This window comes from Corynebacterium atrinae (assembly GCF_030408455.1).
Taxonomy (GTDB): Bacteria; Actinomycetota; Actinomycetes; order Mycobacteriales; family Mycobacteriaceae; genus Corynebacterium; species Corynebacterium atrinae.
In genome coordinates this window covers 565,908-622,165 of record NZ_CP046977.1, presented here as the reverse complement: position 1 = coordinate 622,165, position 56,258 = coordinate 565,908, and the positions used below count along the sequence as shown (strand labels likewise).

The following is a 56,258-nucleotide window of genomic DNA, read 5'->3' as shown; positions in this document are numbered from 1 at the left end:
GAGCAGGCCTTCGCCAAGATCGTCGGCATCGAGCTCAATGCCCCGAAGATCACCGAAGCCGTGGAGCTGTGGCGCCGCGTTGACGTTGCCGTGGGCCAGGAACGTCGCGACAAGATTTGGGAGCATCCGGACTTCATGCCCCTGGCCGAGCACCTGGACAACTCCGCCGAGTTCATCGATGGCCTGCTCGATGAGGGCGGCGATGATGGCTTTGATGAAGAGTTTGCCAAACTGGAGGAAATGCTCCGCGGGGAAGTTGAGAAGGACGATCCCCAAGATCCTCAGGACCCCGACGGCAAGGACTCTTAAGCGGTCCCCGTCAACCGCTGGTACGCCTCAAGGTAGCCCTTGGCCCGCTCGGCCTTGGGCACTTTGTCTGCCCACACCCAAAACTCTGGCCCGTGGCCGGGGATGAAGGTGTGGGTTAATTCATGGACGATGACCGCATCCACCACGTAGCTGGGAACGTCCTTGAGCCGATCGCTGATGCGGATGTCCCCGGTAGAAGGGGTGCACGATCCCCAACGCCGTTGCTGGTTGGCCACCCAGCGGATCGATCCGACTGTCGCCCGACCCTCCAGCACGGAATTGTTGAGCGCCTCAGCCCGTGCCTGCAGGTCCTCATCTGAGGTGTGCGAGCTCGTGGTCTTGTGCCGCAGCCGGTCCACGATGCTAGCCACGGCCTTCTTTTCTTCCGCCGCGCTCATGCGGGCGGGGATTCGCACGATAATCTTCTGCCCCACCTGACGTGCCTGGACCGTGCGGGTGCGGCGGGCGGAGCGAATAACTTCGATCTCGGCGAACTCGGCGGACGCAGCGAACTCAGTGGGCATGACAGCGCATTGTATCTGTGGTCGAATGTGTGCGAGGGGGAAGGGTGATGCGGCATGTCCGAGCTGCGAGTGCGGCTGGCACCGGGGGCGCATGTGTTCCTGCGGGGGCAGAGGGCGGTTCAGTTTGGTCTTGATGCCACGCGCTCCGGGGTGGTGGAACTCGCCCAGGCGCCGCTGGTGGTGTCGGAATTGTTAAAGACTCGCAAACCGCACACGGTGGCCCAGGTGGTTCATCACTTGAGCACGCTGGGCTTATCGCTGGCCGCCGCCCGCAGCCTCGTCGATGATCTGTTGGCCTTCGAGATCCTCGTCCCGGTGCGGGCGGAATCTGTTGTCCTCTTAGGGCGCGGGGCGTTGGCGGTAACCACCTCCTCGCTACTCGAAGAGTCCGGGGTGCGGGTGCGCACGCCCGTGAGGGGCGAGTCGGAACTTTCTTACCTGGCAAAGACCGACGTCAGCGGTCCTGTCCTCGTGGTGGATCGCTTGGCGCATGCCCGGGTGATGGCGCCCGCCTTAGCGCGCTGTGCGCGCACGTGGGTGAGTGGGGCGATCGTCGATAAGCGGGGGGTGGTAGGTCCCGTGCGGGTAACAAGCCGCGGGGCGTGTCCGCTCTGCGTCGATCTGCACCGGACGGACCAGGATGAGTTTTGGCACCGCGTGGTCACGCAACTGCCGGGTGGGCCGGTGGCTCCGGACCCCGTGGTGGTGGCGGCGACGGCGGTGCGGTTGGCGGTGGTCACGCTCGATATGCTGCGCGGGCAGGCCCCGCCACCTGGCCAGACCTTCACTATTGATCCTTATGGGATGGACGAGGAGGCCGTGTGGGGCACCCACCCCCGCTGCCCGGTCTGTTTCTAGCGGAAGGAATCGAGCAGGGCGAGCAGGTCCGCGCCGAAGCGCTCGGCTTTGACGGGGCCGATGCCGGGGACCTCGAGCAGTTCGGGTTCGTCCTGCGGTGCTGCTTCGGCGACCGCCATGAGGGTGGCATCGGAGAAAATCAGGTAGGCGGGGACGTTGTTCTCGCGGGCGACTTCGGAGCGCCAGGCGCGCAGCGTCTCAAAGACGGCTTCGTCCGCGCCTGAGGGGCAGCCTTCGTGTCGGCCCAGCACCTTCTCCGCGGGTGTTGCCAGGGGCTGTCCGCACACCCGGCAGCGCTTGGGGCGAACGGTGCGCGCGGGGACCTTCTCGATCTCTAGCTCCGGCACGATTCCGTCAAGGAAGCGGGTGCGGCTGCGGGATTTGCGGCCGCCTTCTTGCCGCGCCAGCGCCCAGGACAGGTGCAAATGCTCCCGCGCGCGGGTAATGCCGACGTAGAACAGGCGACGTTCCTCCTCGACCTGGTGCTCGCCGGCCTTGATGGCGTGGCTAATGGGCAGCGTGTTTTCGACGAGTCCGACGAGGAATACGGCGTCCCATTCCAAGCCCTTCGCCGCGTGCAAGCTGGCCAGGGTGACGCCCTCGACGGTCGGCGGGTGCTTGGCCTCCGCGCGCTGGCGTAACGCCCCGAGCACCCCGGTGAGGTCGAGGTCCGGGGTCGCTCGGACGATCTCCTCGATGAGGTCGACGAGCGCGTGCAGCGACTGCCAGCGCTCCCGGGCCTGCGCACCTTCCGGTTCCGTCGGCGTGAGCCCCAGGGGTGCCAGTGCCGCGCGGGAGACGGCGACGGGATCGTCGGGGAGATCGGTGCGTTGGGTAGCGCGGACGAGCTCGCTGATGGCCTGGCGAACCTCGTTCCGGTTGAAAAAACCTTCGCCGCCGCGGACTTGGTAGACAATGCCGGCGTCGGCGAGCGCCTGCTCAAACGCCTGCGATTGGGCGTTGATGCGGTAGAGAACGGCGATTTCGCTGGCGGGCACGCCCTGGTTGAGCAGGCTGAGGATCTGCCCGGCGACCTCGCGGGCCTCGGTCGGTTCGTCGTCGTAGGCGTTGAAGGTGGGCTGCGGCCCCGGGGCCCGCATGCCGACCAATTCCAGGCGCGTGCCAGCCACCCGTCCGGTCGCCTTCGAAATGACAGTGTTAGCCATTCCCGTCACCTGCGGAGTGGAGCGGTAGTCCCGCTGCAGCTTGACGACGGTCGCGTTGTCATAGGTCCGCGAGAAGTCCAACAGGTAGTTGGGCGTCGCGCCGGTGAAGGAATAGATGGTCTGGTTGGCGTCCCCGACGACGGTGAGGTCATCGCGCTCCCCCAACCAGGCCTGGAGCACCCGTTGTTGCAAGGGTGTGACGTCCTGGTACTCGTCGACGACGAAGGTGCGATACTGCTCACGGAATTCCTCGGCCACGCCGGGGGCGTTTTCCAAGGCGGCGGCGACGTGGAGGAGCAGGTCATCGAAGTCGAGGAGGATGCCGTCTTCGGTTAACTTGGATGCCTCGTAGCGCCGGTAGACCTCGGCAACTTTCTCCGCCGGGACGGGCGGGGTGCGATCGGAGTTAGCCGTGGATTCGACGTACTGGTCCGCACTGATGAGGGTGGCTTTCGCCCACTCGATCTCGCTGAGGAGGTCGCGGACGTTCTCCTTCGAGGATTCCACGCCGACGGAGCGCGCGGCCCGGCCCACCAGGGGAAACTTGTTATCCAGTAGCTTCCAGGGCAGGGAGCCGGCGACTTGCGGCCAGAAGTAGGACAATTGTCGGCGGGCGGCGGCGTGGAAGGTGCGCGCCTGGACCCCGCCGATACCCATGAGGCCAAGGCGATGACGCATCTCCCCGGCCGCCCGGGAAGTAAACGTCACCGCTAGCACGCGGTTGGGGCTGACAAATCCCTGGTCGATGAGGTGTGCAATGCGGTAGGTAATAGTACGGGTTTTTCCGGTCCCGGCACCAGCGAGGATGCACACGGGGCCGCGGGGGGCGGTGGCGGCGACCCGTTGGTCATCATCAAGTTCGTGCAGGTCGATCATGAGTCCCTCCAATCGCTAATCATCGCGTGCGCAATGGAACCCGGTGGGGCCAGGGGCAGATCAGCGAGTTCCTCGCGGCTGACCCAGCGCGTTTCGATGATCTCACCATCGGTCCCACCGACCGCCTCCCGATCGGAGGTGATCGCCGTGAACCCCACCATGAGCGAACCACTGATCGCCCAGGGCTGGCTCCCCCAGTAAGTCACGTCCGTAACTCGGCGACCCACCTCCTCCCACACCTCACGGGCGAAGGCCTCCTCCAGGTTTTCCCCGGCGTCGACGTATCCGGCGATGAGGGAGAAGTAGCTACCCCGCGCGGCGTTGCGGCCCAGTAGAATCCGCTCTGCGCCCGCCAGGTGCACGAGGCCAATCACCGCCGGGTTTACTCGGGGAAACAGTGGCCGCCCGGAGGCACCAGCGGCGCGGATGCCCTCGTCATCGAAAGTCAGCGGACTGCCGTCGACGGGATCGAAAGAGTAGCCGTCACGGTGGCGCAACAACGCAATGGCCCGCGATACCTCCCGATCATGGCCGAAGAAGCGGGCGTCGCGGACGCGCTCGCCGTAGGCGGAGACGTCCGCGACGCGGACGGCCCACCGCCCACCGCCGAGGTGGACGGCCGGACCTGCGGGTGAGGGGGGCGTCGATAAGCGAACCGCACGGTCGGCGGCATCGACCGGGACGTGCCCGGTCGGGTCGACGGGAAGGTAGTCCCTCACGGACGCTTCACGTCCTCCCCAGTCACGCGACGAATGTAGAGCAGGCGATCGCCCGGCTCCACGGTCTCAGCCTCGGGGGAATCGATACGGTAAAGCTCGCCAGAGCGAACCAGGCCGAGCACGATGTCCGCAAGGTGGCGGGGGTTCGCGCCGACCTCGTCCTCGCCGACGGGGCGCTCCGCCACGGAGAAGCCTTCGTCGGGGCTGAGCAGGTCTTCCATCATCTCCACCACGGTCGGCGTCACGGTGGCCAAGCCAAGGAGGCGGCCGGCGGTCTCCGAGGAAATGACCACCGAGTCCGCGCCCGATTGCTCGAGGAGGTGTTGGTTCTCGGATTCGCGCACGCTGGCGACGATCATTGCCGAGGGGGCGATCTCGCGGACTGACAGGGTGACCAGCACGGCAGTGTCGTCGGAGTTAGGAGCCACGACGACGGCCCGGGCGCGAGTGACCCCGGCGATCTTGAGCACTTCCGCCTTGGTTCCATTGCCCGACACGGTGACCAAACCCTGGTGCTCGGCGCGCGCCAACGAGGCCTTGTCCGTATCAATGACCACGATCTGGCTGGCCGGAACGCCGTCGGCCAGGAGCGCGGACACGGCGGAGCGGCCTTTCGTGCCGTAGCCAATGACGATGGTGTGGTTACGCACGGTTCTCCTCCAACGTTGGATCTGCAGGGTCTTGCGGGAATTCTCCGTCAGCACCGATAGGGTCGTGCCGACCAGGAGGATAACGAAGGCAATGCGGATCGGGGTAATGATGATGATGTTGATCAAACGCGCCGACTGCGTCACCGGCGTGATGTCGCCGTAGCCCGTCGTCGACAGCGAGACAGCCGAATAGTAAAAGGCATCGATGAATGTCAGGCTCTCCGAGTATCCTCCGCGATCGACGTAGACAATACCGGCCACCAAAAACAGCAGCGCGAAGGCGTAGAGAATGCGCCGCCCGATGAGCAGCCAGGGGCTGGCCGCGACCTCGCCGGGGATGTTGATGATTCCCAGCAAAGTATGGTCGGGCATCTTGCTCAGCTCAGCGTCACCGCTGAACCTGTCCCGAATCCGATCTCGCATGCCTACTCCTTGCTTGAATCTGCATCTACCGCGCTAACCCTAGTCGTTTCCACCGGTCGATGAATCCAACAGCGCTTCCAGCCTGGCCCGATCGGGTAGGTCGCGCGGCTCGAAGGTCTCGCCGGTGGCAACGTAGTGGAACGCCGCCCGGATCGGCTCCGCCGTCCCGATGATGCGCGCCCACGCCTCCCGATACACCGCCAACTGGATGACGGCGGCCTGCCGGTCCTCCCCCGTCGGCTTGCGGCCAGTCTTCCAATCCACGATCATCCACCCCGTCGGGTCATCGGGGTCGCGGAACACGGCATCCATCCGACCGCGCACCACCGTATCGCCGATGCTCACTTCGAAGGGCTGTTCCACCTGCTCAGGCGTCCGCTCCGCCCACTCGCTGCGGTCGAAGGCCGCCTTAAGGTCATCCAGTTCCGCCGGGTCGAGCGTATCCTCGTCGATGCCCGGCAGCTGGTCTTCATCCAACAGGGCCGTTGCCCCGAATCGGTCCTCCAACCACTGGTGGAAGGCCGTTCCGCGCTTGGCAAAGCTGTTCGGCTTGAACGGCACCGGCCGACGCTGGCGCTTGGCAAACTGCTGTGCATCCGCCCGCAATGCCACCAGGTCAGAGGCCGTCAGCTCGCCCGGCAACTCCACGTCCACGGTCGGGGCCCGCAGCGCTTCCTGCTCCTCGATGAGCGCGGTGGTCTCCTGCTCCCAAAAATCGAAGGTCTCGCCCGGGGTCACGGCTGGCGGCGCTGCCATCGCTGCCCGCACCAACTCCGCCCCGGCTATGGCGTTGGCCTCGGCGTGCATGTAGGGGAAGGTCCCGGTTTCCGCCGGTTCCGGCTCTTGCTTATCGACGTCCGCGTCCCCCACCTCCCAGGCCAGCACCTCAATGCCATGTGCCAGACCTTCCGGGCCCTTCAGGCCTTTCAGGCCTTCCAAGTGTTCATAGGGGCCCGGCCGCTGCCCGTTGGGGGAAGCGGTGACGATGAGGTTTTCTTCCGCGCGGGTGAGTGCCACGTAAAACAGGCGAGCATTCTCCTCGGCTAGCTCCGACTTCTTTTCCTCCCGGTATTCCTCGTAGATTTTTGAAAATTGGGAACGGTTCTCAGCCTCGGTGGTATCCACCTCCGCGTCGGGGATGCGTGCGGACTGGGTGAGGAAGGTCTCGGTGTTGCCCCGATAGGTGTTCTTGTCGGCGTGTAGGACGCTGACGGTGTGCCACTCCAGGCCTTTGGCCTTGTGAACGGTCATGATTTGCACGCGATCTTCCTTGACCACGGCATCCCCTGGAGCCAATCCGTCCTCATGCTCGCGGGCCAATTCGAAGTAGTCGAGCAGGCCGGCCAGGCTGTCTCCCGGGTAGGACGCCACCGAGTCGAGGAAGGCATCTAAGTGCACGGATCCCACCGAGTTCGGGCGCGCCAATACCTCCGTCCGGATGCCAAAGACGTCGATGATATCGCTAAACAGATCGGGCAGCGACTTAGGCAGGCTGTATTTCCGCAGCGTGCGCAGTCTGCTGCTCAGAGCTTCCAGGCAGCGCACGCCCTCGGCGGAGTAGCGGGATCGCTCTCCCAGATCGGCCACCGCGTCGGTGAGCCCGGCGATCTGCTCCGGTGGGTCCGCCAGGATCGCGTCGACCTGGGCGCGCAGGCGATCCTCCGGGGGAAGGTCCTCCCCCAGGTGCGGTCTGCGTTGATCCTTATCGGCTCCCGCGGTGAGGTTGCGCGCGCGATCGCGCAGGGCAACGAGGTCCGCCAAGCCAAGCCCCACGCTGGGGCCCGCGAGGATCCGCAAGGCCGCCGGAGTGTTCTGTGGGCGGATGAGCATGGTGGCGATGGCTACCAGATCTGCAATTTCGGGCAATGAGAGCAACCCGCCGAGCCCGAAAATCTCATAGGGCACGCCGCGGTTTTCCAGGGCCCGGGCGATTGCGGCAGTGTGTTTGTTCTTGCGCACGAGCACCGCAGCGGTGAACTTCTCTCCCTGGGTGTGCAGATACTGCTCTTGCAGCAGGTCGGCGACGGCGTTGACCTCGTCCTCGGCGGTGGCGAAGTAACCCAGGGCGACCCGCCCCTTCGGCGCTCCGTCGCGGGGTGTCAGCTCCTCGACGGGCCGATCTGGGCCTACTCCCAGCAGTTCGTTACTGACGTGGTTGGCCAAGCGCAGCACCTCGGCGGGGTTTCGCCAGGAAGTCGTCAACTGGCGTTTTGGGGCGGGCTGGCCGGTGATGGGATCCAGGGGGAAATCGTTGACAAACTCCTTGAGGTTCTCCGAGGTTGCGCCCCGCCAGCCGTAGATCGCCTGCATGGGATCGCCGACGGCGGTGACCGTGACGTCGGTTTGCCCGCCAAAGAGGCTGGTCAGCAGCACTCGCTGGGAATGGGAGGTGTCCTGATACTCGTCCAACATGACGACCTTGAAGCGGCGGCGCTGGGACTCGCCCACTGACAGGTGGGTCGACGCCAGGCGTGCGGCCACCGACATCTGTTCATTGAAGGTGGTCACGCCGAGGCTGGCGAGCTCCTCCTGGAGTTGCCGCACCAAGGGGAATTGGTCGATGCGCTCGCGCTGCGCCTTGATCCACTTCTGCTGGTCTTTGGTGAAGTAGTCATCCGGCTTTTTGCCGTAGGGCGGCAGAGACTCCAATTCCTTGATGAAGGCGAGGGATTCGTCGATGACCTCCTCCGGGGTGGCGAGGCTATTGCCCATGTCCGTGATGAGCTTGAGCAGCCTTTCAGTCACTGTCCCCGCCTGGCCGGTCGCTGAATGCTGGCCGCGATAATCCTTCACCACCTGGTAGGCGATGCCGTGCAGCTCAGCGGCGGTGATCATGCGGCTGGCGGGCTCCACCGGCACGAGGAGCCCATACTCACGCACCAGCTGGGCGGCGTAGGCATCGTAGGTGGCAACGGTCGGGGTGAGGTTGACCAGGTCATCGGCGAGAGTGCCGCTGGGGTCGAGGTCACGGACCTTAGGAGTTTCCGCCAAGGTCTGCAGCCGCCCCCGAATACGCGCGCTGAGCTCCTGGGCGGCCTTGCGGGTAAACGTCAGTCCGAGAATCTGGTCCGGGGTGACAATCTGGTTCGCGATCAACCAAACGACCCGCGCGGCCATCGTCTCCGTCTTGCCCGCTCCGGCGCCCGCCACGACGAGCAACGGCCCCGGGTCCGCACCGATGATCGCGGACTGCTGCTTCGTCGGCCGATGTTTCTGCCCTAAGACCCCGGAAAGAAGTTCCGGGCTGATTGCATTAGGCATCGATGGTCAGCTTCCCTTCGTTTCGGACCGGGCAAATAGCGTGGATCTGGCAAGAGGAACAATGCTCATTGACCCGGGCGGTGAGCAGCGGCCCGGTCATCTCGTCTACCAGCGGCGGAAGCAGGGCGGCGAACTCTTCCAGTTCCTCCTCGGTGCGGGCGGCCTGTTCCAGGTCGGTGATCTTTACCGTATCGGTCCCGGGATAGAGCAGGACCCCGGACGCGACCTGCAGGGCGTCGGCTGGGGTGGGTGCGTCGACTACGTGTCCGTCCACCAGCGCCCCCTTGCCCAGGGCAAGCTCATAAGCCAGGAGCTGGGCATGCTCGGCCAGCTTCTTCTTCGTGATCGCGGTGCGCGCCGTCTTCAGGTCCACGACCTTGTAGCCGCCGTTCTTTTCTTGGCTCAACAAGTCCATGCGCCCGGCGACGCGTACGCCCGCCACCGCCTCGACGTCGAGAGGCACCTCAACCCCGACCAGGTCATGGGCCACCTGGTGCGCCTCCAGCCATCGCCGGGTGCGCTCGAGGAGCCGGGTGAAGTCCTCCGCCGCGGTGTCCTTTCGCCATTCCGGGTCATCGAGGATCTCGGCGAACCCCGACTCGACCATCTTCTGGGCTACCTCCGGGTCGACTCCCCGGCCCAGGGCCTCCAAGTAGTAGTGAGCCAGGTTGCCGCGGGTGAGCGCAATGGGAGATTCTTCCTCCTCCCACAGCTTGCCGACGACCTCCCGCAGCGGGCATGTGAGAAGTCCTTCAATGCGGGAGGGGGACAGCGCCCGGACGCGCGGCAGCGCCGAGCTGGTCGAAGGCTCCGTGGTGGTCCACCACTGATCTGGGTCAGCCCCGGGCACCCCGACCTGCGCCAATCGGGCGAGTTGACGGGCGGCCTGCTGGCGGACATCGCTCCGGGCGTGTGGATCGCACACCGACCGCCGTAATTCCGCGAGGAGGGCGGACGTCGACAGCAGGCGCACGCGCAGGGGTTCATAGTCCTGGCCGGTGTCCCTCGGGTCGCTGGCGTAGCGCCGCGCTTGCATCCCATGAGCCGAGCAGAACTCGGCGACGAAGCGCGAGGGCTCGGTAACGTCGTCGGCGTCCGGCGCGTAGATGGCTGTGAGCAGCAAAGAATGGGTTGCGCGGCTGGTGGCAACGTGGAAGAGCCGGCGCTCTTCCTTGAGCCGATCGGGGGTGTGGGAGATGGGGAGGTTGGGGTCGACGTCGGCATCGAGAAGCTCGACAAGTTCCTCCTGGTCAAACAGAGAACCGGTCTCACCCAGCGAGGGCCACGCTCCCTCCTGCGCCCCGGCGACAACGACCGTGTGCCACTGGCTGCCCACGGTGCCATGCGCGGTGAGCAACGCGACGGCGTCGGGCACGGCGGATCGCCGATCGCGGACACCGGTAGGCAGTTCCTGCTCGGTGATCGTGGCGAGGAAGCCGTGCAGGCTTCCGGTTGGGCGACGCTCGGCATAGTCACCGGCGGCGTCGAAAAGCGACATCACCGCATCCAAATCTCGATCGGCCTGCGAACCCGTGACTCCGCCGCGCAAAGAGGCGGCGAGGAGGTGATCGGCCAAGCCGGTGGCGTACCACACGGACCACAAGACCTCCTCCACGCTGCCGTGGGAATCGAGCACGCCGCGGCCGGCGTCGAGCACCCGCCGGATGCGCAGGAGGATGTGCTGTTCACGCTCGGTGAGCAGGTCGCCGAAGTCCGGGAGCACGGCCTCCGGGGTGAGAAGGTCCGCGAGGGTGACTCGGCCGCGTTTCTCCGGGTCGAAACGGCGCAGGCCACGGATGAGGCGGCGCAAGGTGACGGGGTCGGCCCCACCAATGGGGCCGAGGATGAGATCCTCCAGCTCAGAAGGGCTGAGCGGCTCCGTCAGCGCCCGGATGCCGAGCAAAAGATTGGCGACGATCCGCTGCTCCGCCAACACCACATCGGTCGGGTTGAGATGCACCGGCACCCCCGCCCCGAGGAGGGCGCGCCGGACGGTCGCGATCTGACCGGTCGAGCGGACAATGACGGCCATCTCCGACCACGGGACGCCTTCGAGCAGGTGAGCACGGCGCAAGGTATCCGCGATGAGATCGTGCTGGGTGGTGCGGGTATCAACGATGACAACGTCGCGGTGCGGGATGCGCCTGCTCTCCCCCAGGTCGAGCTCATGTTCCGCCGGGAAATCCTCGAGGAAATCCGGGGAAGCACCGCGGAAGTGGAAGACAGACTGTTCCGGGTCGCCACCGACGACGGTGAGCTCGGTGCCGGGAATGAGCTTGCTCAACAGCGTGGCGGAGGTGGGGTCAAGGTGCTGCGCATCATCGATGATGAGGGTGTGCCAGCGCGGCGTCACACCCTTCTCCAATGCCGCTCCCACCAGCTCGGAGGCACTGTAGCTGGTGTAACTCGAAGCTGCCGACAGCGCCTGAGTCTGCTCATACTCCCGCAGGAAATCCCCGGCCCCTACCCACATGGGGCGGCCATGCTGCGCGCCCAACGCCTCCAAGCGCTCCGGAGACAGACCCCGCTCCGCCGAGCGCAAGAGGAAATCACGCAACTGACGGGCAAAGCCGACAAAGGTCAGTGCGGGGCGAATTTCGCCCGGCCACTTCCCCCGACCGTCCTCTGCCTGGCCGTGCAGTAACTCGCGGATCACGGAGTCTTGCTCAGCGCCCGTGATCAGGCGAATGGGATCCTCCGAGGCCTCCCGCAGCAGGGCAAAAGCCAGGGAATGTACCGAGCGAACGAGCGGGGCTTCGGAGGCGAAGTCGGTTCCAGCCAAGCGATCATTGAGCTCGCGGCGAATCCGGGCGCCCGATTCTTTGGAGGCAGCAACGACGAGAACACCGGAGGGGTCCACCCCCGGAGTATTCAGGCGCGCCACGACCGTATCGATGAGCAGACTGGTGACCCCGGAACCGGCCTGGCCCGTGACCCGCCACGTACCCGCGGCGGGTAAGTCGAAAGGCCAGTCGCGGTCCGGCACATTTCTTTGGCGAGGAACCAACCGGACCTTCGGGTCCACGGCATACATCGGGTCAGGTGTCGACATGCCTTATAGTTTGTCAGCCAGCTTCAACATGAGAACATCCTCCACCCGTCGAATATGGGAACGAGCGTTCGATGTCGCGTCGGGGTGCAGGTCATTGAGGTGGCGTCGATAAGCAACTGCCCGCAGGAGCAGCTGATCGATGTCGGGGATATGCCGGAAACGGTCGACGACGGCGTCGTCGACGGCTCCGGCGATGAGCCCATCAACCATGACCACGGCGGCGGTGTATCCGTGGGGACGAAGCGCGCCGAAGGGTACGAGATCCGTGATCGCCGGGGGCTGCGTGCCGCGATAGATCGTGGTGGCCAACAGATCAGCGTGCCCGACCTGCAACGGGACGGTGAGCGGGCGGTATTCCTCGGCCGTCTCTTCCCACGCACGGCGATCCGCAAGGACAAACGGGTCCTCCACCTCAGGCTCGGGCGGCGGCGTTTGCCCCGCCAGGGCATCCGCCAGCCGGAGGGCCACCCCGACCGTTTCATCAACCCGCCGGGCCAACTCCCCATCAATCCGGGTGGAGGCGTTCCACCCAGCCACCACAAAGCGGCCATCGGTGGAACGAATCGGACGCGCAATGCGAACGCCCTCCACCTGGAGAGTTGTGCGCAGCTTCGCCGACCACCCGGTGGACACCCGACCGGAACGGGCATAGACGGTCGAACCGATCCGCCACCCGTGGTCCCACGCGTGCCCGGCGCGCTCGGGTCGCCCCTCCTTTCCCTGGAAAGCGGAAATGACGTGGGTAGGGACCACCGCCGCGTGCTCCCCAGTCACAGGACCGCCGGCCTTGGGTAGGGCCAGGGGTTAAAGACGCAGGTATCGGAATTATCCGGGTAGACCTCGTCCGGGTTGAAGCTGTGGAGCTCACGGTTATTCAGGCTCAACGTCTGTTGCATCATGATCGGGGCCAGTTCACCATTACTGCCACAGGCCTCGTGTGCGGCGTAGCCGATGCCGTGGCCGACCTCGTGATTGAGCAGATACTGGCGGTAGGAGCCGAGGTCGCCGTTATACGTCGTCGCGCCCCGCACCCAGCGGGACTCATTGATCACCACGTGGCTCACCTCATCGAGTTTGATGTGACAGCTGGTTTCCATTTCGAGGTCGCTGCCGCACATGGCGTGCGTAGTGTCCACGCTGGTCAACTGGATACGCATGTCCGGCTCTTGGTCGGCGGCGACGTGTTCGAAGCGGAACCGGGGATCATTGGTCCAACCCTTGGGGTTAGACAACGTGGCGTCCACCAGGGCGGACAAGGCATCATCGCCGCCGGAACCAGCGGTGTCCACCCCGTTTTCCACCTCGACGACGTAGGTGATCGTCAGCTCGGTTCCCTGTCCTGCCCTCATGCCGGGGGTGCCCACCACGCGGTAGGTCCGATCGCCCCGCTCCGCATAAGGTCCCCCGGGTGGGAGCTCGGTGGGTGGCAGAGCCTGGGCGGGGAAATCGGCCGGGTTGGGACCGGAGTTGCCCGGCGAATGCGTGGAACCGGAACTCACGGTCGGAGTCATCTCCCCGTTGGCCGTGATCTCACCTTCGGAAGGGGCGGTAAACACGTCAACGAGGACCCAGATGGTGATGACGACGAGAACGGGAATGGCGTAGGCGCGCCAACCCAGCTCGCGAGCCAAGCTCACGAACAGGGATTCACGGGAACGCTTCGCCATGGATGACTAAGCTCCGGCGAAACCGACGGAGCGATGGGTCGTGGTGCCGACCTCGACATAAGCGATTCGGCTGACGTTGATGATGTATGCACGATCCTTGGAATCCACCAGATGCAAGGTGCCGGCGTCGCCGTTGAGGGCCTCGTAGACCTGGGTGACCACCGCATCCTGGTCCGAATCGAGGTTGATCACTAGTTCGCGGGGAGAATCTGCAAAGCCGATCTTGATATCCATGCGGTCCATCATAGACGGGAGGCCGTAGTATCTAAGGTGTGTCTGCATCAAACTCCTCTCCGACCTTCGCCGAGCTCGGCGTGGCCGCAGAGATCTGCGAGGCGCTGGCCTCCCACGGGATCACCCATACCTTCGCTATCCAGGAGCTGACGCTTCCGCTGGCTCTCGATGGGGTTGATCTCATCGGCCAAGCCCGCACCGGCATGGGCAAGACCCTGGGGTTCGGCGTGCCGCTGCTAGACCGGGTCTTCGATTCGGCCGACGTGAAGGAACTCGACGGCACTCCCCGGGCGCTCGTCATCGTTCCGACCAGGGAGCTCGCGGTCCAGGTCGGCGAGGACTTGGAGCGCACAGCCGCCAAGTTGCCAGTCCGACTGGTCACCATCTACGGCGGTCGCCCTTACGAGGAGCAAATCTCGGCCCTCGAGGCTGGCGTGGATGTGGTCGTGGGTACCCCGGGTCGACTCATTGACCTCTACAACCGCGGGGAATTGCACCTTGACCAGGTGGCCGTGCTGGTGCTGGATGAGGCCGACGAAATGCTCGACTTGGGCTTCCTGCCCGACATTGAGAAGATCCTGCGGGCTTTGACCCATGAGCACCAGACGATGCTGTTTTCGGCAACCATGCCGGGGCCCATCATCACCCTGGCCCGCAGCTTCCTCACCAAGCCCGTGCACATCCGTGCGGAGGAGGTCGGTTCGGCGCAGACCCACTCGACCACCCGACAGGTGGTGTTCCAGGCTCACCGCATGGACAAGGCCGCCGTCACCGCCCGCATCGTGCAGGCGACCGGGCGCGGCAAGACCATCATCTTCGCACGCACCAAGCGGACGGCCGCGGAAGTGGCAGAACAGCTGGCGGAGCGCGGTTTCGCCGTCGGCGCCGTCCACGGTGACATGGGCCAGCCGGCTCGCGAGAAGTCTCTCAACGCCTTCCGCCAGGGGACTATCGACCTGTTGGTGGCGACCGATGTCGCCGCCCGCGGCATCGACATCGACGACGTCACCCACGTCATCAACTACCAAACCCCGGATGACCCGATGACGTATGTCCACCGCATCGGCCGCACCGGCCGTGCCGGGCATTCCGGCACCGCGGTCACCCTCGTCGGCTATGACGAGCTGCCGAAGTGGCAGGCCATCAATGACGAGCTCGGATTGGAAACGCCGGAACCCCCGCAGTGGTTTTCCACCTCTCCCGAACTTCTTGAGGCTTTGGATATTCCCGAGGGCACGAGCGAAACCGTCGGGCCACCACGCAAGGTGCTCGGTGGCGGCGCTGCTACTCGCCCCGCCCGACCTAATCGGACCCCAAACCGCGGCGGAAGGCCTCGCCGTCGATGAGCGCTCCCCTGCGTCGAACACGCGGAGACCTCATCGCTACCGGCGCCATCACGGCTGTGTGCTTGTTGGCCGTGGCTGGCGTGTGGGCCACGGCGCCCATCCGTTCCTCTCACCTCTCCCCCGCCGTCACCGAGTACGTGGCCCCAGATACTCGCACCACAGTCCCGGAGCAGCTCTCCCTCGATTGGGCCCGTCCGGATCAGCCACTGCCAGGTTCGCGGCAGCCCCTAGTGGTGGGTGGTTTGGTCATCACCGTCGATGACCAAGCGGTCGTTGCTGTCGATCCCGGTGGCGACGAAGTCTGGCGCTACGAACGTGATCTCGATGTCTGCGCCGTGGCCGCAGCCTGGGGAGACGTGGTGATCACCTATCGTTCTAACGCAGGATGCGGGGATGTCGTATCGCTCACGGCCTCAACGGGTCAGTACGACGACACGCGGAGCTCCCCAGCCCCCGATGAGGTCGTCGGAATTTCGTCCAACGATCGGGTGGGCACTGTCTCCGCCCAGCGGCTCGAACTGTGGCGCTCCGACCTGGTTCGTACCATCGAGTACGGCGAGGTTGAAGGTATCCAGGAGCCCAACCTCCAGCCCAATCCGGGTTGCACCATCACTTCGGCCCTCACCCGGACCGAACTGCTGGCGGTCACTGACGTCTGTGACGGTAAGCCCTGGCTGCGCCTGCTCAAGGCCACACCGGAGGAATCCCGCAAGCCCGAGATCCTCCACGAGATGGAACTGGACTCGCCCGGCGCCCGCGTCATCGCGATCGCCCAGGAGGCCGCCGCAGTCTACGTGCCGGGCGAAACGCCCCACCTCGTCGGCGTCAACGAGGAAGGCAAAGAGATCTGGCGCCGAGACGTCGCCAGATCCCCGCTTCTCGACGCCGCCGGCAGCACCGCCGCCTTCGCCCCGGTCGTGGCGGACTTGCCGCACCACATGACGTGGTTCGATGGCGAGCGGCTTTACCTGCTGCACCCTTCCACCCTGGAGATCTCCCATGTCATCGACGGGGCCCTGGGTCCGGGAGCCGCTGTCGGCGATCGCCTCCTCGTCCCCGTCGCCGACGGCATCGCCGTCTACGACTGGGACGCGGGAAAAATAGATAAAACCATCCCGGTGGACCGTGAAACGGTCGACGGAATGGTGTCGCTGAATGTGGCGGGAGACGCGATCGTCGAAAAGCGAGGCGGCAGCCTCGTCGGACTGACCTAGCGACCGTAAGAGGCCGCCGCCCATTCCACGGACTGGCGGTTAAACAGGCAAGCTAGCGCCGCGATCGCGGAGACGGCGGAGAGTGCCCCGGCGAGCGCCGCACCCTCCGAGAACATGTAATAGGAGATGGGCAGGAGAATCAGCTCCCACATCGCCACCGGGCCGCGGCCCCACTTGCGGCCGCGCATCATGGAGATCGCGGCGGCAATGATCGCCCCGAAAATGATGAGCAGGTAAATCGCGGTGCCAGTACCGACCCAGCCGATGTTGCTGTTCTCGCTAATCAAAGAGGTCTGCTCGGCATCAGTGACGTCCCGATAGATAAGGAATGCCGCGAAACACAGCACCAGAATGGACTGTGCAATGGCGATCACGCCTCCCCAGCGAAGAGGGGCGGGAGGGAGGGGGCGCTTGTTCTGGTTCGTCACGGTGTCTGAGTCTATAGGCCCGGGGACGGCCTAGGGTACGCATGGGTGAGCTCTGGGGAGCCTCCCTCAGCGGGCCGAGGGGGCTGGCTGACCGATCCGATTCCTGAGAATTTGACGTTTCCAGGAGAAAAGTGCTTCGGCAAACATTATTATTTACGCAGGTCAGAAGAGTTGTTGCAACGACCTCAAATCCTTGCAAGTACCCCCTCGCCGAGTTAACAACATGCCTAACCCTGTGACGTCTCGCACAATTTGGGGTTTACCCCTAGCGCACGTACCGTTCACGTGTCATTATTCCTGGGTAGCAAAAACAGCCGACACCTTAACCGGCCATTAACCCTGACACACCACGGGGTTAAGGCCACGTGAACCGAGGCGGAGTCTGAGTTGACTCAGAGCCCGACACCGTGGCTAGCGCAAGATTTTTTGACCGCCTCCAGGCGGTCTATTCATGGTGTGCGCTGAAAACGTTTAACTAACTTTTGAAGGAGAATTTCCCATGGATTGGCGCCACGAAGCAGTCTGCCGCGACGAAGACCCCGAGCTCTTCTTCCCCGTCGGCAACTCCGGACCTGCACTTACCCAGATCGCTAAGGCAAAGGTTGTCTGCAACCGTTGCCCCGTTACCTCCATGTGCCTGAAGTGGGCCCTCGAAACCGGCCAGGACGCCGGCGTCTGGGGCGGCATGTCCGAGGACGAGCGCCGCGCACTTAAGCGTCGCAAGAACCGCGGACGCGGCCGCGCCCGCGTCGCGGTCTAACACCCGCTTCGCACACCCGCAACCGGCCTGCCCCATAAACCTGAGCCAGGCCAATTTTCTCGCGACGAGCCCCTACCGCTACAGTTGACTAAAAGTTGACATCCAACCACCAAGGAGAATCACATGAGCAAGCGTGGTCGTAAGCGTAAGGACCGCCGCAAGAAGGGCGCTAACCACGGTAAGCGCCCCAACTCCTAAACTAGGACGTTAAACGGCGAAAAGACCGTCCACCCCGATGAGGGATGGACGGTCTTTGTCGATTCCGGGTCAAAGCAGGTTGTCAAGCCCCTGAGTCGATCAAAACCCGCACTACCTAACAACTTGGCCAGTTTGGAAGGGGGCTTTACCCCGAAGTTGTTAGGAAGTGCCGGTTTTGGGTCCTGCTCCAGTCCTGGCCTAGCTACGGGCAAAGGTTCTGAAGTTTCAGAATCACGATCGCGTCCTGAGGATGGATCTCCAACACCCTTCTATCCCTCAACCTGATCGCGACGCCCTCCTCGCGACTTTTAGGCCACTTTTCCGGCCTACGCCTAGCGCCACCTGGGATTTTGGAGCCTGGCCAGCGTTCCGGTCGCGATCAAGGCGTCGCGAGGAATCAGCCGAAGCGCGTGACTCGGATTTCCATGGAAATACGCTGCCGCAACGTCACGGGAGCGGCCTCGGCAGTGCAACACTTCTTCAGCAGGGCCCGGATCTCATGCTCGGATTGCAGTCGCCCGGCACACTCGGGGCAAGCAGCAATCTGAGCGAGGATGACGTGAGCTTCTTCCCGGCTGGTAGCTGGGTCGAAGAGGGCACACAAGTTTGATTGGATGTCCTCACAGCTGCAGTCACAGCTTTCGCCGCTGCGGTGGGGATCTGCGTTCATCGGGTGCTCGCTTCCGTGTCCTGCTGAGGGTCCTGCTGAGTGTCCTGCTGGGTGTCCTGCTGGTCAGTCATATCGGGGTGGTCGAGACCAATCCCTTGCTCTTGCGCTACTTCCTTTAACGCCTCGCGCAGTTGTTTTCTTCCCCGGTGCAGCCGGGACATTACTGTTCCCAGAGGCGTGCCCATGATCTCGGCGATTTCCTTGTAGGCCAGCCCCTCCACATCGGCGTAATACACGGCCATGCGGTAATCCTCGGGCAGCTGGTTCATAGCCTCGGCGATCTTGCCGTCAGGCATGTTCTTCAGCGCTTCAACTTCGGCTGATTCCAGGCCAGTCGAATCGTGGGAACTCGTGGTGTAGAGCTGGTGATCGGAGATCTCCTCATCCCAGCTCTGCGCAGGCTGCCGCTGCTTTTTGCGGTAGGTGTTGATGTAGGTATTCGTCATGATCCGGTACAACCACGCCTTGAGGTTGGTGCCTGGTTTGAATGAATCAAACGCTTTGTACGCCTTGAGGAAGGTCTCTTGGACGAGGTCTTCGGCGTCGGTGGGGTTACGGGTCATGCGCAGTGCACCGCCGTACAGCTGGTCGAGCAAGGGCAGTGCCTCTTCCTCGAAACGGGTGGCGAGCTCTGTTGCTGTCATGGGAACCATTCTAGGGCAGCAGTGCATAATGGCAGACATGGCCAAGAAGAAGAAGGCGAGCGCCCCCACCGCCGCAGTTCAGGTCCTCGTCGACGCCAGCATTCCCCATCAGCTGCAGCGTTTCGACGCCGGCCACGACCACTTCGGCGAGCATGCCGCCGCTGCTCTCGATGTCGACCCAGGCCTCATCCTCAAGACACTCGTCGTGGATACGGGGACGGGCTTAGGCGTGTGCTGCGTCCCGGTGACCGGGAAACTCTCGCTGAAAAAGGCCGCCGCTGGCTTCGGCGTCCCCAAAGCCACCATGGCCGATCCGGTGAAAGCGCAGCGCTCCTCCGGGTACATTCCAGGTGGCATCTCCCCCATCGGTCAGCGCACCGCGCTGCCCACGCTTATCGACGCCTCCGTCACCCACGCCAGCACCGTTTACGTTTCCGGGGGTCGCCGTGGGCTGGACATCGGCCTGGCTCCGGGTGACCTCGCCGAGGTCACTGGCGCTAACTTTGTCGACCTAGCTGCCCAATAGTTCCGCGTAGTCGTTGCGGACGTTGCCCACTGCTTTATCAACCGGGCGCACCGTGAGGTTGGCTAAGTAGTCCACGGGGGTGGGATGCAGGAGCTCGGCGGCTTGCTCCGGGGTGCCGTGCGTCCACTGCTCGATCTCCTCTTTCGCAAGCAACCTGGGTAGGCGGTCGTGTAGCCAGTCCAGGGGCTCAATAGCCGCGGTGGTGACGATCGTCGAGGACAGCTGGTTGACCCCAGTTGCCCACAGTGCGGCGGCCCACATGATCTGGCCGGAACTGACCAAGTGGGGCACCTTTCCCTCGCCACTGTCGTGCCATTCGTAGTAGCCATCCATGGGGATCAGGCCTCGCTGGTTCCGGAAGGCATCCCGGAAGCTGGGCTTGGCGGCGATGGTCTCACCCCGGGCGTTGAAGAGCGGTGGGCCGGAGTCATCCTTTTTCCATTGGGGCAGCAAGCCCCAGCGGGCGGGATCGAGCTGCGCGAGGGATTCACTTAGACGAACCAGCGGCACCACCTGGGTGGGGGCGATGTTGTAGCGCGCCCCGGAGGTTCCTTCTGGCGCGTAGACTTCCTCGACTCCGGGCAGGGCGCCGACCTGCGTGATGAGGGATTCGCCGGTGGTGAAGAGAACAAATCGTCCGCACATGCCCCTATTATGTAGGACATGACTGCCAACTGGACCGCGCCGACCGCTCACGGACCGATCCGGTGGACCCAGCACATCCCCGGCTCCAAATCGATTACCAACCGTGCCTACATCCTCGCCGCCCTGGCCGACTACCCCTCGGAGATTCACGGAGCTCTGCACTCCCGCGATACCGCTCTCATGGCGGATGCTCTCCGCGCGATGGGCACTACTATTCGCGATATCAACGGTGTTATCTACGTTGATCCAGCCCGGCTGCACGGCACCAAGGTCGAATGCGGCCTCGCCGGCACAGTCATGCGTTTCGTGCCGCCTGTTGCCGCCTTGGCCAGCGGGCCCGTGCTGTTTGATGGAGATGTCCAGGCCCGCACCCGCCCCATGAGCACGATCCTTGATGCGCTCCGCGCGCTGGGGGTAACCATCACCGGCGATACCTTGCCCTTCACCGTCGAAAGCTCGGGCATCCCGGAGGGCGGGACCGTAGAGGTCGACGCCTCGGCGTCGTCCCAATTCGTGTCGGGCCTCCTGCTCTCTGCCCCCCGCTTCGCCAAGGGCATCACGGTTCGCCACGTCGGCGCCAAGCTTCCCAGCCTGCCCCACATCGAAATGACCGTAGCCATGCTGCGCCAGGCGGGCATTACGGTGGATGAATCCGAAAACGAGTGGCATGTCCACCCCGGCCCTATCCAGGGTCGGACCTGGACTATCGAGCCGGATCTGTCCAATGCGACTCCCTTCCTCGCTGCGGCGGCGGTCACCGGCGGGTGCGTCACGGTGCGCAATTGGCCCCTGGATACCACCCAGCCGGGCGATGCTATTCGTCTCATCCTCGAGCGGATGGGCTGCGCGGTGGATCTCATGGCTGCCAGCTCGGGCCCCGGGTATGACCTGCAGGTCACCGGGCCGAAGCAGGGTCAGCTCCACGGCGTCAACCTTGATATGTCCGATATCGGGGAGCTCACGCCGACGGTGGCAGCTCTCGCCGCGCTCGCCTCCGAGCCATCGATCCTCAGCGGTATCGCGCACCTGCGCGGACACGAGACCGATCGCCTGGCGGCGCTGAGCACTGAGATCAATAAGCTAGGCGGGAACTGCCAGGAGCTGCCCGACGGCCTGCTCATCACCCCCGCGCCCTTGCACGGTGGTGAGTGGCATTCCTACGCCGATCACCGCATGGCCACTGCTGGAGCAATCATTGGCCTGGCGGTGGAAGGCGTCGAGGTCGAGGATATCCAGACCACCGCGAAAACCCTCCCCGGTTTCGAGACCATGTGGGCGGACATGGTTCATGGCTAAGCGGAGGTGGGACGAGTCCGACGTCCGCGTGCGACCGTCGAAAAGCTCCCGGCCGCGCACCAAGGACCGCCCCTCGCACGAGGACGCAGAGTTCGGCATGGTGGTGACCAAGGACCGAGGTCGCTGGGGGGTCGTCCTCGACGGCCACGAAGCACCAGTGGTCACCATGCGGGCCCGCGAGTTGGGCCGCACGCCCATTGAGGTCGGCGACCGGGTCGGCGTCGTCGGCGATACCTCCGGGAGGAAAGACACCCTGGCGCGGATCGTCAAATTGGAGGAACGCACCTCGGTGCTGCGCCGCACCGCCGATGACACCGATCCTTATGAGCGCATCGTCGTCGCCAATGCCGACCAGCTGCTCATCGTCACCGCGGTCGCCGATCCCCCGCCGCGCGCCGGCTTCGTCGAGCGCGCCCTCATCGCCGCCTTCGTGGGCAACCTCCACCCCATCCTCTGCCTGACCAAGTCGGACCTCGCGGATCCGAGCGAGTTCGCTGCCGAGTTCACCGACTTAGATGTCACGGTGGTCACCGCCGGGATCGACGATCCCCTCACAGAGGTACAGGAGCTTATCGACGGCCACGTCACCGCCTTCATCGGCCACTCCGGCGTCGGCAAGTCAACGCTGGTCAACCGCCTTATTCCTGATGCGCACCGGGAAACGGGCGTGGTATCCGGGGTGGGCAAGGGTCGCCACACCTCTACCCAATCCGTGGCCCTGCGCCTGCCAGACGGCAACGGCTGGATCATTGATACCCCTGGCATCCGCTCCTTTGGCCTGGCTCACGTTGACGCCGACACCGTCGTTGGCGTCTTTGAGGATCTGGCCGCCGCCGCGGAGAACTGCCCGCGGGGCTGCACTCACCTCGGCCCCCCAGCCGACCCGGAGTGCGCGCTCGACCTGTTTGCGGAGGACTCGGCCTCCGCGCGGCGTCGAGAAGCAGTGCGCAAGCTGCTTGAGGCATTGCGCACCAACAACGACTGGGAGATGTAACTCCCTGTCGCCTAGGCCTCGACGGCGACCTTGTTGCGCCACTCCGGCGTGCGCCCGGAGAAGTTGAGGATCGCTTCCTTGACCGTGGGGCGCAGCTTCTGCAGCAGCGGCAGGGCGGTGCGCAGGCCAGCGCGGTGGCCCTCCTCGTTCGCCCCGACCCACAGCTTCTCGGCGACCTCGGGGTACTTGGCAAAGGCCACGTTCGAGCGCACCTCCGGAGCGTTGTCGCGATCAGCCGCCAAATACTTGTTGGGCAAGGTCAGCTTGAGCAGGGTCTTTTGCACCTTGACCAGCTGCGCCGGGAAAGAATCGGTGTTGTACGGCAGGTCGAAATCATTGCAGATGGCGCGGACCCGCTCGCCGATTGCCGCAAGACGGTTCGACGGCATATCCGGGAAGAGGTGGTGCTCAATCTGGTAGTTGAGGTTGCCGGACAAGATGGTGAGGATCTTGCCGCCATGGAAGTTCGCGGAACCCAGCATCTGGCGCAGGTACCACTCTTCGTGGGTCTCGTTCTTCCACTGTTCCTTGGTAAAAGTCTCCGCCTCATCAGGGAAGTGACCACAGAAGATCACCGCGTAGGCCCACACGGAACGGACGAAGTTGGCGGTGGCATTGGCGGTGATGGTGTGCTTGAAGTTCGGGCCCGTCAACGCCGGGTAGAGGACGTAGTCACGCAGGCCCTGCGTCCCGGCCTTGCGCATGGACTCCCAGAACTTCGGAGAAATCTCCTTCCACTCGGCGCGTCCGGCGGCGACCTTGCCCAACTCGACGTCGTAAAAGCCGACCGCCCACTGGAACATCGATGCCAACGTCAAGTTAATCACCGGTTGGAAGGTGTGCATGGGGGTCCACTTGCGGTCGCGGGTGACTCGCAAAACGCCGTATCCGACATCGGTATCCATGCCGAGGATGTTGGTGTACTTGTGATGCGCAAAGTTGTGTGTGTGCATCCACTGCGACGACGGGCAGACGTTATCCCACTCCCAGGTGGTGGAGTGGATCTCCGGATCATTCATCCAGTCCCACTGGCCGTGCATGACGTTGTGGCCAATCTCCAGGTTCTCCAGGATCTTCGACAGCGAGAGCAGGCTCACTCCGGCGATCCAGAAGGGCTTCCGATTGGAGAAGAACAGGGCGCCGCGTCCGGCGATCTCGATCCAGCGCTGCACGCGGATGAGCGTCTTGATGTAACGAACGTCCTGCTCGCCGAGGTCGGCCTCGAATTCCTCCTTGATGGCGTCGAGGCGACGACCAATCTCGAGAATGTCCTCATCGGACAAGTGGGAGTAGGCCTTGATGTTGTCGATTGCCATGTGGGTAGCTCCTAGACGTCGATGGTGATGTCGCCAGCGGCTACGCCGACGCAGGTACGGATGCGTGTTCCGGGTTCGTGGGTTTGGCCGGTGCGCAGGTCGAGAACATATCCGTCGGAGAGTTCCCGCACACAGGTCTGGCAGATGCCCATGCGGCAGCCGAAGGGCATCTGGACGCCGGCCTCTTCACCGGCCTCGAGGATGGTGGTGGCCCCGTCTGCCTCGACGGTGACGCCCCGGGTGCCGAAGGTGATCTTGCCGCCCTTGGCATCGGAGGCACGGTCGAGGGTGAAGCGCTCGACGCGAATTTCCACTTTGTTTTCGTCGGCCCAGGTCTCCAACTCGTCGAGCATGGTGGCCGGACCGCAGGCGTAGAGCACGCGGTCGGCGAAGTCCGGCACCAGCTCCTGCAGCACCGCCGGGGACACGCGGCCATCCTCCGAGGTGACCTGGATATGGGCGTCATAGTCCTGGAGTACGTCTTCAAAGATCAGGTCCTCGCGCTTGCGCACCGAATGAACGACCTCGATATCAACGTCCTGGCGCTTGGATTCTAGTGATCGCAGCATGGCGATGACCGGAGTCACCCCGGAACCAGCGGTGACGAAGAGCAGCTTCGACGGCATGGGATCGGTGAGGTGGAAGTCACCGGCGGGGGCCGCGAGGCGAACATTGATCCCCGGGCGCGCTGTACCAACGAGGTGGTTGGACAACTTGCCCTTTTCCACGGCGCGGACGGTGATGGCGAATAGCCCATCGCGGGTATCCGGGGAGTTGGTCAACGAGTAGCTGCGCCAGGTGAAACGACCTCCCACGCGCAAACCGATACCGATGTACTGCCCGGCCTCGAAGTGGACGGGCACACCCCAGCCCGGCCGGATTACGAGGTGGATGGTGTCATCCGGGAAGCGCTCCACGCTTTCGATCTTTCCGCGGAGCTCACGCTTGGACCACAAGGGGTTGACCAAGCTGGTGTAATCGTCGGGAAGCAGTGGCGTTGTAAAACGTCGCAAGACGCCACGGACACCGGCGAGACCATCGGGTGACGTAGACATCGACCCCTCCTTTTGCTGACAAATATTACGTTGTCGAAGCCTACGGGACCGTAACTACACTGTCCAACAACCCACGAGGCGTGTCAGAGCAATTCCACCAAAAAGGGCAGTTCAGTCGGGTCATAAAAAGCCATGAAATTGTCTTGGGCGTCGCCCACCACCAACTCAGCGTCGACGTCCCCCAGATCCGAGGCATCAATAGCGTCAATTGCCGCCCTGGTGGCGTCCTCCGACTCCTCGATATCAATGTGGATCGCCGCGAGATCATCTACCGTGACCTGAGGCGGAAGCAGCTTAACGATGCTCTCGCCCAGATCAGGCTGCATCTCCACCACCGAATCATCAATATCAACGGACAGGACCACCCGACGGTTCGGGAACGTCTCCTCATCGCCGATGGCGAGCAGCCGCAGCGATGCCTCCGCCGCATCGAGGAAGGCAGCATGCGCAATCTCCTCCTCGTCTCCTGCGGTGTAGAACTCCACCAAGGCTGGGGTGACGGCGAACCCCCACCCGGACCGAGCCGTCAGAGTACCGGTCTCATTCAATCCAGCCAGCATGCCGAAAGTGGCCGGCAGATAGACGCGCACTTAGAACTCGCCCTCGATATCGAAGATCGAGCAGATCTCAATGACAGCCCGGTCAAAGACCTGGTAGAGCACCCCCACCAATCCTGCTTCAACAGCGCCGCGCACATTGAGGATCGAATCGTCGACCAGCACGCAATCATTCATCGGCAGGTCGATGGCAGCAGCCGCAGCAGCGAAAGCCGCCTCTTCCGGCTTCTCCGCTCCGATCTCGCCGGAGAGCAGCACAGCATCAACAATGCCGCGGAATTCCCACTCCCGGATGTGCTCCGCGCCGGGGCCGCCCGGATCGTTGGAGAGGATCGCCGTGGCCACACCATTGGCCTTCGCCGCAGCGAACAGGTCACGCCAGCGCTTTTGATCCTCCTCCGCTCCGTCCAGTACCCCTACATAGTCGACGATTAGTCCACGCACTCTTTAGCTCCCTTTTCATATCCCATAACCGGGCTTGACGTGTCACAATAGTACCCAGCCCACGCCGCGTCTGCCCTGATGAACTCACCAGGAGCCAGAAGCCCATGTTGACACCCATTCCCGGACTCACCCACCTCAAGGTGTTGGTCCCTTCCGCCCCGCTTATCGACGTCCCCCCTACCGCACCTCGCACCACCCCCATAACGGACAGCACACAGCTGTCCACCTCCCTGGTCGTCGTCGCATTGGAAGCCGCCTTCGGCATGCGCCGCGCTAATCAACTCAACGCCAACCGCTTCGGCATGGCCGTGCGCACCCACATCGCCGCCCGACAGCGCTCGGGCCAACGGCCCGAGCCAGTACGGATGGGAGCCCTGCACCTTCAAGAGGACGGCGAACTCTTCGGCACAGCCCACGCTGGCGGGCGGGCCTACGCGTTTACCGGGTGCGTCGACAAGCAACGGCTGCTCAGCTTTCGGGTGCTGTCCAGCCCTTCGGCGAACTATCCTGGCGATCACCCCTCCCGCCCAACACCAAGGAGATTTTCATGAACACCACCATCGATGCCCTCCTCGCGAAAGTTCCTACCGGCCTGCTGATCGGCGGGCAGTGGCGAGACTCCTCTGACGGTTCTACCTTCGCGGTTGAAAATCCGGCCACCGGCGAGGTGCTGTTGACGTTGGCGTCCGCGACGTCGGACGATGCCCGCGCCGCGCTGGATGCTGCGTGTGCCGTCCAGGACGAGTGGGCACGCATCGCACCGCGTGAGCGCGCTGAGCTGCTGCGCCGCGGTTTCGATTTGGTCCAGGAGCGCAAGGAGGAGTTCGCGACCCTCATGACGTTGGAGATGGGCAAGCCCCTCGCGGAGGCGCGCGGCGAAGTGAACTACGGCACCGAATACCTGCGCTGGTTCTCCGAGGAGGCGGTGCGCGACTATGGCCGCACATTCCCTGCCCCGGAAGGTACGTTGCAGATGCTCACGCGCCGCAAGCCAGTGGGCCCGTGCTTGCTCATTACTCCGTGGAACTTCCCGCTGGCGATGGCGACCCGCAAGATTGCTCCGGCGATCGCCGCGGGGTGCACGATGGTGCTCAAACCCGCGAAGCTGACGCCGCTGACCTCGCAGTACTTCGCCCAGACCATGCTTGATGCGGGTCTTCCGGCGGGAGTGCTCAATGTCGTCTCGGGTTCTTCTGCCTCGGCGATTTCCGAGCCCATTATGGCCGACCGTCGCCTCCGCAAGATCTCTTTCACCGGCTCCACCGCCGTGGGCAAGTCGCTCCTCAAGGCCGCCGCTGATAACGTCCTGCGCACGTCCATGGAGCTGGGCGGTAACGCCCCCTTCCTCGTATTCGAGGATGCGGACATTGATCAGGCCGTTGAGGGTGCCATGGGCGCCAAAATGCGCAACATTGGTGAGGCTTGCACGGCCGCGAATCGGTTTATCGTGCACGAGTCAGTCGCGGAGGAGTTCTCCACCAAGTTCGCCCGCCGGATCAGCGAACTCACCCTCGGCAATGGGCTCGACGAGGGCGTGACCTGCGGTCCTCTCATCGATGAGAGTGCCCGCGAGTCCATCACCCAGCTTGTCGACGACGCCGTGGCCCAAGGCGCGCGCGCCCTCACCGGTGGTACTCCCGGCCAGGGGGCCGGGTACTTCTACACCCCAACGGTGCTTATCGACGTCCCCCGCGAAGCCCGAGTCGCCCAAGAGGAAATCTTTGGCCCCGTCGCTCCCATCATTACCTTCCGCGAGGAAAAGGAGGCCATCGCGATTGCCAACGACACCGAGTACGGCCTCGCTTCGTACGTCTACACCGAATCCGTGGACCGTTTGTGGCGGCTGTCCGACGGCCTCGAGTTCGGGCTCATGGGAGCCAACGTCGGGGTCATCTCCAACGCCGCCGCCCCCTTCGGCGGAGTCAAGCAGTCCGGAATGGGTCGCGAGGGAGGCGCCGAGGGACTGGCCGAGTACACCACTCTCCAGTACATCGGCGTGCGCAACCCCTACGGCTCTTAAAGCAGGTTAAGCCTCAGCGTTTTCCGGCTCTGGCTGGGCAAACTGCTTGCGCAGCAGGAAGAGGTTGCGCACGGTTTCTTCCTGGATGGCGTCCTTCATGGCGTCGAACATGTCGCCGCCTTCCTTTTGGTACTCGACCAGCGGATCGCGCTGCGCCATCGCGCGGAGGCCGATGCCCTCCTTGAGGTAATCCATCTCGTAGAGGTGCTCGCGCCACTTGGTATCGATGACGGGCAGGATGACCATGCGCTCAATGTTGCGCATCTGGGCCTCGCCGCCGATGGCGGCGACGTTGGCTTCCAGCTCGTCGTACTGCTTGTGGGCGTCCTTGGTCAGTGCCTCGGTGAGCTGCTCCGCGGTGATTTCACCGGCGGAGCCATACTCGGTGCCGTCGACGAGGCTCTGCCAGGTGAAGGTCGGGCCATAGAGGGACTCGAGTGCGTTCCAGAGTTCATCGAGATCCCAGTCCTCCACGAAGCCGACGGCGGTAGCGCCATCGACGTAGGCGGCGATGGTCTCGTCGATCATGTGCCGAATGTTGGTGGCGATGTCCTTGGACTCGAGGATCTCGCGGCGCTCGGCGTAGATGACCTTGCGCTGTTCGTTGAGCACCTCGTCGTACTTGAGGACGTTCTTGCGCATCTCGAAGTTTTGGTTCTCCACCTGCGCCTGGGCACCCTTGATGGAGTTGGTGACCATCTTGGCCTCGATCGGTACGTCGTCGGGGACGTTGAGGCGATTCATCATGTTCTCCATGGACTGGCCGACGAAACGGACCATGAGGTCATCGCGCATGGAGAGGTAGAAGCGGGTGGAACCGGGGTCACCCTGGCGGGCGGAACGGCCTCGCAACTGATTGTCGATGCGGCGGGATTCGTGGCGCTCAGTGCCAAGAACGTAGAGGCCACCCGATTCGCGGACCTGGTCGCCGAGGCGGGCCGACTTAGCCTTCACCTTCGGCAGCTCTTCATCCCAGGCGGCCTGGTAGGCCTCTTCGTCTTCGAAGGGGTCAAGGCCACGCTCGCGAAGCTTGATGTCACAGATAACGTCCGGGTTGCCGCCGAGCACAATGTCTGTACCACGGCCGGCCATGTTGGTGGACACCGTGACTGCAGCGGGAAGGCCGGCCTGGGCGATGATTTCACCCTCTTGCTCGTGGTGCTTGGCGTTGAGGACCTTGTGGGCGATGCCGCGCTTTTGCAGCAGCTGCGAGAGGTACTCAGAGCGCTCCACTGAAGTAGTACCAACGAGGACCGGCTGGCCGTTAGCCACCCGCTCTTGGATGTCGTCGGCGACGGCCGCGAACTTAGCCTCCTGCGTCTTGTACACGCGGTCGGTCATGTCGTCGCGGATGTTGTCGCGGTTGGTGGGAATCGCCACCACGTCGAGCTTGTAGATCTGGTGAAGCTCGGCGGCTTCGGTCTCGGCGGTACCGGTCATTCCGGCCAGCTTGTCGTAGAGGCGGAAGTAGTTCTGAAGGGTAACGGTGGCCAACGTCTGGTTCTCGTTCTTGATCTCCACGGCCTCCTTCGCCTCGATGGCCTGGTGCATACCCTCGTTGTAACGACGGCCCGCCAGGACACGACCGGTGAAGGCATCCACGATCAAGACCTCACCGTTGCGGACGATGTAGTCCTTATCGCGCGCGAACAGCTCCTTGGCCTTGAGGGCGTTGGTGAGGTAACTGACCAACTGAGAGTGCTCCGAGGCATAAAGGTTGTCGATGCCGAGCTGATCCTCCACATAAGCGACGCCGTCCTCCAGGACGCCGACGGTGCGCTTGCGGTGGTCCACCTCGTAGTGGATACCCTCACGCATGCGCGGAGCTAGCTGGGAAAAGACGTTGTAAAATTGCGAGGAGCCGTCAACGGGGCCGGAGATGATCAACGGGGTACGCGCCTCATCGATGAGGATCGAGTCGACCTCATCGACGATGGCGTAGTTGTGGCCGCGCTGCACCAGATCTCCGAGGGTTCGCGCCATGTTGTCACGCAGGTAATCGAAGCCCAGCTCGTTGTTCGTGCCGTATGTGATGTCGGCGTTGTAAGCAGTACGACGCTCATCGGGGCGCATCTCCGAGAGAATGACACCAACCTGCAGGCCGAGGAAGCGGTGGATACGGCCCATCATCTCGGCGTCGCGGCGCGCGAGGTAATCGTTGACCGTCACGATGTGGACACCCTTGCCCTCTAGGGCGTTGAGGTAGGCCGGCAGAACCGAGGTAAGGGTCTTGCCCTCACCGGTCTTCATCTCGGCGACGTTTCCAAAGTGCAGGGCCGCGCCGCCCATCACCTGGACGTGATAGTGCTTCTGTCCCAGAACGCGCCACGCTGCCTCGCGAACGGTGGCAAAGGCCTCCAACAGAATGGAATCGAGGTCCTCCCCCTCGGCCAGGCGGGACTTGAATTCCTCGGTCTTGGCCTTGAGTTCTTCATCGGTTAGAGCGGCGTACTCTTCGTCGAGTTGGAGAACGCTATCAGCGATCTTGCTCAGACGCTTGACGGTACGCCCTTCACCGGCCCTAAGCAGCTTGGACAATCCAAACACGTGCTGTCGTCCTTAATCTGTTGTGGAACTGGAATAGTCGGTGCCATTGTACTCACCATGAAAAAGCACCGCCCTTTTCGCCTGTGCGAAAAGGGCGGTGCTGCTATGAAGCTGCCAGCTAACTACTAGGCTTCCTCGCCAACCAGGGAGATGAGACCGTAGTCGAAAGCGTGGCGGCGGTACACCACGGAAGGACGCTGGGTCTCCTCGTTGATGAAGAGGTAGAAGTCGTGTCCAACGAGCTCCATCTCGGAGAGTGCGTCGTCGACAGACATCGGGGTGGCGGTGTGCTCCTTGGAGCGAACAACCTGGCCCGGCACGACATCTTCAACGGAATCCGCATAAGGATCCACGTCGTACTTGCCTTGATCTGCCCGGACCTTCTCGGCCTCAGCGGCCAGCTCGGCGGCGACGACGCCAGCGGACTGGGGCGCGCGGTGGCCGGAACGAGAAATGGAACGACGGGCTTTGACCTTGCGCAGCGAGCGCTCCATCCGCGCCAGAGCGGTCTCGAGTGCGGCGTAGAAGCTGTCCTCCTTGGCCTCTGCACGAGCAATATGCCCCTTGCCGGTGGCAGTGATCTGAATCCGGTCGGACTCAGACTCACGGCGCGGATTCGGCTCATGCTGCAGCTCCACGTGGAAGAAGGTCAGCGTGGGGTCGAGGCGCTCGATCTTGGCGAGCTTTCCATTGACTCGCTCTGCGAAATGCTCGGGGACCTCAACATTGCGGCCGGTGATGGTGACCTGTGCTTCGGGGCTCAGGATGTCGGTGTGATCAGCAGGTGATGTCATCTGCTTCCTCCCTACAGTTGGTGGGACAACTCGTACACTCATCGTACATCTGGTCTCGAAGCAGCGGCCATCGCCCCCGGGGTTTTATGCGTGCGACAACACGAGTGCGCCCGCCACCTGGCAACCTGCCGCCAGAAGGGTTTCAGCGCTCGCCGCGAGGGTAGAACCCGTGGTCACGACGTCGTCGACAAGCAGAACGGGGCCGACGGGGACCTGTCGGAGAACCAGTGAACCTGCCAAATTCCTGCGACGTTGCTGAGCATCAAGGCCCACTTGGTCCTGCACCCCCGCGCTATGGGATAAAGCCACAACAACGGGCATCCCTGATGCCCGACATACCCCCGTGACGTGGTCCCCGCCGCGTAGGCGGGCGGACCGCGGGCGGGTGGGTGCGGGGACGAGGACGGGGGCGTCGATAAGCTCTCCACGGACCTGTAGATGTGTGAGCGCGGCAGCGAGCACCGGGCCGAGGAGGTCGCGCACGGCGCGATTGTTGCGTTCCTTCATGGCCAACACGACCCCGCGGTGGGGACCGGCATAGGGCCCCAGCGACCAGACAGGCACGTGGGGGTTAACGGGCGGGACGATGCGCCGGGGAACCTGTCGCAGCCGCGTCCGACATTCCGGGCATAAGTGCTCGCCGGGGGCCTGGCAGCCTGCGCACGACCGGGGCAGGAACAGTTCCATGGCTGCTAGTTGGCAATCACCGGGGCCGAACGCACGCCCTGCAGGCCGGCGACCTCGCGCCAGAAAGCGCTATCACTGCCGGATGTGGGCATCTGCCGCACCGCGAGGGCATCGGTGAGGTAGATCGTCGTCGACGATGCCGCCACCGCCACGACGGGCGCAGTGATGTTGCCAGAGGGCAGGGAAGTCGCCGCAGATCCATCCTGTTCGACCCGCCAGATCGGAGTCTCAGGAGTCGAGGTACCGACGATGAGCGAGCCGTCGGGCTGCCAGTCCAGGGATAGCGCCGTGGCACCCAGCTGGGGCGCCAGTTCGTGGACGTTGACCACGCGCCGCTGGCCGGGCCCCGGGCGACTGACCACTCCGGCATAGACACGGCCGTCGACGATCATCGCGACGCGGGCGCCAATGCGAGACAAACGCAGGACGGAAATATCTCCGCCCATGGCGTCCAAAGCACTGATATCCACCTCCGAGCGGGACACCCCACCCACGACCCCGGAAATGACGATGCGCTCGACCGTGCGGCCATCAATGACTGCCCACAGCGCGGAAGGATCAAGCTCGAAGGTTGGGCGGGAGATGGTGTCGGCCTTGAGCACCGGATCAAGGTTTCCATCTAGGTCGCCGACGTAGAGCTCCGATTCGTTGCCGATGGTACGCACAGCTGCCGCCGCCCCCTCGGTGATGATGTCCACCGAGGTAATGCCACCCAAGTTGCCCAGATCTCCTTCCACGGGCGTGACGGTCGTGGCGGAGACCCGGTGTACGACGCCGTCGGTGAGAGCGAACAAGGGCGTGTTGGCCACGTTGGTGACCTGGGGATTGAACTTGGCAAAGTCATCAGTAGTGAGCTCGCCGTAGCCCGGAACGATCGGTGCACCATCCACCTGAACTGCATAAGGTTCGGGGACGTTCGCACTGGCCAGTGTCCATACCAACTGGGCGGCGAAGCGGAGACGGGCATCAGCATCCATGCCGGTAAAGCCTGTGAACTGGTAAATGCCGTCGTTGGTTCCCGCGAAGGTAGCCTCTGCGGGCAAGTCATTATTCACCGCCGGGGCCAGCAGGCGCGAGGGCCCCTCCATGATGAGGGAAATCAGCACCGCGTCGAGGGACTCGTGGCCGCTGTAGATCCATCGGCGATCCATCACGAGGGCCTGGTTGGTGGGCTCGAAGAAGTAGACTTGCTGCGGCTGGAATTGATTGCGCATCTCGGTACGCTCGAGGACAATGCCAGCGGGTAGGGAGCTAATCCTCCATTCACCGGCGGAATTGCGGGCCATCTCGATGGTCGCCTCATACACGCCGTTTTCCGGCTCATAGGAACCTCCAGTGGCGATCCGGCCGATGACCGCGCCGCGCACGCTAAATGAACGCCGCTCCGACGTGGACCCCGGCTGAGTATTGAGGTCGATGCGGTCAACCACCAGCAGTGATTCCTGGGGATTCCATTGCTCGGCGGTCTCGGGCATGAGATAGGAGCGGGCGGCGAAATAGTCCTGAGTGGGCTGCGCGGAGGAGGTATAAAAATCGCGGAGCAAAAGGTCGGGCTCGCGTCCTGGTTCCGGACCCCGGTTGGTGGCGGATTCAGTTGGCACCTCGAAAGAGCGAAGTGCTTGAGGTTCAGTGTTGGAGGGCAAAGTCGTGCAGCCGGCCACGAGGACCGCACAAGAAACGGCGGCCAGCAGAGTACGGGACGTGCGGAAAGACATCATGCGACCGGTGCCTCCAATTCCAAGGGGCTTTCGGCGTAGGGCACGCCTGGCTCGCGGGGCAGGCTGACGCGGAACTGCGATCCCACGCCGTAGTTGCCCACGGCGTCGAGTTGACCGCCGTGCAGGGCGACATCCTCCCGTGCGATGGCGAGGCCGAGTCCAGTGCCGCCGGAGTGTCGGCGCCTCGAAGCATCGGCCCGCCAGAAGCGATTGAACACCAGCTCCTCCTGCCCTGGCTTCAAGCCGACACCGTGGTCCGAGACGGTGATGGCGATGGCTTCGTCATTGGCTGCCAGTTTCACGTCGATGGGATTGCCTTCGGAGTGGTCGATGGCATTGGCGAAAAGGTTGCGCAGAACGCGCTCGATGCGGCGGGAATCGGCGGTGATGTAGATCGGCTCCTCGGGAATGTCGAAGTTGACCACGATATCGAGCTTGTTGGCCAGGTGCTCGACGGATTCCCAGGCGGCGTTGATGCACGAGCGGGCGTCGATACGCGCCTCGGAGAGGTCTGCCATGCCGGCATCGTAGCGGGAGATTTCCAACAGATCGGCGAGGAGCTCCTCGAAGCGATCGAGCTCGCGGATCATCAGTTCAGAGGCGCGCCGGGTGTGGGGCTCGAGGTTCTCCGGATCGGAGGCGATCATGTCCGCGGCCATGCGCACGGTGGTCAGCGGAGTGCGCAGCTCATGGGAAACGTCGGAGGTGAACTGGCGTTGGAGATTTCCGTATTCCTCAAGCTGGTGGATCTGTTTGGACAGCTTCTCCGCCATGTCGTTGAAGCTGAGCGCCAGGCGGGCCACTTCGTCCTCGCCGTCAACGATCATCCGCTCCCGCAGATGCCCCGCAGCCAAGCGCTGCGCGATTCTTGAGGCCGAACGCACCGGGGCGGTCACCTGCTGGGTGGCTAACCAGGCGATACCGACGAGCAGGACCACGACCACGACGCCCGCGGCGGAAAGCAGACCGCGCATCATCGCCAGGGTCGATTCATCCGACTCCGCGGAGAGTACGAGGTAGACCTGCAGGTTGGGGATATCCGTGTTGGTCGGGGTACCGATGACCAAGGCGTTGTAGCTCGACCCGTCCGCCCGGTCGATGTCGGCGAATTGGTAGGACACCTGCCCCTCGGAGACGAAGCGGCGGAGCTTCTCCGGAATGCGGTAGCCCGAAGGGGAGGTCGTGGTCGTGCCGTTTTGATCCGTGACCACAATGACCGGCTCATATGCCGTCGCGGACTCGCCCGGCTGGGCGCTGCGCTGCGTCAGCGACGCCCGCGCCGAGTTAATTCTCACCTGCAAAGTATTCGACGTGCCAGTGGCATCGATTTGCTGCTCCACCGCGACCCGCGCCCGCTCGATCTCCGAGGTAGCCACCTCGAGTTTGGCATCGACGAGCTGGGAGGTGACCACGGAAACGAGGACACCACCCAGGATTCCCATGACGATCGCCGCGGCGGCGAAGATCATCCCGAGTACGCGAACCTGCAGGGAGGTCCGCCACATCTCGGAGATGCGGTCAAGGAGACGACGGGTAGAGGCGGCAAGCGACGACAGGATTGTCTACTCCCCCAGACCCGTCTTATATCCCACGCCGCGCACGGTGAGCACGATTTGCGGGTTTTCCGGGTCTTTTTCAATCTTCGCGCGCAGGCGCTGCACATGGACGTTGACTAGGCGGGTATCGGAGGCGTGGCGGTAGCCCCACACCGTCTCCAACAGCTCTTCCCGGGTGTGCACCTGGCGCGGCTTGCGGGCCAGCTCCAGCAACAAGTCGAACTCCAGCGGGGTCAGCGAGATCTCCTCGTGCCCGCGCTTGACGGTGTGTTCAGGCACGTCAATGCTCAGGTCACCAACCTCGAGGATCTCCGCGGGCCCGGCCTCCGTGCCACGCAGGCGCGCGCGGATACGGGCGATGAGCTCCTTCGGCTTGAAAGGCTTCGTCATGTAATCATCTGCCCCGGTTTCCAGGCCCAACACCACATCAACGGTGTCGGTCTTAGCCGTAAGCATGATGATGGGCACGGAGGATTCCAGGCGGATAGCCCGGCAGATGTCGACACCGTTCATCCCGGGGAGCATGAGGTCCAGCAGCACAAGATCTGGCTGGTTTTCCTGGAAGGCAGGAACAGCTTCGTTGCCGTCCATGATCGGAATTGGCTCGTAGCCTTCCGTCTCCAGGACGAGGGCCAGCATGTCAGAGATGGAAGGGTCGTCGTCAACAACAAGAATCTTGGCAGCCATTTACGTCCTCAGCTTCGTGTGTATTTCCTGCAGGATAACGCCTGGATCGCTGGTCACCAGCCATCGACCCGCCCATTGTTTCTCCGCCAAACGGTGATAGGCGGCGAAAGTGCGTTCCTGGAGTCCCGCGTCCCGCTCGTAGCGGTCCCTTTCCCGGGTCGAATCGAGGGCCTCGCGGTTGATGGCGCGTTGCGACGCCGTCGTAGGCGGCGTATCCAGCAACACCTGCAGGTCTGGCTGGGGCAGGCCCAGCCTGCCAAATTCCAGCTCGTACACCCAGTCCATGACCTCATCATCGTTGAGGCGGGCTGCGGAGTAGGCCGCGTTAGAGGCGACGTAGCGATCGAGGATGACCACGCGATCATTGTCGAGGTATTTATTCAGCTCTTCTTTCGCGCCATGTCGGTCCAATGCGAAGAGTGTGGCCATCGCGTAAGCCGAATCAGTGAGGTCGCCCATTCGCCCATGGAGCGCGTCATCGGCCAGCTGTGCGGGGAGGGAATCTGCGTAGCGAGGAAAAGCGAGCACGTCAGCCTCAACTTCTTCGCGAATAGCGTGAACGAGCGTGTTCTTCCCGGCACCATCGATGCCCTCTATGGAGACGATCATGTTTTAGGAAAGCGCCTCGGTGAAGGCATCAATGTCATCGTCGCTGTCGACTGTTTCCAGCAGCTCAGCAGCAGATTCGTTGAGCGCCTCATCCCCGGCTCCGATAAGTCGACGGATGAAGGGGTAGGAATCTGCGACATCACCGGCCGAAAACGGTGCACCCGCCCAGATGGCAGCGATGGTGGCGGCTGCGAGGCCGTTGAGGCGCTCAGTGTCGGACACATGCGACTGCTTTAGGGCCAGCAGGCAGGCGTCACGAACCGCCTCGGTGATCTCATCATCATCGAGCTCGTTTAGTTCCTCGAGGAAATCAATATTGTCATCTTCCGCGAAGATTTCGACGTCCCATGTACTCACGGTCAACAGTCCTCTCACTGTGTGTCGTTTCACCCAATATGTTCGATAAGGTGAAACTTCTGCTATGTTGTTACCGAGTTGTTACTAATTTATCTCAAAAGAAGGGAACCGCGCTGGTGAAAGCCGATAACCGTCGCGTCTACCTCTTCATCGCCCTTGGCCTTATTGCTGCGGTCTTCGTCGGTGTAGCTGTGTGGCACACAGGCTCACCTGCCAACCCTTCAAGTTCCGATACTGCCACGGCCACCCCTGAGGTATCCACCGTGGCCGAAGCTTCGAGGACTACCACCACGACCCCGTCGTCCGAAGAAGAGTCTACGGAGAAAAAGCCCCAAAACGTAGCCACGCCCGTTGACGGTGACCCGTTCCTTCCTCCGCACGCCGTCGTGCAGCAAAACCCCCAGCCCATCGTGCCAACAACCGTGTACCGGCCGCCAAACGTCCAGGGGTCTTCCACCACCGAGCCGAGCGTTGCCCCCGAGAGCCCAGCGACTACATCCAGCCCGGCACCAACCTCCCCGTCGCCGACCTCGGAGAACCCTGGCACCTCTGTCCCCTCGGAGAGCACCGACACACCTCAGGTTCCGCAGTTTACGGAACCGGCAACCCCTTCCCCCGAGCCCGCGGAAGCTCCGACAACCTCAGAATCAGAACCAGAGCGCGCGGGCATGCCCCCAACAACTGGGGTGCCGCGCCAGCCACTCCCGTGGCCGTTCAACCTGTGGTTTTAGGCAGTAGCTAGGAAGAGCTGGCCGCCAGCACCGCCCGCGGTCACCGCCGGGTCGGAGGCCGGAATCCACATCGCATCGCCGGGCTTTAGGCTCATGCCGCCCAGTTCCACCGTGCCGGCCGTGCACATGGCGATAGCCGGGCCGTCGTGATCGATGGTCCACGGTGCGGCCTGGCTGACTTCGCGGCAGGTGAGCTGGAACTCGGGCGCCGGGGTCGGATAGACCCCTTCCTCCGGCTCGACCACCAGGTCAGACAGGGAGGAGAACTCCAAGACGCGGACCAGTTCGGGCACGTCGACGTACTTGGAAGTTAAGCCACCGCGCAGAACATTGTCGGAGTTAGCCATGATCTCGACGCCGAGACCGCGGACATAGGCGTGGAGCTGGCCAGCATCAAGGTAGATTCCCTGGCCGGGCTGCAAGCGGACGTGGTTGAGCAGCAGCGCGCCCAGCACACCGATGTCGCCGGGGTAGCGTTCCTGCAGTTCGAGGACGGTGACCAGGACGTCGGAGATCCAGTCGCCGCGCTCCAGATTGGTGCTGGCGGCGGTGACGACGGCGTCGATAAGCTCCTGGCGCGCATGCGCGGGGATGGAGATCCATGTGGTGAACAGCCCGCGCAAGCTGTCGGACTCGTTGAAAGGATCGAGGATCGTGAGGTATCGATCGAGTTCCGGGCAAGACAGCGCGGCGAACAGTTCGCGGGTCTGCTCGAGGGGGCGGAAGCCGGTCATAGCGTCGAACTCGGAGAGCGCCACCACGAGCTCCGGCTTGTGGCTGGGATCCTTGTAATTGCGGTTGCCGGCGTTGAGCGCGATGCCCTGGTCATTCTCCCGCGCAAATCCCTCTCGGGCTTGCTCGGCGGAAGGGTGAGCCTGCAGCGACAACGGCTCCGCGGCGGCGAGCAGCTTGAGCAGGAAGGGCAGGCCGTCCCCAAATTGATCGCGGACGCGGGGCCCTAGGGCGGCGGTGGGATCTTCGGCGATGATCTCGGTCAGGGGGCGACCATCGATGGTGGACGGGCCGGCCGGGTGAGCGCCGAACCAGAGCTCGGCCTCCGGCCGGTCTGAGGGCGCGGGCAAGCCCCGCAGCTCAGGGATGAGGGTTCGAGAACCCCAAGGATAGGCCCGGAGCACACCGGTGAGCTGCTGCATGTTATAAATCCTCCACTGAGTCTTCTGGGAGATCGAAGGCGGTCGCGGCAAATCCGCGCGTGATCAAGGTGAGGGCGCCCGCCAGTATCCCCGCTTGCGGGGTCTCAGTTGAGACGACAAGCGAATGGGGCTGGGTGGACACCACCGGGGGCTGTTGAGCCCAGACAATGGTCTTCAACGGTATCAGGTCGATAGGTCCGTCCAAGAACGGGTCATGGAAAATACTTGCCTCACGGGTCGGCTCCACGGTGATCTCCGCGGCCGGGGCGGCTCCGGAAGGGATGCCCTTGGTGGTCCACAGGGCGGCCATGAGTTCCGCGATGCCGAACTCCGCCCGGGTATGAGCCGTGTGGATGAGCCGGGCACCGTCGGCAAATTCGCGCAATTGGCGGCCGGGGTTGACCAAGCTATCGCGCTCCGGGGACAACTGTTCCAATTCGGCGTCGATCGCACTGGCGGTGTCCTCCAGGCGCTGCTCGATGAGGCTGGGATCCTCCTCCAGCAGGTCGAGAACCGTAGACACGGAGGCGATGGTGCGCGCCGGGGAGGCCCCAACGACGGTCGGCAGGGCTGGCACGAGGATGGTGCGGGCGGGGGCATCAACGATGATGGGGCCTTGAGCGGGCCCCACGAGGATGCTCAGCGCGCCCCGACGATCCGCAGTGATGAGTTCTTGCGAGATCTGCGGGTCTTCGGCGCGGTCCCCCACCACCATCACCACATCGAGCGGCCCGACGTAGGTGGGCAATTCCCCCGTCACCACAATGGGCAGCCGCAGGGGGCTGCGGATTGAGACGGCAAAGCGTGCCGACGCCCGCGCCACCAGGTCAGTCGCGACTACCACCAGGCTGCGGGGGGTGAGGCCACGCAAGGTGGCCAGCTCCGGCAGGACACCGGCGATAGCGCGGATCTGCGCACCCTCGTGTGCCACGTCATAGAACTGCACTGATTCCCGATCGTAGGCAGATCCGTCGTGATAGCTGCTGGACTCCATGCGGCCCAGAATAGTGCCAGATCCTGAAAGCAGGCTGGACTAGGCGCGGATGATGCTCAAGATCTCTTCCACCAAGGTATCTACCTCGCCGCGAGTGGGCGCCTCAACATTTAGCCGGAGGAGGGGTTCGGTATTGGAGGCCCGCACGTTGAACCACGCGGAGGTGCCTTGCAGTTCCACAGTGACGCCGTCGAGCTCATCGATGGATTCGATGCGATCGGCGAAGGCATCGAGGACGGCCTGGGTGCGGGCGGCCTGGTCATCGACGGTGGAGTTGATCTCCCCGGAGGCTTCATAGCGGTTGAACTCAGCCATCATCTCGCTCAGCGGCAGATCCTGGGAACCCAAGGCGGCGAGGACGTGCATAGCGGCGAGGATGCCGGAGTCCGCGTTAAAGAACTCGGTGAAGTAGTAGTGCGCGGAGTGCTCACCGCCGAATACGGCCCCGGTCTCAGCCATGGTGGCCTTGATGAAGGAGTGGCCCACACGGGTGCGTACGGCTGTGCCGCCGTTCTCGGCGATGACCTCCGGGACCGACTTCGAGGTGATGAGGTTGTGGATGATCGTGGCGCCGGGATGTTCCTGCAGGTATCGCTTGGCGACGATCGCGCAAATCGCCGAAGGGCTCACAGGTTCACCCGCTTCGTCCACGACGAAGCAGCGGTCGGCGTCACCGTCAAAAGCCAGGCCGATGTCGGCGCCCTGCTCGACGGTGAACTTCTGCAGATCCACGAGGTTCTTCGGGTCCAATGGGTTCGCCTCGTGGTTGGGGAACGTGCCATCGAGCTCAAAGTACAGGGGCCGGATGTCCAGCGGCAGGCCCGCGAAGACCTCCGGCACGGTGTGTCCGCCCATGCCGTTGGCCGCGTCCACGGCGACGACGAGGGGGCGAATGCCGGAGAGATCCACCAGATTTCGCAGGAAGACACCGTAATCGGCCAGGACGTCTTGTTCGGCGACAGTGCCGGAGGCGCCGTTGTAGGCCGGCACGCCGCTAACAAGCATGTCAATGATCTCCGCCAGGCCGGATTGTTGCCCGACGGGGCGCGCCCCCGAGCGGCACATCTTGATGCCGTTGTACTGTGCCGGGTTGTGGGAGGCGGTGAACATCGCTCCGGCGCACTCCATGGTTCCGGAAGCGAAGTAGAGCTCATCGGTAGAGGTCAGTCCCAGAAGGACAACGTTGATGCCCTGGGAGTTAAGGCCCTCCGCGAATGCTCCGGCCAGTTCCGGGGAGGAAGGTCGCATGTCGTAGCCGATGACTACCTGCGTCTCACCTTCTCCGCGCAGCAAGTGACCAAAGGCCGCGCCGGTTTCGCGGATGAAGTCCGCATCGATGTCGCGGCCGACGACGCCGCGGACGTCGTAGGCCTTGATGACGGAAGTTACTGATTCACGGTTGCGCATAGCAGGAGAGTTTACTCCGCTGCGCCGTCCCCGTCTGTCACGAGGCGTAGGTGTGAGCGGCGGCGCTGTCGCTCTTCCGCGACGCGCTTGGTGCGGTGCACCGGATGCAAGGAGGCTGCCGGGTTGGTCACGTCGCGCTGATTCACGTCGGGGCGAGTGACCTCGTCGTTGTCGACGAGCCCGCTGGTGACGCGGCCGGCCTCCCGCACGGCTTCGGCGAGGGCGGTGAGGTCCTCGTCATCATCGATGTCGATGTGGTCGACGCGGAGCATCTCCCAGCCCAACGGGGCGGTGATCTTCTCGGCATGGTGCTCGCAGAGGTCCCAACTGTGGGGCTCGGCGGCCGGGGCCAATGGCCCGACGACTGCCGTGGACTCGGCGTAGGCATAGGTCATCGTGGCGACGGCTGGCTTGCCACAACCGGGGCGGGAACAGCGGCGAAAATGGCTCACGATGGGTAAGTCTAAACCTCTTCTTGAGATTTCGGTAGCCTTCCGCGCGCCTCGCCCCCAGCACGAGCGAGAAGTTCTACCCTCATCTGCATGCACACCAGGAGTTTCCGCGACAGGCACGGCCGTGGACTCAGGGGCCCCCACGTCCCCATGGCCGCCCCACGCTACCGCTCCCGTGCGAACTCTTTCGACGTCGCCGTCCTGGAGGCCTACGCTCCCCTGCAGCATTCCTACGCGCAACAGCTTGGCCAACTCGACCTGGCCGTGGACACCGTGCCGCGGATGCGCTTGCGCGCGGACATGACGGTGTTACCCAATGAGATTATTGCCGACGGGCCAGTCCCCTTAGGCCGCATCATCCCCGCCGGCATCGACGTGACCGGCCGGCCCACTCGGGCTCGACTGGTGATCTTTCGTATGCCCGTGGAACAAAGGGCCACGAACGCACAAGAGCGGCAAGACCTCTTAACGACAATCTTGACCGCTCTGGTTGCCAACTATCTCAACCTAGATCCCCGAGACATCGACCCGGACTATCAGTGGTGACTAGCTAATCTCCCGCTTGAGGCGACGCCGTTCGCGATCGGAGAGCCCGCCCCAGATACCAAAGCGCTCATCATGCTCGAGCGCGTACTCCAAGCAATCGTCGCGGACCGAGCACGCCTGGCAGATGCGCTTGGCCTCACGAGTGGAGCCACCCTTTTCCGGGAAGAATGCCTCCGGATCGGTCTGCGCGCAGAGCGCTTGGTCTTGCCATTCCTGCTCAACAGCCCCGAAGAGCTCATCGAGCGACAGGGCCGCCGATCCGCTTCCGCTGTTTCCCCCGCTGGCTCCGCCACGGAGAATGGCGTCGTTAGCCATGTCTTCCACGCCCGATCCTTTCTCCGTCCGAATAATGCTTCTTACACTGATGTGATTACACACCGAATCACTAAATGTCGTCAACCTCGATGGGCGGGATTTTACCGTTTATCAGGAAATTTCAAGGTCAACAATCACATCAGCCACAACAGAAACAAACCCCCTAGGTTGGGGGTAAAGTATGGGGGCACTACATCTAGTGGTGGCCCACAATGCCGATAACAACTGCCGGGGCTACCGGCGTGTCATCACGCATCCGAAGAGAAGCGCACTCCATTGTCCGGAATGACCACACCTGGCCAGACCCGCATTCCGCCCTGCAGCTCACAGCGCGCACCGATCTGCGCTCCCTCGCCAATAACGCAGCCGGAAATGCGGGCATTCGCCCCAATCCGGGCGCCGGACGCAATGATCGAATCCTCAATGATGGCGCCGGGTTCGATGGTGACCCCGTCGAACACCACCGTGTCATCCAGGCGGCAGCCGGCACCGATTTCGGTGCCGCGACCGACCGACGTGCCTCCCAGGAGGAGGCAACCGGCGGCGACCCCCGCGGATTCGTCGATAAGCGACTCCCCGGTGCGGCCCTCCAACAGCGGCGAATGCGCAATACCGCGGACCAAGTCGGAGGAACCGCGAACGAAATCATCCGGGCGGCCCATGTCCCGCCAGTAGGCGTAATCGACGTGGCCGTAAACGCGGCGACCGGCCGCCAACAACCCCGGAAAGGTCTCGCGCTCGACGGATACGACCCTGCCAGCGGGGATCGCTTCGATGATTTCGCGGCGGAAGACGTAGCAACCAGCGTTGATCTGATCGGTGGGCGGGTCCTCCGTCTTTTCCAGAAACTCTAGGACTCGACCATCCTCATCGGTGGGTACGCAGCCAAAAGCCCTCGGATCCGGCACCCGGACCAGGTGCAAAGTGACGTCGGCATTCTTCTCCACGTGAGTGTCCAGAATGGCGGTGAGGTCCGTGCCAGCCAGAACGTCACCGTTGAATACCATCACCGTCTCATGACGCAAGCGATCGTAAACGTTGCGGATACCGCCGCCGGTGCCCAGCGCCTCTTCCTCAACGACGTACTCGATCTCCAGGCCCATGTCCGAACCGTCCCCGAAATACTCCTCGAACACCTCCGCCCGGTACGACGTCCCCAACACCACGTGCGTGATGCCCGCCGCCTTGATGCGGGCCAGCAAGTGCTGCAAGAAGGGGTACCCAGCCGTAGACAACATCGGCTTCGGCGTGTTGATCGTCAGTGGCCGCAGCCGCGTACCGCGACCACCGACCAGGATGACGGCATCCGTCTGGGCAGGATTAGCAGAAACTGGCATCGGGTTAGGAGTCCTTTCGTGAACGCGCCTGCCATACGGCAAGCACCCCGCGGGCTTTCAAGCCAATCTTAAGGGCAGCCCGTATCGGAGCTTGCCACCACTGCGGCAGGCGGTCTGCCTGAAAACGATAAGCCGAGTTGTGATGCGCGGGAAGCATCGTATCCGGGTGCTTTCCCGCGGCATGCCCCACCGCGTGAGTGATGCGCGCCTGAGGGCAGAAAACGTTGACATACCCGGCGCGATTGAAACGATCGCCCAAGTCCACGTCTTCCATGTACATGAAGTAGCGCTCGTCAAATCCGCCGACGGCATCGAACGCGTCCCAACGCACGAGCAAGCACGAACCCGACAGCCAACCGGCGACGCGCTCGTGATCCATATCAGCGTCGTCGCGGTAGGAACGCGTCCATGGATTATTTGGCCAGACCTGGGAAAATAGGGCGTGTCCGATTCCGTTGCGCAGCGTCGGCACCGCCCTCGCCGAGGGGTAGGCGCTCCCATCAGACTGGTCAATCCGGGGCCCGACGGCTGCGGCATCCGGCCACCGGCCAGCACATTGGAGAAGGGTATCGATGGAATCAGCGCCGAACACCACGTCCGGGTTGGAGATGACGAAGAAGTCCGGATTGATCTCGCCCGCATCCCGCAGGGGCTGCAGGTGCCGGGCAGCGAGGTTGATGGCTGTGCCATAACCGAGGTTTCCGCCAGTGGGGAAGAACTCAACGTTGTCCTGCGCGGCGGCGGCTGCCTCGGGAGCGCCGTCAGTCGAGCCGTTGTCGGCGAGCACGACGACCGACCCGCTGGCGGCGGCTGCGGGCAGGCTGTCCAGGAAATCCGTGAGGTAGGAACCTGGCGAGTATGTCACCGTCACAACGGCAATAGGCAAGCTAGTCACAATGGCATCAGCTTAGCGACGCCCCGGCCATCACATCGGCAACGCCACTCCGATGGCCTAAACTGCAGGGCGTGAGTGACAAGTACCGCCACGTGCGCGACATCCAGGCCGCCCCCGGCACCGGCCGCTCGACCCGCCAAGTCGGGCCGACGCCGGTCAAAGTGATTCTGGCGCTGCTGTCATCGCTGGTACTCGTCATTTCCTTCCTCGGATACAACACCGTCGGCCGCCTGGGCTCCGAGGTCGCCTCCGCTGGCAACCTCGCGCTTGGCGGCGGTCAGGGTGTCAAAAGTAAGGCAGCCGACGGCGCAACCGATATCCTCCTCGTCGGCAGCGACTCCCGCTCCGATGCCCAGGGCAACCCGCTGTCCGAGGAAGAATTGGCTCGCCTGCGCGCTGGTGTCGATGAGGGCGAAGAAAACACCGACACCATCATGGTGATTCGCGTTCCCAACGATGGTTCTTCCGCCACCGCTGTGTCCATCCCCCGCGATACCTACGTGCGCGACGAGACCTTCGGCAACATGAAGATCAACGGCGTCTTCGGCGTGCACAAAGCCGCCGAGCGTGAAGACCTCGTGGCCAGCGGAATGTCCCCGCAGGCAGCGGATGCGGATGCCACCAACGCCGGCCGCAAGGGCCTCATCAAAGCGGTGAGCAACCTCACCGGCATCGAGGTCGATCACTTCGCCGAGGTCGGCCTGTTCGGCTTCGTGCTGCTTACCGACGCCGTCGGCGGCGTCGAAGTTTGCCTCAACGACGACGTCCAAGACGAATTCTCCGGCGCGGACTTCCACGCCGGCGTGCAAAACCTCGACGGCACGCAGGCGTTGGCCTTCGTCCGCCAGCGCCACGGCCTGCCCCGCGGCGACCTCGACCGCATCGTACGCCAGCAGGCCTTTATGGCCTCCCTGGTGAACAAAGTCCTCGCCGCTGGCACCCTCACCAACCCCTCCAAGTTGGCGAACATGTCTACCGCTGTGGAACGCTCCGTCGTCATCGACGAAGACTGGGACATCCTCTCCTTCGCCACCCAGCTGGCCAACCTCGCTGGCGGCAGCGTCGTCTTTTCCACCATTCCGGTCACCTCCATCGACGGGGTCGGCGACTATGGCGAATCAATCGTCACCGTCGACACCGACCAAGTGCACGCCTACATGGATAGCTTGCTCAACGCCCCGGCAGCTGAGGAAGGCTCCGATGCAGCCGACTCCCCCACCACCGATTCACCTGCCCCGCAGCTCGAGGGCACCGAAATCATGGTGCTCAATGCCGGCGCCACCACTGGCCTGGCTGGCCAAATCGGCGGCTGGCTTAGGGACAACGGCTACCAGGTAGGCGACATCTCCAACGCTCAGGCCGGCATCTATTCCACCAGCCAGATCGTCGCCGCCGACGCCAGTGACCCCCGAGCCCTGGCCCTGTCCGAAGCCCTCGGAGGCCTCCCCATCACCGCCAATGCCGGCATCAACGACAGCACTCTTATCGTCGTCTCCGCCGATGACTACGCCGGCCCGCTTGGCGACGCCGCCGCAGGCTCCTCGGTAGCCTCCCCGTCCGTCTCCGTGGGCACCCCCGGATCTGACTTCGGCGAGGCCGAAGTTGCCCCGGAGATCGACGCCGGCGGCAATGGGCCGCGCTGCGTGAACTAGGAGTTTCTACAGGTACACCCACGCCAGCGACATCGTCACGATCGCCCCCACCAGGTAATTAAGCCAAAGGAACACGCGCCAGGCGCGGTTGACGTCCTCACAGGTGTCGTCGGTGATGTTCCAGAACCGCAACGTGTTGGCTACGTAGCCCAGGCCGGCGATGCCGACGATCCAGCCGGGGGCAGGCAGGAAGAACAGCAGCGCCGCGGCGAGGAGGTAGAACCCCGCCGCTAGGCGCGTGACGGTACGGGCTCCGAGGGCGGTGGCGATGGACGATAGGCCGCCTTCTCGGTCTGCCTTGACGTCTTGGACGGCGCCGAGGGCGTGGCTGGCCATGCCCCACAGGAAGAACGCTCCGGCGGCTAACCAGAAATATCTGCTGGCGTCGCCCCCGCGGATGGTCGCTCCCACGAGAGCTGGTGTAACAAAGTGCGCGGAGGAAGTCATCGAGTCCAGGACTGGGCGTTCCTTGAAGCGCATCGGCGGGGCCGAGTATGCGACGACGGCTGCCATGGCGATGGCCAGCCACAGCGCAGAGGTCCAGGTGCCCGCCCACACCATGGCTGCCAAGAAGGGCACGGTGGTGAGCACGGAAGCCCACAGGAGGGGCTGGTGCATGGACTTCGGCAGGACGGCGCCTTCGACTCCGCCTTTGCGCGGGTTACGGATATCGGATTCGTAGTCGAAGACATCGTTGATGCCATACATCGCGATGTTGTACGGGATGAGGAAGAAGAAGGTCCCGACCCAGAACAGCCAGTCCAGTCCCCCACCGAGCAGGAGATAAGCCACGGCGAAGGGGAAGGCGGTGTTCACCCAGCTGATCGGCCGGGATGCGGCGAGGATGTTCTTCAGGGTGTTCATGAGTCCTCGTTTGCGGGGCGTCCGCGGTGCGGCCACACGGCGGGGACGATCAGTGCGACGACCAGGGCGTAGAACAAGTCCTCCACGGGCACGAGTCCAATGTGCAGGCCGAGTCGTTGAGCATCGCCGTAGCCGACGAGCTCGGCCCAGATCATGAGGTTGTCGAAGATGATGGTCAGCGCGATGAGCACGGTGGCCACGATGGCTGTGACGAGGAACTGTCGGCGCCACAGCGCGAACGCAAAGCCCACGATGAGGAAGGGAATGCTGATGAGGAGGTAGGTCACGGCTGAACCCTCCGGGAGGTCGAGCGGGTGTGCAGGACGAGGCGAACCCCGGAGGTCAGATTGAGGGTGAGGTAGGTGAGGAAGAAGAGGAAGATCGGCTCCTCCAGTGGCATCTCGGGGGCGAGTTCGACGCCGAGCATGTAGTCGGAGGCGCCACGGAAGAAGGAGCCGGAGATGATGCCGAGGGCATCCCACACGAGGAAGAGCGCGACCATGGCCACACAAATGATCGTGGCGCGGCGGGCGTCAGCGAAGAAGGTGAGCTTCCACCGCCAATCGCACAGGATCATGCAGCCGATCGTGAGCAGGAGGATGACCAGATAAGCGAAGCTCATGCCCTCTCCTCGGCCAGGGCTCCGGGGCTAGAGTCACCGCGCAGGCGCTTGAGCACATTCTCTGCGGAGATCAGGCACATGGGCACCCCCACTCCGGGCACGGTCGTGGCACCGGCGTAGTACAGGCCGGCCACCTTGCCGGAGACGTTGCTCCCCCGAAAGAAGGCAGACTGCTTCAAGGTGTGGGCGGGACCGATGGAACCGGCCCGCCAGGCGTGGTAACGCTCGGCGAAGTCCGCGGGCCCCACGGTCCGGCGGACGACGATCCGCTCCTGGAGATCGGGAATGTTGGCCCACTCGGCGAGTTGAGCGATGGCGGCGTCGGCAATGGCATCCACTGCCACCGACCCGGGGCCGTAGAGATCACCGTGGCCGCCGGACTCTGCGGCGGGCACGGGAACAAGAATGAACAGGTTCTCGTGCTCGGGCGGAGCCACACCGGGGTCGGTGGCCGAAGGCATGGACACGTAGATCGACTGCGATGCCCCCTCCGGTCGTTGCGGCTGGGGTCCGTCGAAGACGGCGGCGAAGTCGATGGACCAGTCATCGCTGAACAGCAAGTTGTGGTGGAGTAACTGCGGCAGCTTTCCTTCCACCCCCAGCATGACCAGGACGGTCCCAATGCCTGGGTCTCGCCCGGCGAAGTACTTTTCCGGGTAGGTGCGCAGCTGCGCAGGGAGGAGCTCGGTTTCGGTGTGGTGGAGGTCCGCGCCGGACACGACGACGTCGGCGACAATCTGTCGGATGCCGCCGTCGGCGTCTCGCACCCGCACGCCAGTGGCGCGCTTTCCCTCGGTGGTGATGGCCGTGACGTCCGTACCCAACACAACGTCCACTCCTTGCTCGACCGCGACCCGGTGGAGGGCCTCGACCACCGCAGTGAAGCCGCCGATGGGATACTTCACGCCCTGGACGAGGTCGGTGTGGCTCATCAGGTGGTAGAGCGCGGGTGTCGATTCCGGGCGCGAAGAAAGGAATACGGCCGGGTAGGTGAGGATCTGGCGCAGGCGGACGTCGCGGAAGCGTTTGTTGACGAAGCTCTGTAGCGACGTGCTCAGCAGCTTCGCCAGTTGGGCCATGCGAACGCGGACGTCGCGGTGCACGAGCGGGGAAACCGAAGAAAACGTGGTGTAGAGGAAGCGATCGAGGGCGATGTCATAGGCATCGGCCGCGCTGGCGAGGTAGCTATCCAGGGCGGCCCCGGCACCGGGCTCGATGCTATCGAAGAGAGAAATCACTTCCTCCCGGCCCTGGGGAACATCAACGGGTTCGTGGGCTTCGGGGAAGACGCGATACGCCGGGGCGAGATCGACGAGGTCGAGCTGTTCCTCGGCGGTCGTGCCAAACAGGCGGAAGAAGTGGTCAAAAGCTTCCGGCATGAGGTACCAGGAAGGACCGGTGTCCCAGCGGAAGCCGGGGTGATCATCCAAGGTGAGATCTCCGGCGCGTCCACCAACGGTGTCGAGGCGTTCGACCACCGTCACGGACGTCCCCTCCCGCGCAAGCAGAGCTGCGGTGGCCAGGCCGGCCACTCCTGCCCCGATGATGACGGCGGTGTGGGGGTGCGAGGGAGTCATGAACGACCTGCTTTCATTCGGATGGCCGCGGCCAGGGAGGCCACGATGATGCGGGCTTTGACGTGCGAGGGAACGCTTACTCGACGCCGAGCGAGTTCTTCGGCGGGGAGGGCATCGATGCGGTTGGTCAGTTCGGCGAAGAGATTGGCGGCGGCGAGGACTCCGGCCCGCGCGGACATTGGGAGGTAGCCGATTGCCGCGTGGGCTTGGTCGAGGTCGTTGCGGATGTCGGCGACGAGTTCGTCCTTGCGCGCCTCAGTCAGGGCGGTGCGCTCCAGGCCGGGGAAGTAGGCACGGCCTAAGACCTCGGAGTCTTCGGCGAGGTCGCGGAGGAAGTTGACCTTTTGGAAGGCCGCCCCCAAGGCGCGCGCGCCGTTGTCCAACTGTTCCCGCTCCGCAGCCTCGACCGGGTTATCCACGAGGAAGGCCGCCAGGCACAGCAGGCCGATGACTTCGGCGGAGCCGTAAACGTAGGCGTCAAAGCTGCCCGAATCGTAGGTGGATTGGGTGAGGTCGCGCCGCATGGAGGCGAAGAAGGCCTCGATGTGTGCCGGGTCGAAGGAGCAGCGGCGGGCGGATTGCGCGTAGGCGTGGAGGACGGGGTCGACGTGGAAGCGGCTGCGGGGGGCGTCGAGGACGGCGCGTTCGTAGTCGTCGAGCATCTGGACGCATTCGGTGTGGCTGAGCCCGGCGGCTTCTGCGGTGCCGTCGACGATTTCGTCGGCGATGCGGACCATAGCGTAGAGGTTGCGAATGTCCTCCCGGATGCGTCCGCTCAGCAGCCTCGTGGCCAGGGAAAAACTGGTGGAATAGGAAGTGATGACCTGGTGGGCGGCCGCGGTGGACATCCGGTCATAGCGGCGGAGGAAGCCGCGAAGCTCAGAAGCGTGATCAGGCATAGGTGCGCAGCATCCTTTCCACATCGTCGGCGACGGCCTGCAGTCCCGTACGGATGGAGTCACTGAGCGCTGCCTCAGCGATGTGCGTGCGCGCCAAGCGAAGGTGCGCCTGTCCCTCCTCGACGACTTCACGGACGATACCGCCCAGGGCGAGAGGATCCGACTCCACGCTGTTGCCGTTCATCCGCATGGTCATGAGCGTAGCGCGGCCGTGGAGCACATCGCCGCCAGCAAGTTTCCCGGTGGCCTCGCTGTTGCCCACGGAGCCGGCGATATCGTCCGCGGCTTGGAAGGCGCGGCCCAGTTCCCGGGCGATGGGCCCCATCGAGGCGGGATCCCGTTCGGCGGCCAGCGCCCCGAGCTTCAGCGGTGCGCCGAAGGTGTAGTCGGAGGTCTTGAGGTCATTGCTCAGCCGCACGAGCTCCGGGTCGGGGGCTTGGCCCACGGTGTGCGCGACGTCAAGCACCTCGCCGAGGATCGTCTGCTGGACTGCATCCGTGAGGATGCGCATTGCTTGACGCACGAGGGCGTCGTCAAGCGGGGAATCCACGAGAATCTGAAGCGCGCCGTTGAGGGCGATATCGCCCGCGGCAATGCCTATCGACGTCCCCAGGTGCGCGTCGCCATATTCCTCCCGCACTGCGGCGTGCACGGTCGGATGACCGCGGCGGGTGTCGTCGCGATCGATGATGTCATCGTGGATGAGGAAGGCGCCGTGGAGCAGGTCGACGCAGGCCCCGAAGGTGGTGGCGATGATCTCCCGCTCCGCGGGTAGCTCGCCCGCGGAGATATGCACGAGGGCGGCGCGCAGGTGTTTGCCGCCCAAGGCGAAGGTGGACACGCCGTCAATGGCGTAATCGATGAGCTGGGCGTCGACCGGCACCCGGCCGCGGGTGGTGGTGAGGTACTCGTTGATCAACGCCAAGGAATCGTTGACGCGCCTAGTGAGGTTGTCCATCACTCCCCCAACAATCCGCGCTGAGCTAGGCGCCGGTGCGGTGGGTGTTTCCTCCACGCCCGCAGGATCGTGTGCATGCCGCGGCTAAACCGTCGAGCAATCTGGCGCGCACCGAACAAGGCTCGCGGGTCCATGTCGAGGGTGAGGTCGGGTTGGAACCACACAGTTTCGTGCGGGCGTACTTCGAAGGAAATCTGCATGTCCTCGTGTGAGTAGGTGTCTGCGGAATCGACCAAGTCCCGGATCTCGCGCCACCAGGTGGCCTTGATGGAATAGTTCGTGCCAAAGAGGGGGTTGTGTCCTAGTGCGGATCCGACGCTGGCGCGATAGGCACCGAGGTAGAGCGAGCTGGCTAGCACGCCGAGGACGCCTGGCAGCTCGAATCGGCCCACCCCGGTGACCCCCACGACGTCGCGGCCCGGGGCGGCATCAGCGGCGTCCCACGCCGCGTGGAGCCGGGCGAGGTAGTCGCGAGGGGCGACGACATCGGCGTCGATACGCACGAGGATGTCGCCGCTGGCGGCATCGAACCCGGCTCGGGTGGCCCAGGTGATTCCGCGGCGGAATTCCGGGATCACCCGTGCCCCGGCAGCGCGGGCCACGGCAGCCGAATCATCGGTGGAACCGTTATCGACGACGATGATTTCTTCGGCCGGGACGCTCTGCTCGGCGAGGGAATCAAGGCACCGCGGGAGCAGTTCAGCATCGTTGAGGCAGGGTATGACGATGCTGATGGAACGTGGGGCGACAGGAACAAACACTTTAGCCTCTCCTTATTGGTGCCTGGCACAATAAACCTACGCTAGTTTTCGCAGTTCGATCCAGCTTTTGCCTACGATGGGCGGACATGGACCTTCTAGAACACCTGCTTGCGATGGATCCAGCCGCCCCCCGCCTCACCGTTTACAACGATTCGACCGGGATGCGCCTCGACTTTTCTGCCCAAACGCTAGATAACTGGGCCTCGAAGATCGCCAACATGCTGCTCGAGGAGCTCGATCTCGACGAAGACTCCTCGGTCCTCATTGACCTTCCCGTCGGCTGGCAGGCCGCGACGATTGCCCTCGGCTGCCTGGCTGCGGGAGTGCCCCACCACTTTGGCACCGAATCCTTAGGCGGTGTGGATGCCGTGTTCACCTCCCTCGCGCGCTTCTACGCCTACTCAGGGCCAGACATCGTGCTCGTCAGCGATGATCCCTTCGGCCGCGGAATCGTCGAGTCGGGCGGGGAGCTTCCAGACGATGCCATCGATTTTGGCCCCACGGTGCGTTTCTATGGTGACCAGTTCTTCGGCCCTGCCCCATCGTTGCGCGATGTCGTGCCCACCTCGGCCGAGCCCGCCCGTGTGCTCTCCACAGGCTGGCACGACGATGCTTCCTTCGCCGAATCCGTCCTCGTTCCCCTCTCCGCGGGAGGGTCTGCGGTGGTGGTCAGCGGCATGAGCGACACCAATCGTCTGGACGAGATCGCAACGGCGGAAAAGGTCACCCAACGCGTGTAGCGTATCGCCTATGGCAACGGTCACGTTTGATTCGGTCTCCATCCGTTACCCGGGCGCCGAGCGCCCCACGGTCCAGGATCTTGATTTAGAGATCGCCGACGGCGAGTTCCTCGTCCTGGTCGGCCCCTCCGGTTGCGGCAAGTCCACCACCCTCCGGGCGCTGGCAGGTCTCGAGGAGGTCGACTCGGGCCATCTGCTTATCGACGGCCGCGATGTCACCGGCGTCGAGCCCGGCGATCGCGACATCGCCATGGTGTTTCAAAACTATGCCCTTTACCCACACTTAAGCGTGGCCAAGAACATGGGCTTCGCCCTCAAGTTGGCTAAATTGTCCTCCGCCGAGATCACCGAGCGGGTGGAGCGCGCCGCCGACATGCTCGGGCTCACCGAGTACCTCGACCGAAAGCCTAAGGACCTGTCCGGTGGCCAGCGGCAGCGCGTGGCCATGGGCCGGGCCATCGTGCGCGACCCGAAGGTCTTCCTCATGGATGAGCCTCTGTCCAACTTGGACGCCAAGCTCCGGGTGCAAACCCGCGCTGAGCTCGCCGCCCTCCAGCGCCGCCTGGGCACCACGACGGTCTACGTTACGCACGACCAGGTCGAGGCCATGACGATGGGCGATCGCGTCGCCGTCCTCAAAGACGGCATCCTCCAGCAGGTCGCCCCGCCGAGGGAGCTTTACGACGCCCCCGTCAACGAATTCGTCGCCGGCTTCATCGGCTCCCCCGCCATGAACCTTTTCCCCCATGAGGGCGTGACCCTCGGCGTCCGCCCGGAATCCATGATGGTGCTCGAGGATCGGGAGCCACCCGCCGGTTGGGTGGAGAAGCAGGCCACCGTCGACCTCGTGGAGGAACTCGGTTCCGAGTCTTACGTGTACGCCACCAGTGACGGGGTCCGCCTCGTCGCTCGTCTCAATGAGGTGGCCTCCCCGGAGCGCGGAGCACTGGTTCGTTTCGGTTTCTCCCCCGCTGACTCGCATCGCTTCCATCCCTCGACGGGTCAGCGCCTGTAGCTCACCCCCGGCCAGGGGTGAGAAGAAGTGAAATAGCCCAACTTCCGGCGGAAATATAAGCTAAATCACTAGATTGGAGACACCTGACGATCTAGAAAGGTGTACCCCAGATGACTTTTCCCATCTCTCGCAAGTCCCGCCACGCAGTGATTGCTGCGCTCGGAGTCACGGGCCTTGTTCTCGCTGGATGTAGCTCCGGAACGAGCGACTCCGGCTCCACCACCACTGGCGCCGCCACCTCTGCCGCTGCCAGTGAAGGCGGCCGTGGCCCCATCACCTTCGCCATGGGCAAGAACGACACTGACAAGATCATCCCGATCATCGAGAAGTGGAACGCCGAGCACCCGGACGAAAAGGTCACCCTCTCCGAGCTCGCCGGTGAGGCCGACGCCCAGCGCGAGACCCTCGTCCAGTCCCTGCAGGCAGGCAACTCCGACTACGACGTCATGGCTCTCGACGTCGTCTGGACCGCTGACTTCGCCGCCAACCAGTGGCTGACCCCGCTGGAGGGCGAGTACGCGGCAGACACCTCCGGCTTGCTGCAGTCGACCGTGGATTCGGCGACCTACAACGGCACCCTCTACGCTCTGCCGCAGAACACCAACGGCCAGCTCCTGTTCCGCAACACCGAGATCGTCCCCGAGGCCCCCGGAAACTGGGCCGAGCTCGAAGCCTCCTGCTCGGCCGCCAAGGACGCCAACAAGGACTGCCTGACCCTTCAGCTCAAGCAGTACGAGGGCCTGACCGTCAACACCGTCGGCTTCATGGAAGGCTGGGGTGGCTCGGTTCTCGACGCCGACGGGAACGTCACCGTCGACTCCGATGACTCCAAGGCCGGTCTCCAGGCCCTGGTCACCGCTTACGAAGACGGCACCATCTCCAAGGCCTCCACCTCCGCCACCGAGGAGGAGACCAACCTGGCCTTCGTCGCGGGCGACACCGCCTACGCGATCAACTGGCCGTACATGTACACCAACGCAGCCGAGGGTGAGACCTCCGCCGTGGAGGGCAAGTTCGAAGTCCAGCCGCTCGTGGGCAAGGATGGCGTCGGCGTGTCCACCCTAGGTGGATACAACAACGGCATCAACGTGAACTCCGAGAACAAGGCCACCGCCCTGGACTTCATCCAGTTCATCGTCAACGTCGAGAACCAGACCTCCTTCGCCGAGGCCTCTTTCCCGCCGGTCCTCGCCTCCATCTACGAGGACCCGGCCCTGGTGGAGAAGTTCCCGTACCTCCCCGCCCTGAAGACCTCCCTGGAGAACGCCGCACCGCGTCCAGTGTCCCCGTTCTACCCGGCCATCTCCAAGGCCATCCAGGACAACTCCTACGCTGCCCTCACCTCCGGCAAGTCCGTCGATGACGCGACCGCCGACATGAAGGCCGCCATCGAGAACGCCGCAGGCTAAGTAACCAGCGGTTATCATCTCGACCACGAAAACCTGCCCTGTGGGCAGGTTTTCTGTGGTTTTGTGGTCATTACGGATACCTCTTCACGTGGAAGGAGCCTCGCCGTGCAGACGCGAGCCCGCCAGGCCAGATCAGCGGCCTGGTTGATTGCCCCAGCACTCATCGTGCTGGCCACCGTCATTGGCTACCCGATTTTTCGGGCCATTTACCTCTCGTTTCAAGCTGACAAGCACCTCGACCCCACGTCGGGTGTGTTCGTCGAAGGCGGATTCGCGGGCTTCGACCACTACCTCTACTGGATCACCAATCGGTGTATGTCCCCCACCGGGGTGATCTCCACCTGCCCTCCGGGTGTGTTGGCCACCGACTTCTGGCCGGCGGTGCGCATCACGTTGTTCTTCACCGTGGTCACCGTGCTTTTAGAGACGATCCTGGGCATGATCATGGCATTGATCATGAATGGCAGCTACAAGGGCCGCGGCCTCGTCCGCGCCGCCGTCCTCATCCCCTGGGCAATCCCGACCGCCGTCACCGCGAAGCTGTGGCAGTTCATCTTCGCTGATCGCGGCATCATCAACTCGATATTCAACACGGACATCAGTTGGACGACAGACCCCTGGGCAGCCCGCGCCGCCGTCATCATTGCCGATGTCTGGAAGACCTCGCCCTTCATGGCTCTGCTCATCCTCGCCGGCCTGCAGATGATCCCCAAGGACGTCTACGAGGCCGCCCGCGTCGACGGCGCCACCCGCTGGCAGCAGTTCGTCCGGATCACCATGCCCCTGGTGCGACCGGCCCTCATGGTCGCGGTGCTGTTCCGCACCCTCGACGCGCTGCGCATGTACGACCTGCCCGTCATCATGATTTCCGCCTCCTCCAACTCCCCCACCGCGACGATCTCCCAGCTCGTCGTGGAAGACATGCGGCAGAACAACTTCAACTCCGCCTCCGCGTTGTCCACGTTGATCTTCCTGCTCATCTTCGCCGTGGCCTTCATCATGATCCGCTTCCTCGGCGCCGACGTCTCCGGCCAGCGAGGAATGAAAAAGAGAAAAGTCCCCGGGGTGGGACGCACCAAGGCTAAGCAGCAGAAGGAACAGAAGGAAGAGGTGGCGGCATGAC

At 63.8% G+C, this 56,258-nt stretch carries 58 protein-coding genes (2 of these 58 cut by a window edge); 18 read left to right on the top strand and 40 right to left on the bottom strand.

Annotated features, from left to right (window positions below; translation table 11 throughout):
- Positions 1-309, top strand: the end of a protein-coding gene (locus tag CATRI_RS03150; protein WP_290219647.1) for a zinc-dependent metalloprotease. 1,095 nt of this gene lie to the left of the window's left edge; 309 of the gene's 1,404 nt are visible here — the last part of the coding sequence; its start codon lies beyond the left edge, outside the window; the stop codon is at positions 307-309.
- Here CATRI_RS03150 and CATRI_RS03145 read toward each other — a convergent pair.
- Positions 306-833: a M48 metallopeptidase family protein gene (locus CATRI_RS03145; RefSeq protein ID WP_290219645.1), complete on the bottom strand. Its 528-nt coding sequence runs from the start codon at positions 831-833 to the stop codon at positions 306-308. The two genes, CATRI_RS03150 and CATRI_RS03145, sit on opposite strands and share 4 nt — an antisense overlap.
- Before the next feature lie 54 nt (positions 834-887).
- On the opposite strand from CATRI_RS03145, the gene CATRI_RS03140 reads away from it, so the two are divergent.
- Complete coding sequence (locus tag CATRI_RS03140; RefSeq protein ID WP_290219643.1) at positions 888-1,691, top strand: hypothetical protein; 804 nt, start codon at positions 888-890, stop codon at positions 1,689-1,691.
- Here CATRI_RS03140 and CATRI_RS03135 read toward each other — a convergent pair.
- From CATRI_RS03135 to CATRI_RS03100, 8 genes are read right to left on the bottom strand one after another with little or no spacing between them, the layout of a single operon-like run.
- Positions 1,688-3,733 (bottom strand): ATP-dependent DNA helicase UvrD2, encoded by a 2,046-nt coding sequence (locus CATRI_RS03135; RefSeq protein ID WP_290219641.1) that lies wholly within the window; start codon positions 3,731-3,733, stop codon positions 1,688-1,690. The genes CATRI_RS03140 and CATRI_RS03135 overlap by 4 nt on opposite strands.
- Positions 3,730-4,452, bottom strand: coding sequence for an NAD(+) diphosphatase (locus tag CATRI_RS03130; RefSeq protein ID WP_290219639.1), 723 nt, complete (start codon positions 4,450-4,452; stop codon positions 3,730-3,732). The genes CATRI_RS03135 and CATRI_RS03130 overlap by 4 nt, the downstream gene beginning before the upstream one ends.
- A complete protein-coding gene (locus CATRI_RS03125; protein ID WP_290219638.1) occupies positions 4,449-5,525 on the bottom strand; it encodes a potassium channel family protein in 1,077 nt (358 codons plus the stop codon). The genes CATRI_RS03130 and CATRI_RS03125 overlap by 4 nt, the downstream gene beginning before the upstream one ends.
- A gap of 39 nt (positions 5,526-5,564) precedes the next feature.
- A complete protein-coding gene (locus tag CATRI_RS03120; RefSeq protein ID WP_290219636.1) occupies positions 5,565-8,786 on the bottom strand; it encodes an ATP-dependent helicase in 3,222 nt (1,073 codons plus the stop codon).
- Positions 8,779-11,838 carry an ATP-dependent DNA helicase gene (locus CATRI_RS03115; RefSeq protein ID WP_290219634.1) on the bottom strand — a complete coding sequence of 1,020 codons (3,060 nt, stop codon included), beginning with the start codon at positions 11,836-11,838 and terminating at the stop codon, positions 8,779-8,781. Before CATRI_RS03115 ends, CATRI_RS03120 begins: the two co-directional genes overlap by 8 nt.
- 3 nt (positions 11,839-11,841) lie before the next feature.
- On the bottom strand, positions 11,842-12,612 hold the full coding sequence (locus CATRI_RS03110) for a TIGR02569 family protein (protein WP_290219632.1): 771 nt from the start codon (positions 12,610-12,612) through the stop codon (positions 11,842-11,844).
- Complete coding sequence (locus CATRI_RS03105) at positions 12,609-13,505, bottom strand: DUF3152 domain-containing protein (protein WP_290219630.1); 897 nt, start codon at positions 13,503-13,505, stop codon at positions 12,609-12,611. The genes CATRI_RS03110 and CATRI_RS03105 overlap by 4 nt, the downstream gene beginning before the upstream one ends.
- Positions 13,506-13,511: 6 nt before the next feature.
- Positions 13,512-13,739: a DUF3107 domain-containing protein gene (locus CATRI_RS03100; RefSeq protein ID WP_290219628.1), complete on the bottom strand. Its 228-nt coding sequence runs from the start codon at positions 13,737-13,739 to the stop codon at positions 13,512-13,514.
- Positions 13,740-13,777: 38 nt separating this feature from the next.
- Here CATRI_RS03100 and CATRI_RS03095 point away from each other — a divergent pair, with 38 nt between their 5' ends.
- Both CATRI_RS03095 and CATRI_RS03090 read left to right on the top strand, forming a co-directional pair.
- Positions 13,778-15,085 carry a DEAD/DEAH box helicase gene (locus tag CATRI_RS03095; protein WP_290219626.1) on the top strand — a complete coding sequence of 436 codons (1,308 nt, stop codon included), beginning with the start codon at positions 13,778-13,780 and terminating at the stop codon, positions 15,083-15,085.
- Positions 15,082-16,299 (top strand): Rv3212 family protein, encoded by a 1,218-nt coding sequence (locus CATRI_RS03090; protein WP_290219625.1) that lies wholly within the window; start codon positions 15,082-15,084, stop codon positions 16,297-16,299. The genes CATRI_RS03095 and CATRI_RS03090 overlap by 4 nt, the downstream gene beginning before the upstream one ends.
- Here CATRI_RS03090 and CATRI_RS03085 read toward each other — a convergent pair.
- Entirely contained in the window at positions 16,296-16,727 is a 432-nt protein-coding gene (locus CATRI_RS03085; protein WP_290219623.1) for a hypothetical protein, read from the bottom strand. The two genes, CATRI_RS03090 and CATRI_RS03085, sit on opposite strands and share 4 nt — an antisense overlap.
- A 499-nt stretch (positions 16,728-17,226) precedes the next feature.
- Between CATRI_RS03085 and CATRI_RS03080 the strand changes: the two genes are divergently transcribed.
- The gene (locus CATRI_RS03080; protein ID WP_047252515.1) at positions 17,227-17,487 is read left to right on the top strand and encodes a WhiB family transcriptional regulator; all 261 of its coding nucleotides are present in this window, start codon (positions 17,227-17,229) and stop codon (positions 17,485-17,487) included.
- A gap of 123 nt (positions 17,488-17,610) precedes the next feature.
- Complete coding sequence (locus CATRI_RS13620; protein WP_096877815.1) at positions 17,611-17,685, top strand: 50S ribosomal protein bL37; 75 nt, start codon at positions 17,611-17,613, stop codon at positions 17,683-17,685.
- A gap of 397 nt (positions 17,686-18,082) precedes the next feature.
- Here CATRI_RS13620 and CATRI_RS03075 read toward each other — a convergent pair whose 3' ends face one another.
- Positions 18,083-18,355, bottom strand: a complete 273-nt coding sequence (locus CATRI_RS03075) for an anti-sigma factor (RefSeq protein WP_290219620.1) — start codon at positions 18,353-18,355, stop codon at positions 18,083-18,085.
- Positions 18,352-18,999, bottom strand: coding sequence for a sigma-70 family RNA polymerase sigma factor (locus CATRI_RS03070; protein ID WP_290219617.1), 648 nt, complete (start codon positions 18,997-18,999; stop codon positions 18,352-18,354). The genes CATRI_RS03075 and CATRI_RS03070 overlap by 4 nt, the downstream gene beginning before the upstream one ends.
- A 37-nt stretch (positions 19,000-19,036) precedes the next feature.
- On the opposite strand from CATRI_RS03070, the gene CATRI_RS03065 reads away from it, so the two are divergent.
- Positions 19,037-19,525, top strand: coding sequence for an aminoacyl-tRNA deacylase (locus CATRI_RS03065; protein WP_290219615.1), 489 nt, complete (start codon positions 19,037-19,039; stop codon positions 19,523-19,525).
- Here CATRI_RS03065 and CATRI_RS03060 read toward each other — a convergent pair.
- Positions 19,511-20,170, bottom strand: coding sequence for an SOS response-associated peptidase (locus CATRI_RS03060; RefSeq protein ID WP_290219614.1), 660 nt, complete (start codon positions 20,168-20,170; stop codon positions 19,511-19,513). The genes CATRI_RS03065 and CATRI_RS03060 overlap by 15 nt on opposite strands.
- Before the next feature lie 18 nt (positions 20,171-20,188).
- Between CATRI_RS03060 and aroA the strand changes: the two genes are divergently transcribed.
- Together aroA and rsgA are read left to right on the top strand one after the other, a co-directional pair.
- The gene (gene aroA, locus CATRI_RS03055; RefSeq protein ID WP_290219612.1) at positions 20,189-21,466 is read left to right on the top strand and encodes a 3-phosphoshikimate 1-carboxyvinyltransferase; all 1,278 of its coding nucleotides are present in this window, start codon (positions 20,189-20,191) and stop codon (positions 21,464-21,466) included.
- Positions 21,459-22,460 carry a ribosome small subunit-dependent GTPase A gene (gene rsgA, locus CATRI_RS03050; protein WP_290219610.1) on the top strand — a complete coding sequence of 334 codons (1,002 nt, stop codon included), beginning with the start codon at positions 21,459-21,461 and terminating at the stop codon, positions 22,458-22,460. The genes aroA and rsgA overlap by 8 nt, the downstream gene beginning before the upstream one ends.
- Before the next feature lie 11 nt (positions 22,461-22,471).
- On the opposite strand, the gene CATRI_RS03045 is transcribed toward rsgA, so the two are convergent.
- From CATRI_RS03045 to CATRI_RS03030, 4 genes are all read right to left on the bottom strand, one after another.
- Positions 22,472-23,776, bottom strand: a complete 1,305-nt coding sequence (locus tag CATRI_RS03045) for a fatty acid desaturase family protein (RefSeq protein ID WP_290219608.1) — start codon at positions 23,774-23,776, stop codon at positions 22,472-22,474.
- Positions 23,777-23,787: 11 nt separating this feature from the next.
- Positions 23,788-24,831 carry a ferredoxin reductase gene (locus tag CATRI_RS03040; RefSeq protein WP_290219606.1) on the bottom strand — a complete coding sequence of 348 codons (1,044 nt, stop codon included), beginning with the start codon at positions 24,829-24,831 and terminating at the stop codon, positions 23,788-23,790.
- An 83-nt stretch (positions 24,832-24,914) separates the two neighbouring features.
- Positions 24,915-25,421, bottom strand: a complete 507-nt coding sequence (locus tag CATRI_RS03035) for a DUF6912 family protein (RefSeq protein WP_290219604.1) — start codon at positions 25,419-25,421, stop codon at positions 24,915-24,917.
- Entirely contained in the window at positions 25,422-25,832 is a 411-nt protein-coding gene (locus tag CATRI_RS03030; RefSeq protein WP_290219601.1) for an HAD-IA family hydrolase, read from the bottom strand.
- 104 nt (positions 25,833-25,936) lie between these two features.
- On the opposite strand from CATRI_RS03030, the gene CATRI_RS03025 reads away from it, so the two are divergent.
- Together CATRI_RS03025 and CATRI_RS03020 are read left to right on the top strand one after the other, a co-directional pair.
- Positions 25,937-26,383, top strand: a complete 447-nt coding sequence (locus CATRI_RS03025) for a hypothetical protein (RefSeq protein ID WP_290219600.1) — start codon at positions 25,937-25,939, stop codon at positions 26,381-26,383.
- A complete protein-coding gene (locus CATRI_RS03020) occupies positions 26,380-27,852 on the top strand; it encodes an NAD-dependent succinate-semialdehyde dehydrogenase (RefSeq protein ID WP_290219598.1) in 1,473 nt (490 codons plus the stop codon). The genes CATRI_RS03025 and CATRI_RS03020 overlap by 4 nt, the downstream gene beginning before the upstream one ends.
- A gap of 6 nt (positions 27,853-27,858) precedes the next feature.
- Here the strand turns inward: CATRI_RS03020 and secA are convergent, their stop codons facing one another.
- The 13 genes from secA to CATRI_RS02955 form a co-directional block, all read right to left on the bottom strand.
- Positions 27,859-30,399, bottom strand: a complete 2,541-nt coding sequence (gene secA / locus CATRI_RS03015) for a preprotein translocase subunit SecA (protein WP_290219596.1) — start codon at positions 30,397-30,399, stop codon at positions 27,859-27,861.
- A gap of 125 nt (positions 30,400-30,524) precedes the next feature.
- Positions 30,525-31,193, bottom strand: coding sequence for a ribosome hibernation-promoting factor, HPF/YfiA family (gene hpf, locus CATRI_RS03010; RefSeq protein WP_290219594.1), 669 nt, complete (start codon positions 31,191-31,193; stop codon positions 30,525-30,527).
- Positions 31,194-31,277: 84 nt separating this feature from the next.
- Entirely contained in the window at positions 31,278-31,880 is a 603-nt protein-coding gene (locus CATRI_RS03005; protein WP_290219593.1) for a ComF family protein, read from the bottom strand.
- A gap of 5 nt (positions 31,881-31,885) precedes the next feature.
- On the bottom strand, positions 31,886-33,598 hold the full coding sequence (gene lpqB / locus CATRI_RS03000; RefSeq protein ID WP_290219592.1) for an MtrAB system accessory lipoprotein LpqB: 1,713 nt from the start codon (positions 33,596-33,598) through the stop codon (positions 31,886-31,888).
- The gene (mtrB, locus tag CATRI_RS02995) at positions 33,595-35,103 is read right to left on the bottom strand and encodes an MtrAB system histidine kinase MtrB (protein WP_290219591.1); all 1,509 of its coding nucleotides are present in this window, start codon (positions 35,101-35,103) and stop codon (positions 33,595-33,597) included. The genes lpqB and mtrB overlap by 4 nt, the downstream gene beginning before the upstream one ends.
- Positions 35,104-35,160: 57 nt before the next feature.
- The gene (gene mtrA / locus CATRI_RS02990; protein WP_290219590.1) at positions 35,161-35,841 is read right to left on the bottom strand and encodes an MtrAB system response regulator MtrA; all 681 of its coding nucleotides are present in this window, start codon (positions 35,839-35,841) and stop codon (positions 35,161-35,163) included.
- Positions 35,842-36,450 (bottom strand): dTMP kinase, encoded by a 609-nt coding sequence (locus tag CATRI_RS02985; RefSeq protein ID WP_290219589.1) that lies wholly within the window; start codon positions 36,448-36,450, stop codon positions 35,842-35,844.
- A gap of 3 nt (positions 36,451-36,453) precedes the next feature.
- Complete coding sequence (locus tag CATRI_RS02980) at positions 36,454-36,807, bottom strand: DUF4259 domain-containing protein (RefSeq protein ID WP_290219587.1); 354 nt, start codon at positions 36,805-36,807, stop codon at positions 36,454-36,456.
- 139 nt (positions 36,808-36,946) lie between these two features.
- Entirely contained in the window at positions 36,947-37,381 is a 435-nt protein-coding gene (locus tag CATRI_RS02975) for a hypothetical protein (protein ID WP_290219584.1), read from the bottom strand.
- Positions 37,382-37,534: 153 nt separating this feature from the next.
- Positions 37,535-38,692, bottom strand: coding sequence for a mannose-6-phosphate isomerase, class I (gene manA, locus CATRI_RS02970; protein WP_290219580.1), 1,158 nt, complete (start codon positions 38,690-38,692; stop codon positions 37,535-37,537).
- Position 38,693: 1 nt separating this feature from the next.
- Positions 38,694-39,686 (bottom strand): hypothetical protein, encoded by a 993-nt coding sequence (locus tag CATRI_RS02965; RefSeq protein WP_290219578.1) that lies wholly within the window; start codon positions 39,684-39,686, stop codon positions 38,694-38,696.
- Positions 39,687-39,725: 39 nt separating this feature from the next.
- Positions 39,726-41,093 (bottom strand): phosphomannomutase/phosphoglucomutase, encoded by a 1,368-nt coding sequence (locus CATRI_RS02960; RefSeq protein WP_290219576.1) that lies wholly within the window; start codon positions 41,091-41,093, stop codon positions 39,726-39,728.
- A gap of 11 nt (positions 41,094-41,104) precedes the next feature.
- Positions 41,105-41,545 carry a DUF3499 domain-containing protein gene (locus CATRI_RS02955; RefSeq protein WP_290219574.1) on the bottom strand — a complete coding sequence of 147 codons (441 nt, stop codon included), beginning with the start codon at positions 41,543-41,545 and terminating at the stop codon, positions 41,105-41,107.
- A 90-nt stretch (positions 41,546-41,635) separates the two neighbouring features.
- On the opposite strand from CATRI_RS02955, the gene CATRI_RS02950 reads away from it, so the two are divergent.
- Positions 41,636-42,091, top strand: a complete 456-nt coding sequence (locus CATRI_RS02950; RefSeq protein ID WP_290219573.1) for a metallopeptidase family protein — start codon at positions 41,636-41,638, stop codon at positions 42,089-42,091.
- Here CATRI_RS02950 and CATRI_RS02945 read toward each other — a convergent pair whose 3' ends face one another.
- The 3 genes from CATRI_RS02945 to CATRI_RS02935 form a co-directional block, all read right to left on the bottom strand.
- Positions 42,092-42,415, bottom strand: coding sequence for a WhiB family transcriptional regulator (locus CATRI_RS02945; RefSeq protein ID WP_290219571.1), 324 nt, complete (start codon positions 42,413-42,415; stop codon positions 42,092-42,094).
- Between the two features lie 239 nt (positions 42,416-42,654).
- Positions 42,655-43,743, bottom strand: a complete 1,089-nt coding sequence (gene manB / locus CATRI_RS02940; protein ID WP_290219569.1) for a mannose-1-phosphate guanylyltransferase — start codon at positions 43,741-43,743, stop codon at positions 42,655-42,657.
- 4 nt (positions 43,744-43,747) lie between these two features.
- Positions 43,748-44,638 carry a glycosyltransferase family 2 protein gene (locus CATRI_RS02935; protein WP_290219566.1) on the bottom strand — a complete coding sequence of 297 codons (891 nt, stop codon included), beginning with the start codon at positions 44,636-44,638 and terminating at the stop codon, positions 43,748-43,750.
- Positions 44,639-44,709: 71 nt separating this feature from the next.
- Here CATRI_RS02935 and CATRI_RS02930 point away from each other — a divergent pair, with 71 nt between their 5' ends.
- Entirely contained in the window at positions 44,710-46,290 is a 1,581-nt protein-coding gene (locus tag CATRI_RS02930) for an LCP family protein (protein WP_290219564.1), read from the top strand.
- A 6-nt stretch (positions 46,291-46,296) separates the two neighbouring features.
- On the opposite strand, the gene CATRI_RS02925 is transcribed toward CATRI_RS02930, so the two are convergent.
- Genes CATRI_RS02925 through CATRI_RS02895 form a run of 7 tightly spaced genes read right to left on the bottom strand, consistent with a single transcriptional unit; the run spans position 46,297 to position 51,971 of the window.
- Positions 46,297-47,154 (bottom strand): prenyltransferase, encoded by an 858-nt coding sequence (locus tag CATRI_RS02925; RefSeq protein WP_290219562.1) that lies wholly within the window; start codon positions 47,152-47,154, stop codon positions 46,297-46,299.
- Positions 47,151-47,441: a lycopene cyclase domain-containing protein gene (locus CATRI_RS02920; RefSeq protein WP_290219560.1), complete on the bottom strand. Its 291-nt coding sequence runs from the start codon at positions 47,439-47,441 to the stop codon at positions 47,151-47,153. Before CATRI_RS02920 ends, CATRI_RS02925 begins: the two co-directional genes overlap by 4 nt.
- Complete coding sequence (locus tag CATRI_RS02915) at positions 47,438-47,776, bottom strand: lycopene cyclase domain-containing protein (protein ID WP_290219559.1); 339 nt, start codon at positions 47,774-47,776, stop codon at positions 47,438-47,440. Before CATRI_RS02915 ends, CATRI_RS02920 begins: the two co-directional genes overlap by 4 nt.
- Entirely contained in the window at positions 47,773-49,353 is a 1,581-nt protein-coding gene (gene crtI / locus CATRI_RS02910) for a phytoene desaturase family protein (RefSeq protein ID WP_290219557.1), read from the bottom strand. The genes CATRI_RS02915 and crtI overlap by 4 nt, the downstream gene beginning before the upstream one ends.
- Entirely contained in the window at positions 49,350-50,252 is a 903-nt protein-coding gene (locus tag CATRI_RS02905; protein ID WP_290219555.1) for a phytoene/squalene synthase family protein, read from the bottom strand. The genes crtI and CATRI_RS02905 overlap by 4 nt, the downstream gene beginning before the upstream one ends.
- Positions 50,245-51,210 carry a polyprenyl synthetase family protein gene (locus tag CATRI_RS02900; RefSeq protein WP_290219553.1) on the bottom strand — a complete coding sequence of 322 codons (966 nt, stop codon included), beginning with the start codon at positions 51,208-51,210 and terminating at the stop codon, positions 50,245-50,247. Before CATRI_RS02900 ends, CATRI_RS02905 begins: the two co-directional genes overlap by 8 nt.
- Entirely contained in the window at positions 51,210-51,971 is a 762-nt protein-coding gene (locus CATRI_RS02895; RefSeq protein ID WP_290219551.1) for a glycosyltransferase family 2 protein, read from the bottom strand. The genes CATRI_RS02900 and CATRI_RS02895 overlap by 1 nt, the downstream gene beginning before the upstream one ends.
- Positions 51,972-52,057: 86 nt before the next feature.
- Here CATRI_RS02895 and CATRI_RS02890 point away from each other — a divergent pair, with 86 nt between their 5' ends.
- The 5 genes from CATRI_RS02890 to CATRI_RS02870 all read left to right on the top strand — a co-directional run.
- The gene (locus CATRI_RS02890) at positions 52,058-52,711 is read left to right on the top strand and encodes a TIGR03089 family protein (protein ID WP_290219549.1); all 654 of its coding nucleotides are present in this window, start codon (positions 52,058-52,060) and stop codon (positions 52,709-52,711) included.
- Positions 52,712-52,721: 10 nt separating this feature from the next.
- Entirely contained in the window at positions 52,722-53,726 is a 1,005-nt protein-coding gene (locus CATRI_RS02885; RefSeq protein ID WP_290219546.1) for an ABC transporter ATP-binding protein, read from the top strand.
- A 110-nt stretch (positions 53,727-53,836) separates the two neighbouring features.
- Entirely contained in the window at positions 53,837-55,135 is a 1,299-nt protein-coding gene (locus CATRI_RS02880) for an ABC transporter substrate-binding protein (RefSeq protein WP_290219543.1), read from the top strand.
- A 105-nt stretch (positions 55,136-55,240) separates the two neighbouring features.
- A complete protein-coding gene (locus tag CATRI_RS02875; protein WP_290219541.1) occupies positions 55,241-56,257 on the top strand; it encodes a carbohydrate ABC transporter permease in 1,017 nt (338 codons plus the stop codon).
- On the top strand, positions 56,254-56,258 hold the 5' portion of the coding sequence (locus CATRI_RS02870; RefSeq protein WP_290219539.1) for a carbohydrate ABC transporter permease. The gene runs 832 nt beyond the window's last position; only the first 5 of its 837 coding nucleotides appear in the window; the start codon lies at positions 56,254-56,256; the stop codon falls past the right edge of the window. The genes CATRI_RS02875 and CATRI_RS02870 overlap by 4 nt, the downstream gene beginning before the upstream one ends.

Bases quoted from the DNA above. Each gene is read 5' to 3' on its own strand.
- CATRI_RS03025 (WP_290219600.1), top strand. From the start codon at position 25,937: ATGTTGACACCCATTCCCGGACTCACCCACCTCAAGGTGTTGGTCCCT.
- manB (WP_290219569.1), bottom strand. From the start codon at position 43,743: ATGCCAGTTTCTGCTAATCCTGCCCAGACGGATGCCGTCATCCTGGTC.
- CATRI_RS03080 (WP_047252515.1), top strand. From the start codon at position 17,227: ATGGATTGGCGCCACGAAGCAGTCTGCCGCGACGAAGACCCCGAGCTC.
- CATRI_RS03105 (WP_290219630.1), bottom strand. From the start codon at position 13,505: ATGGCGAAGCGTTCCCGTGAATCCCTGTTCGTGAGCTTGGCTCGCGAG.
- mtrA (WP_290219590.1), bottom strand. From the start codon at position 35,841: ATGGCTGCCAAGATTCTTGTTGTTGACGACGACCCTTCCATCTCTGAC.
- CATRI_RS03140 (WP_290219643.1), top strand. From the start codon at position 888: ATGTCCGAGCTGCGAGTGCGGCTGGCACCGGGGGCGCATGTGTTCCTG.
- CATRI_RS03065 (WP_290219615.1), top strand. From the start codon at position 19,037: ATGGCCAAGAAGAAGAAGGCGAGCGCCCCCACCGCCGCAGTTCAGGTC.
- CATRI_RS03075 (WP_290219620.1), bottom strand. From the start codon at position 18,355: ATGAACGCAGATCCCCACCGCAGCGGCGAAAGCTGTGACTGCAGCTGT.
- CATRI_RS02915 (WP_290219559.1), bottom strand. From the start codon at position 47,776: ATGAGCTTCGCTTATCTGGTCATCCTCCTGCTCACGATCGGCTGCATG.
- CATRI_RS02985 (WP_290219589.1), bottom strand. From the start codon at position 36,450: ATGATCGTCTCCATAGAGGGCATCGATGGTGCCGGGAAGAACACGCTC.
- CATRI_RS03125 (WP_290219638.1), bottom strand. From the start codon at position 5,525: ATGCGAGATCGGATTCGGGACAGGTTCAGCGGTGACGCTGAGCTGAGC.
- manA (WP_290219580.1), bottom strand. From the start codon at position 38,692: ATGCAGCAGCTCACCGGTGTGCTCCGGGCCTATCCTTGGGGTTCTCGA.
- lpqB (WP_290219592.1), bottom strand. From the start codon at position 33,598: ATGATGTCTTTCCGCACGTCCCGTACTCTGCTGGCCGCCGTTTCTTGT.
- CATRI_RS02880 (WP_290219543.1), top strand. From the start codon at position 53,837: ATGACTTTTCCCATCTCTCGCAAGTCCCGCCACGCAGTGATTGCTGCG.
- CATRI_RS03090 (WP_290219625.1), top strand. From the start codon at position 15,082: ATGAGCGCTCCCCTGCGTCGAACACGCGGAGACCTCATCGCTACCGGC.
- mtrB (WP_290219591.1), bottom strand. From the start codon at position 35,103: ATGTGGCGGACCTCCCTGCAGGTTCGCGTACTCGGGATGATCTTCGCC.
- CATRI_RS03040 (WP_290219606.1), bottom strand. From the start codon at position 24,831: ATGTCTACGTCACCCGATGGTCTCGCCGGTGTCCGTGGCGTCTTGCGA.
- CATRI_RS02905 (WP_290219555.1), bottom strand. From the start codon at position 50,252: ATGCCTGATCACGCTTCTGAGCTTCGCGGCTTCCTCCGCCGCTATGAC.
- CATRI_RS03070 (WP_290219617.1), bottom strand. From the start codon at position 18,999: ATGACAGCAACAGAGCTCGCCACCCGTTTCGAGGAAGAGGCACTGCCC.
- CATRI_RS02950 (WP_290219573.1), top strand. From the start codon at position 41,636: ATGCACACCAGGAGTTTCCGCGACAGGCACGGCCGTGGACTCAGGGGC.
- CATRI_RS03135 (WP_290219641.1), bottom strand. From the start codon at position 3,733: ATGATCGACCTGCACGAACTTGATGATGACCAACGGGTCGCCGCCACC.
- CATRI_RS02965 (WP_290219578.1), bottom strand. From the start codon at position 39,686: ATGGAGTCCAGCAGCTATCACGACGGATCTGCCTACGATCGGGAATCA.
- CATRI_RS03045 (WP_290219608.1), bottom strand. From the start codon at position 23,776: ATGGCAATCGACAACATCAAGGCCTACTCCCACTTGTCCGATGAGGAC.
- CATRI_RS02925 (WP_290219562.1), bottom strand. From the start codon at position 47,154: ATGAACACCCTGAAGAACATCCTCGCCGCATCCCGGCCGATCAGCTGG.
- CATRI_RS03020 (WP_290219598.1), top strand. From the start codon at position 26,380: ATGAACACCACCATCGATGCCCTCCTCGCGAAAGTTCCTACCGGCCTG.
- CATRI_RS02890 (WP_290219549.1), top strand. From the start codon at position 52,058: ATGGACCTTCTAGAACACCTGCTTGCGATGGATCCAGCCGCCCCCCGC.
- aroA (WP_290219612.1), top strand. From the start codon at position 20,189: ATGACTGCCAACTGGACCGCGCCGACCGCTCACGGACCGATCCGGTGG.
- CATRI_RS03115 (WP_290219634.1), bottom strand. From the start codon at position 11,838: ATGTCGACACCTGACCCGATGTATGCCGTGGACCCGAAGGTCCGGTTG.
- rsgA (WP_290219610.1), top strand. From the start codon at position 21,459: ATGGCTAAGCGGAGGTGGGACGAGTCCGACGTCCGCGTGCGACCGTCG.
- CATRI_RS03145 (WP_290219645.1), bottom strand. From the start codon at position 833: ATGCCCACTGAGTTCGCTGCGTCCGCCGAGTTCGCCGAGATCGAAGTT.
- hpf (WP_290219594.1), bottom strand. From the start codon at position 31,193: ATGACATCACCTGCTGATCACACCGACATCCTGAGCCCCGAAGCACAG.
- CATRI_RS02885 (WP_290219546.1), top strand. From the start codon at position 52,722: ATGGCAACGGTCACGTTTGATTCGGTCTCCATCCGTTACCCGGGCGCC.
- CATRI_RS03060 (WP_290219614.1), bottom strand. From the start codon at position 20,170: ATGTGCGGACGATTTGTTCTCTTCACCACCGGCGAATCCCTCATCACG.
- CATRI_RS03100 (WP_290219628.1), bottom strand. From the start codon at position 13,739: ATGGATATCAAGATCGGCTTTGCAGATTCTCCCCGCGAACTAGTGATC.
- CATRI_RS02960 (WP_290219576.1), bottom strand. From the start codon at position 41,093: ATGCGCAACCGTGAATCAGTAACTTCCGTCATCAAGGCCTACGACGTC.
- CATRI_RS03005 (WP_290219593.1), bottom strand. From the start codon at position 31,880: ATGGAACTGTTCCTGCCCCGGTCGTGCGCAGGCTGCCAGGCCCCCGGC.
- CATRI_RS03120 (WP_290219636.1), bottom strand. From the start codon at position 8,786: ATGCCTAATGCAATCAGCCCGGAACTTCTTTCCGGGGTCTTAGGGCAG.
- crtI (WP_290219557.1), bottom strand. From the start codon at position 49,353: ATGACTCCCTCGCACCCCCACACCGCCGTCATCATCGGGGCAGGAGTG.
- CATRI_RS02900 (WP_290219553.1), bottom strand. From the start codon at position 51,210: ATGGACAACCTCACTAGGCGCGTCAACGATTCCTTGGCGTTGATCAAC.